This is a genomic window from Rathayibacter oskolensis, from assembly GCF_900177245.1.
Classification (GTDB): Bacteria; Actinomycetota; Actinomycetes; order Actinomycetales; family Microbacteriaceae; genus Rathayibacter; species Rathayibacter oskolensis.
In genome coordinates this window covers 336,520-392,969 of sequence record NZ_FXBM01000003.1, presented here as the reverse complement: position 1 = coordinate 392,969, position 56,450 = coordinate 336,520, and the positions used below count along the sequence as shown (strand labels likewise).

Sequence of the window (56,450 nt, the reverse complement as noted above, 5' to 3'; positions counted from 1 at the left end):
GGCGCCCGCGGTGTCGAACCCTGTCAGCTGGTCGGCGACCTGGGAGACCAGGGGGATCGCCGAGGTGAGCTTCGCGCGCACCGTCATCGCCTTCTCGTACGTCTGGATCGCGAGGAACACGGCGACGACCGCGCCGATCACGAGGACGACCAGGATCGTCAGCGTGATCCAGAGGCCGCGGCGGCGACGCGGTCGCCCGGAGGCGCGGCGAGAGGAGGTCGTCGTGGTGCTCATTCGAGAGAGCCTAAGCGACGGCGTGTGGCGCCGGGTCGGGTGCCGCACCGCATCCTCAACCCAGGAGGAGGGACACCGCGATCAGCACGGGCACGGCCGCGACGGTGGTCACCAGGGCGGTGTCGCGCGCGACGGCGACGCCCCGGTCGTAGCGGGAGGCGAAGTTGAAGATGTTCTGCGCGGTGGGCAGCGCCGCCGTCACGGTGACCGCGAAGAGGTGCTCGGCATCGAGCCGGAACGCGTAGTGGCCGAGCAGGTAGGCGGACGCCGGCATGACCAGCGCCTTCAGGACGGAGGCGACGATGACCTCGATCCTGGCCGGCCCCGCCTCGAGCGGCCTCTGGCCCCGCAGCGACATCCCGAACGCCATCAGCACCAGCGGGATCGACGCGTTGCCGATGATCGAGAAGGGCTCGAGCACCGGCGCGGGGAGCTGCACGCCGGTCACCGCCACCAGCAGCCCGAGTCCGGAGGCGATGATCATCGGGTTCCGCAGCGGCTGCGTCAGGATCGAGCCCACCGACGCCCGTCCGCTGGTGGAGATGTCGAGCACCGTGAGGACGGCGGGCGCCAGGACGAGCAGCTGCAGCAGGAGCGTCGGCGCGACCCACTGCGGGTCTCCGAGCACGTAGATGGCGACCGGGAGTCCGATGTTGTTGGCGTTCACGTAGGCCGACGAGGCGGTGCCGATGACCGTCTCGGGCACCGGGCGGGGGAAGAACAGCCGGGAGGCGAGCACGTAGAGGACCGCGACGACCGCGACCGAGCAGAGCGACACGAGCAGGAAGGAGGAGAACAGCACCGACACGTCGGCCTTCGCGAGCACCGTGAACAGCAGAGCCGGGGTGGTCACGAAGAAGGCGATGCGCGAGAGCACGGCGCGCCCCTCCGGCGGCACCAGCCCGAATCGGGCGATGAGGTAGCCGACGGCGATGACCACTCCGATGATCGCGAATCCGGTGAGCACGCCCTCCGTGGTGTCCTCCGTCGGTCGGGGGAGCCGATCGGTTCCCTGCGGTGGAGCGAGTGCGGGATGCCGCACGCCTCCAGCCTAGGGAGTCCCGGCCGTCGCAGCGGGAGGCGGAGAGCCGTTGCATCGGACGAGGGGGCGGGCCTACCGTGGCCGCATGCCGCATCTCGACGTCCCCGGCGCGAGCCTCCACTGGGAGGCGGACGGCCACGCCTCCGCGCCCGCCCTGCTGCTCGTGCACGCGGGCATCGCCGATCTGCGCATGTGGGATCCGGTCGTCCCCGCGCTCGCCGAGGACCACCTCGTGATCCGGTACGACTCGCGGGGCTTCGGCGGCAGCCGCACCGACGACGTCGACTTCGACGAGCGCGCCGACGCCCTCGCCGTGCTCGAGCACCTGGGCGTCGAGCGGGCGAGCGTGATCGGCTGCTCGCGCGGCGGCTCCCTCGTTCTCGATCTGACGATCGCGCACCCCGACCGGGTGTCGGGTCTCGTCACGATCTGCCCGGGGGTCGACGGCTTCCCGTACGCCGATCTGACCGAAGAGGAGGATCGGCGCTTCGACGAGATCGACACCGTGCTGAAGTCGGGCGACCACGAGCGCGTCGCGCGCATGGAGGCGGAGCTGTGGGCCTTCGGGCCGGACCGCGACGAGTCCTCGCTCGATCCCTCGTTCGTCGAGACGGTCCGCGAGCTCGCCACGGGCCGCCGAGGGCACGAGCACGAGAAGCCGCGGCCGATCGATCTCGACCCGCCCGCCTACGAGCGCGTCGTCGACATCGCCGTGCCGACGCTCGTGATGGTGGGCGCGCACGACATCTCGGAGTCGTTCCCCGTCTACGAGTACCTCGCGACGGCGATCCCCGGGGCCTCCGGCGCCGTCTTCGAGACCGCCGCGCACCTCCCGAGCGTCGAGAGGCCGGAGGAGTTCCTCTCGGTCCTCCGGCCGTGGCTCGCCGAGCACGGGATCTGAGCCGCAGCCCGACGGTCCCGCTCTAGGCGACTTCCGCCAGATCGAACGCCCAGTCGCAGTAGAGGCTCGGCGGCTCGCCCTGCTCGACCACGTCGACGCGATCGAAGCCGACCTCGACGCAGAGCGCGCTGTCGTCCTGGTCGTCCGCGCGGACGAACGCGTGCACGAAGCGCGGCACGGGGAACTCCGCCGCCTCTTCGAGCAGCAGCCGCACCGCCCGCGCCGCGACGCCGCGCGCGCGAGCCTCGGGATCGAGGCTCCAGGTCGTCTCGTAGGCGAGGACACCGCGAGAGTGTCCGTACCAGTAGCCGATGGAGCCGACGCAGTGACCGTCGAGCTCGATCGCGTAGAAGAACTCGGTTCCCTCGGCCCAACCGCGCAGGTAGCGGTCGTGCAGGAGGCGGACCTCGTCTTCGTTCCCGAGACCCGGTTGCGACTGCGCGGAGATGCTGCGGAGCGCTGCGGCGTCCACCTGCGGCCAGGGCAGGAGGCGGAGGGTCTCGGACTGCTGATCGATGCTGACTGTTCTGTGGTCGCTTCCGGGTTCGGGTCCCGTCACGCGCTCCGATCCTCTCTCTCAGGATGGCTCGTCGATCGCGCCTCTCCGCCAGGTTCTTCGGAGTCTGCGCTCGATCGGATGGCCGCACTCGGGATGCGGCCTCGATATGTCGCCCCATCCTCGACCCCAGCGCTGGGGCCTCGCAGGGCTGTCATCGAACTTAGCCCCGGAAGGGGGGTCCTAACTGCGAAAGCCCTGGTCAAGGGCTGGCCGACTCGTCCACGCCCTCCCACGGCGGAGTCGTGCGCGGTACCACCCGGGCTCGCCGGAACGCTCCGGTCGAACGCAACACACCTGCGCGTCCGCGCCCGTACGCTCTGAGTCGGGTCGTTTCCGACCCGTTCCACCCGGGATCACGAGCGTGAGGAGGATCACCATGTCGCAATTCGTGCAGAGCACAGTCGTCGGAGAACCCGAGGTCGTCGAGGACGGCATCGAGACCTCCTCGGCCTGGCGGGCGCTGAAGGCGGCTGTCGAGGCGCTGCAGCCGATGCAGTCACAGGACGGCTCGCTGGCCGACGCCGCGCGCCTCCCGGAGGCGAGGGCCGAGGTCGAGCGGATCGCCCTCGGGATCCGAGCGCTCGCGCCCGCGTTCCCGCACGACTCCGGCTATCTCGGCGCCCTCGTCGCAGATCTCGAGCGCTGGAGCGCGGAGGGTCTCGGCGTACCCGACTTCCTCGACTCGCTCCAGGCGTTCCAGCCCCAGCTCGAGCGCGTCGACGGCCGGAGGCACCTCGTGGTCTTCCCGATGTACACGCAGAACGGCAGCCGCGACCGCCACGTCGAGGCCGTGCTCGTCGAGGTCGTCTGGCCCCGCTTCGTCGCGGAGCTCGAGGCCGGCGACTACTCGAACGCGATGTTCGTCCCCGTCCGCTTCGTCGACTTCACCGCCGGCTACGACACCGACAGCGCGGTGCTCTTCCCCGAGACGGTCGCGATGCGGGCCGTCCCCTCGTTCACCTGGGGGGCGATCTTCGCCGACCGGGAGGCGGCGCGGTTCCGCCGCGTCGTCACCGCCGCCGCCGAGATCACCCGCCTCGAGCTGCCGGAGGACGCGCAGCGCCTGCTCGCCGATCAGCGGCTGGCGGAGGAGTCCTTCGTGATGTGGGACCTCATCCACGACCGTACCCACATGCGCGGCGATCTTCCCTTCGATCCGTTCATGATCAAGCAGCGGATGCCGTTCTTCCTCTACTCGCTGGAGGAGCTGCGCTGCGACCTCACGGCGTTCCGCGAGGCCGTGGCGATCGAGCGGAGGCTCGCCCTGGTCGACGGGCGGAGCGGGGAAGAGGAGGCGCTCGCCGAGCGCGCCCGTTTCGTGCAGTACGCGATCCTCTTCGACCGGATCTTCCGCTTCCCCCTGACCGGAGGGCGCGTGCGGAACTACGACGGCCTGGGCGGGCAGCTCCTCTTCGCCTGGCTGCACCAGCGCGGCGTGCTGCACTGGACCGACACCCGGCTCGCCTTCGAGTGGGAGAGCCTCGCCGACGTCGTGGTCGCCCTCTCGGACGCGATCGACGAGCTCTACTGGCGATCGATCGATCGCCCGAAGACGGCGCACTGGCTGGCCGCCCACGCGCTGATCGCGTCGGTCCTGACGCCGCACCCCGCGTCGGCGTGGGCCCGCGGGCTGCCCGACGAGGTGCTGCTCGGGGCCCCGCGCGGCCTCACCGACGCGGTGCTGGACGACGAGTTCCCGCTGTCGATGTTCTACGAGGCCCTCGGCAAGAAGATGGGCGACGTCATCGCCTCGACGGCGGGCATCACCGGACGAGGCTGAGGGCGGGGGTCTCGATACGCCGCTGCGCGGCTGCTCGACCAGCAGGCAGGGCGCGAGACGCCGCTGCGGCGTATCGGGACCGACCTCCGACGTCACCTCCGCCCCGCCGCCCGACGGCCGTCGGATAGCGTGGACACCATGTCCCAGAGCACCGCCGCCGCCGACCCGTTCGACGACGGCTGGTCGAGACGCCCGCCGGGCCGCGTCAACCACCTCCGCGACGCGATCGGAGCGGCCGTCCTCCTCGTCGCGACCCTCGCCTCCGTGGCGCTCTACACCTCAGCGGGGTTCCCCGACGCCGCACATCCCTTCGTGAGCGCCCTGTGGGCAGTCGGGATGACCCTCCCGCTCGCGCTGCGGAGGAGGTTCCCCGCGACGGTCGCGATCGCTCTCGCCGTCGTCTACACGCTCGGCCTGATCCTGCAGGTCCCGGAGTCGCTGTTCAACCAGATCTGCCTGTTCCTCGCCATCTACACCGTGGGAGCGTGGGGGCGGAACCGCCGCGTCGCCCTCGCGGTCAGGATGGTGATCGCGGTGGCGATGCTCGGCTGGGTCGTGAGCTCGATCGTGACGGGCGACTGGATGGGGCGGACGGTGCCCACCTCCGACTCCGACGGCGTGCTCTCGCCCTACATCGCCGAGTCGGCGCTCGTGCTGCTCGTCAACCTGCTCTACTTCGGCAGCGCCTACGTCTTCGGCGAGGCCTCGTGGCAGTCGGCGCGGCGGCTCGAGGCGCTCGAGGCCCGCACCGCCGAGCTCGACGACGAGCGCGAGCGCTCCTCGCGACAGGCGGTGACGTCGGAGCGCCTGCGGATCGCGCGCGAGCTGCACGACGTCGTCGCGCACCACGTCAGCGTGATGGGAGTGCAGGCGGGAGCCGCCCGCCGCGTCCTCGCGCGCGACCCCGAGAAGGCCGCCCGGTCGCTGAGCGCGATCGAGAACGACGCGCGCTCGGCGATCGAGGAGCTGCACCGGATCCTCGTCGCGCTCCGGGCCGAGGAGGCGACCGCGAGCCCTCTCACCGACGCGGCGTCGACCAGGGGCGTCGCGCAGCTCGAGGAGCTCGTCGCGGCCTCGACCGGCTCCGGACTGCCCACGGTGTTCCGCGAGTCCGGGACCGCGCGGCCCATCCCGGCCACGGTGGGCCTCAGCCTCTACCGCATCGCCCAGGAGTCGCTCACCAACGTCCGCAAGCACGCTGGGCCCGGAGCGCACGCCGAGGTGCGCCTGCGCTACCTCGCCGCCGCGATCGAGCTCGAGGTGGCCGACGACGGAGGGACGGGGCCGCACCCGAGCACCCCCGCGTCCTGCGGACTCGGCCAGACCGGCATGCGCGAGCGCGCCGCGGCCGTCGGCGGGTGGGTCGAGACCGGCCCGCGCGGCGAGGGCTACCTCGTGCACGCGCACGTCCCGCTGACCCCCGTCCGCGGCGACGACGGGGAGGCGGCTCCCGAGCGGGTAGCGTCGCCTGGGGCGTCGAGGGGGCGCCAGGATCGAGCGAGCGGGGGCCGCGCATGACCGGGGACATCCGCGTCCTCCTGGTGGACGACCAGGAGCTCGTCCGGGCCGGCTTCCGGATCATCCTCGAGTCGGAGCCCGGCATCGTCATCGTCGGAGAGGCGCGCAACGGCGCCGAGGCGATCGAGCGCGCTGCGGAGTTCTGCCCCGACGTGATCTGCATGGACGTGCAGATGCCCGGGATGGACGGTCTCGCCGCGACCCGCGAGATCGTCAAGGACCCCCGGCTGTGCTCGAGCGTGCTGATCCTCACCACCTTCGATCGCGACGACTACCTGTTCGACGCGCTGTCGGCCGGGGCGAGCGGCTTCCTGCTGAAGAACTCCTCGCCGGAGGACCTCGTCGAGGCCGTCCAGGTGGTCGCCCGCGGGGACGCCATGCTCGCGCCCGACGTGACCCGCCGCGTGATCGAGCGCTTCGCGGCGGATCCGGCGCGACCGGCTCCGGAGCACCCGGGCATCGCCGAGCTCACCGACCGCGAGCGGGAGGTCCTGGTGCACCTCGCGCGCGGCTGGTCGAACGCCGAGATCGCGTCCGAGCTGTTCGTCGGCGAGGCGACCGTCAAGACGCACGTGTCGAAGATCCTGATGAAGCTGCGGGTCCGCGACCGGATCCAGGCCGTCGTGTTCGCCTACGAGCACGGGATCGCGGTGCCGGGGCGGCCTTAGGGCTGCAGCACTCGCACGGCGTGGCCGGGCACCCGGCGACTCAGCGCCGGGGCGCCTGCTGGGCCGCGCGCGGCGGGATGCGGCGGACGAACTCCATCCGGATGTCGGGGACGATCTTGCGATCGAGGACGACGGTCATGTAGCGCCCGTCGACCCGCGCACCGATCGCGACGACATCGGGATCGGTGTCGACGCGGTAGCCGCGCAGCGCCTCCCCGTCGACGACGACCGGCACCCCGCGCACGACGTCCTCGTCGCGCAGGGCGGCGGCGACCACCGGCATCCCTCCCCGCCGGGTGCGGACCCGGCCGGGGAACGTGTTGCGGAGCACATCGCCCATGTGCGCGGCGAGCCGCGACTCGAGGGGCCGGGACCGCTCGGCGGGGATGGGCACGGAGGTGCGCACCGCCTCCCAGAGGACCGGGTACCGCATCCGGGTCACCTGGTCGACCATCCACGGCGGGAGGTGGTCGTTCTCGGCGCGCTCGATGGCGCGCTTCTGCTCCGGAGTGAGCGGGACCTGGTTGACGGGATCGGCGCGATTGCGCGGATTCCGGAAGAACGAGTACGAGAGGGAGATCTCGACGAACCGCCCGAGCGCCATGGTCTGAGCCGCCGCGAACTCCTCGAGTCGGGGCTGCGGGGCGAACGCGAGGACGGGATCGCCGAAGCGAGCCGCGATCTCGTCCACCCCGGGAGGGGCGGGCATGTCGCGGACTGCCCCCGAAGTGTCCATGCGCATAGGACAAGAGTGGCCTGCTGCCCAGCCGATACCAACTTCTTGACGGCAATCCGCTTTCGGGTCGTTGGACGTTCACACGAGCGAAACACTCGCGCCCGCTCCGAGGGGCCCCGGGGAAGGGCCGGGCGAGGGGCTGCGAAGATGGGGGGATGAGCGCTCTGCACGATCCGGACCTCCGCGGTTTCGCCTCCGACAACTACTCCGGAGTGCACGAGGAGGTGCTCGCCGCGATCGCGGCCGCGAACGGCGCGCACCAGGTCGCCTACGGCGAGGATGTCTACACCGAGGGCCTGCAGCACGCGTTCCGCCGCGAGTTCGGCGAGCAGGCAGAGGCCTTCCCCGTCTTCAACGGCACGGGTGCGAACGTCACGGGGCTGCAGTCGATGCTGCCCCGCTGGGGCGCCGTCGTCTCGGCGGGGACCGCCCACATCAACTCCGACGAGGGAGGCGCGCCCGAGAAGGTCGGCGGCATCAAGATCCTCACGGTCGACACTCCCGACGGCAAGCTCACGCCCGCTCTCGTCGACGAGCAGGCCTGGGGGTTCGGCGACGAGCACCGCGCCCAGCCGCTCGTCGTCTCGATCACCCAGTCGACCGAGCTGGGCACCGTCTACTCGCCCGAGGAGGTGCGGGCGCTCGCCGAGCACGCGCACTCCCGCGGCATGCGGCTGCATATGGACGGCGCTCGGATCGCGAACGCGGCCGCGGCGCTCGCGGTGCCCCTGCGCGCCTTCACCACCGACGCGGGCGTCGACGTGCTGTCGTTCGGCGGGACGAAGAACGGCATGCTGCTCGGCGAGGCGATCGTGGTGCTCGACCCCGAGGCGTCGAGCGGGCTGACCTTCCTCCGGAAGACCAACATGCAGCTCTCGTCGAAGATGCGGTTCATCTCGGCGCAGTTCCTCGCGATGCTGGGCGACGGGTCGGGGGTGCCGCTGTGGCTGCGCTCGGCGCGGCACGCGAACGCGATGGCCGCGCGCCTCCGCTCGCACCTCGACGACGCCGTCGCGGCCGGCCGGATCGAGGGCCTGGCCTTCACGCAGCCGACCCAGGCGAACGCCGTGTTCGCCACGCTGCCCGCGGGCGTCGCCGACCGACTCCGCGAGGGCTACCGCTTCTACGACTGGAACCCGGCGACCGGAGAGGTGCGCTGGGTCTGCTCCTTCGACACCACCGAGGCCGACATCGACGCGTTCACGGCGGCGATCGAGCGCGAGCTGGCGGCATGAGGGCACGGGCGGTCGCCGCGGGCGTCGCGCTGCTCGTCGCGCTCGCGGGGTGCACGGCCGCCGAGCCGACGGCCGACGGGAGCGGCACCCCGTCCGCGACCGCGTCGCCCTCACCCTCGCCCTCGCCCTCGCCCTCCGAGCTGGACTGCGACGAGCTGCTGCCCGACTCCCGCGCGGCGGCCGCCCTCGAACTGCCCGAGCGCGATCTGGAGGGGACCCGCGACGTCGCCGTGCGCGGCTCGGCCGAGCTGATCCGCGAGGCCGCCCAGGAGAACGGCGGCCTGCTCGTCTGCTCCTGGTACCAGACGGACGGACACGCATCGATCTCCGCCTCCGCCGTCGAGGACGCGGCCGACGAGTTCGCGGCGGTCGGCCACTCCGGCACGCGGCTCGCGACCGACGTCGAGGCCTACGGCGACTGCTCCGTCGACCTCTGCGACATCGACGTGCTCACCGGCTCGACCTGGATCACGATCGAGCTGACCAGCGCGCCCGCCTCGGTCGACCTCGCCTCCCTCGCCGCCGACACCGCCGGAGCGGCCGTCGGATCGCTCGAGGAGCCGATCACGGCCACCGCGCCTCTCTGCGCCGACCTGCTCACCCCGGAGCAGCTGACGACGACGGCGGGACTCGCCCAGGCGGCGCCCGGGGCGGGGACCGAGGGGACGACTCCGGAGACCGCCGCCGGTGCCGCGGCCGCCCGGGCGGGATACGCCTCGTGCACGTGGACCGACGCGACGAGCAGCGCCTATGCGGGCGTGACCGTCGACGCGCTCCCGAACGGCGAGGAGGGCTGGCGGAACCTCTCGCTGACCTCGGGGCTCGCGATCCCGCTCGAGCCGCTCGACGGTCTCGGCGAGCGGGCGCTCTCGGGCTGCGACGACACCTCGTGCGAGGTCGACGTGCTGGCCGGCGACGTCTGGTGGCGCGTGCTCGTCACGGGCGACGCCTCCCGGGCCGACGCGGTCGCCCGCGCCCTCCTCGCGGCGGACTAGTCCGCAGCGGGGCGCCAGTACTCGTACCAGGACGACTCGCGGCAGCCGAGCGAGGCGTAGAGGCGGCGGGCGCCCGCATTGCCGGCGAGCACCTGGATCCAGAACCGATCGCCCCGCGCCCGCTCGAGCAGCGCCCGGATGATCGCGGAGGCGTGGCCGCGGCGCCGTGCGTCGGGTCGCGTCGCGAGCGCGAAGAGGCCGCTCCAGCGCTCCCCCTCCGGCGTCGTCGCGTGGGCGAGCCTGCCGCAGGCCGCAGCTCCGCGCTCGTCGCGCAGCAGGGCGTAGGAGGCGTCGCAGCCCGTCAGGATCCGTCGCGCGACCTCGCGCTCGGCCGCGCCTCCGCGCCCGTCGACCGACCACCAGAGGTCGAGCCACTCGTCGCCCGGCTCGGCGGCGGTCTCGACGACCGCGTCCGAGGAGGGGAGCGCGGCGAGCGCCTCCGCGGCAGACCCGGTCAGCACCTCGGTGCGGCCCTGCGGCGCGTAGCCGCGGGCGGCGAGGCGCTCGGGCAGGTCGGCCGGGAGCGTCGCCGGGCCGAGCTGGAAGAGCGGGGGGATCGCCTGCTCGCGGGCGAACGCCTCCGCCGCGCCGACGGCGTGCCCGATGTCGGCGACGGGCCCGGAGGTGAGCACCGAGTTCGCGCGCTGGGTCACCCCGGAGGCGGCGCGCAGCTGCCACCCGCCGAGGTCGCGGCGCACGAGCGGCGGCCAGGCGTCGGCGGCGAGGCGGTCGAGGAGGCGCGGATCCATCCGCTCACGGTAGCGGCGGGGCGGCGGGCACCCCTGGCTCGCAGGAACGGCTTCGGCTCGTGGGGACACGGTCGGCTCGTGGCTTCGGCTCGCCGAAACACGTTCGGCTCGCGGGAACCGAGCGATCGGACGCGAGCCGAAGCCCCACCGCAACTCTTTTTACATGCCGATTCGACAGTCGAAGAATCGCGGCCATTTTTGACATGTCCGGTATCTTCCGAGGATGAGCTGGGATCCGGACCGTCCGTTCAACGACCTCCCCCTCCTTCCACCCGCGCACGAACTCGAGACGCGCGCGGTGCTGAAGCGCACCATCGCGGCCCGGGCGGCGCTCGCTTCGCTCGAGCAGGCGTCGCGTTCCCTCCCGAACCCCGCCGTCCTGGTCAACAGCATTCAGCTGCTCGAGGCCCAGGCGAGCTCGGAGATCGAGAACATCGTCACCACCTCGGACGAGCTTTTCCGGTTCGCTCACGACGAGGAGACGGCGTCGGATCCCGCGACTCGCGAAGCTCTCCGCTATCGTCGCGCGCTCTTCGAAGGTTTCGCGCTCGTCTCCCGCCGCGCCGTCACTGCACGCACCGCCGCAGACGTCTGCTCCATCATCAAGCAGCACGACATGACCATCCGAGACCGTCCGGGGACCTTCATCGGCGATCCTGTCACCGGCCAGCGCGCGTACACCCCGCCCGTCGGACGTTCGACGATCACCGGTCTCCTCTCGAACTGGGAGGACTTCATCCACCAGTACGGCGATCTCGATCCTCTGGTCGCGATGTCCGCCGCGCACTACCAGTTCGAGGCGATCCACCCGTTCGAGGACGGGAACGGCAGGACCGGACGAGTCATGAACGTGCTGATCCTCGTCGAGCACGGGCTCCTCTCGCTGCCGATCCTCTACCTCTCGCGCTACATCATCCGCAACAAGAGCGAGTACTACCGGCTCCTGCTCGCCGTGACGGCGGAGGAGGCCTGGGAGGAGTGGCTGCTCTTCATGCTGGAGGGGATCCGCGAGACCTCGCTGTGGACGCTCGCGACGATCGACGGCATCTCGGCCCTTCAGGAGCAGGTCCGCGCCGCGATGCGCGGAGCCCTGTCGGGTGGAGCCAACGCCGACCTGCTGGAAGCGCTGTTCGAGGAGCCCTACTGCCGCATCCGCACGGTGATGGAACGCTGTCGCGTTTCACGACCGACAGCGACCTCCTGGCTGTCGGCGCTGGCCGACCGCGGAGTGCTGATCGATGTGCGTGCGGGTCGGGAGCGCCTCTTCGTGAACAGGGCCTTCCTCCGGCTCCTGCAACAGGACCACGGGCCCGACTCAGGGAGTCCGACAAGAGGCGAGGAGCCGGTCCTGTTCTAGGGAGGGTCGCTGCGTCCCGGGCGGGAACGGCTCCGGCCGCAGGAACGTTCGGCTCGCGGAAACACGTTCGGCTCGCGGGAACCGGGCGATCGGACGAGCCGAACCGGATTCCGCGAGCCGAACGTGGTCGCAGGCGCCTGCCTACAGGTTGATCATGTGCCCCTTGAGGCCGTGGAAGCCCTCCTGGAGCGCCTCCGACAGCGTCGGGTGGGTGTGCACGTTGCGCGCGAGCTCGGTCGCGGTGAGGTCCCACTTCTGAGCGAGCGTGAGCTCGGGCAGCAGCTCCGAGACGTCGGGGCCGATCATGTGGCCGCCGAGGAGCTCGCCGTACTTCTTGCTCGCGATGAGCTTCACGAAGCCGGTCGGCTCGCCGAGGCCGTGGGCCTTGCCGTTCGCCATGAAGGGGAACGTGGTGACGGTGATCTCGTGGCCCTCGTCGGTCGCCTGCTTCTCCGTGAGGCCGAAGGAGGCGATCTGCGGCTGGCAGAAGGTCGCGCGGGGCATCATGCGGTAGTCGCCGAGCGTCTGAGTCTCGGCACCGGCGATGGTCTCGGCGGCGACGACGCCCTGCGCCTCCGCGACGTGCGCGAGCTGCAGCTTCGCGGTGACGTCGCCGATGGCGTAGATGTTGGGGACGTTGGTGCGCATGTAGTCGTCGATCGCGATCGCGCCGCGCTCGGTGAGCTCGACGCCGGTCTTCTCGAGCCCGAACCCCTCGACGCGCGGGACCCAGCCGATCGACATGAGGACCTTGTCGACCTCGAGGGTCGACTGCGTGCCGTCCTTCGCGGTGTAGGTGACGGTGACGTAGCCGTCCTTGTCGACGACCGACTCCACCTTGGTCGAGGTGAGGATCTCGACGCCGAGCTTCTTGTACTGCTTCTGGATCTCCTTGGAGACGTCCGGGTCCTCGTTGGGGAGGGCGCGGTCCATGAACTCGATGATCGTGACGTCGACGCCGTAGTTCTTCAGGACGTAGGCGAACTCCATGCCGATCGCGCCGGCTCCGACGATCGCCATCGTGTCGGGCAGATCGCGCGTCATGATCTGCGTCTCGTAGGTGACGACGTTCTCGCTCAGCTCGACTCCGGGCAGGAGGCGGACGCTCGCGCCGGTCGCGATGATCGCGTCGTCGAAGGTGATCGACTCCGTGCCGCCCTTGCTGAACTCGACATCGAGGCCCTTCGGGCCGGTGAAGGAGCCGGTGCCGTCGAACTCGGTGATCTTGTTCTTCTTCATCAGGAAGTGGACGCCCTTGACGCGGCCCTCGGCGACGCTCCGGCTGCGGTCGAACGCCGCGCCGAAGTCGAAGGAGACGTCGCCCGAGATGCCGAACTGCTTGGCCTGCGAGTGGAAGATGTGGGCGAGCTCGGCGTTGCGCAGAAGAGCCTTGGACGGGATGCAGCCGACGTTGAGGCAGACACCGCCCCAGTACTGCTTCTCGACGACGGCGACGGACTTCCCGAGCTGAGCGGCGCGGATCGCGGCCACGTAACCGCCGGGACCTGCCCCCAGGACGACGACGTCGAAGTGCTGGGCCATGGATGATCCTCCATCAGATTCGTGATCATGGGAGCGCGGGGAACCACGCCGTCTACCACCGTACCGTTTCGGGCCGACGCCACCCCGTGCTCCTCCGTGGGCGAACGCGCCGGGTGGGAATGCCCGCATCGCGCCGGTGGTTGGCGTCGGTGGGCGACGAGGCCCTCCCCTTTCTCGGCACCTCAGGAAAGATGCTCCTCATGACCCTCACCGCCCCGCGGACCGCCTCCACCAGCGCCCCCATCCTCGAGGTCCTCGCCGAGCGCTGGAGCCCTCGGTCGTACGACTCCTCGGTCGAGATCTCGGACGAGACGCTGACCTCCCTGCTCGAAGCGGCGCGCTGGTCGCCCTCGGCCAGCAACACCCAGCCGTGGCGCTTCATCGTCGCGCGCCGCGGCACGCCCGAGTTCGACCGGATCGTCGCGAACCTGATGGGCTTCAACGCCGTCTGGGCCGGGTCGGCCGCCGTGCTGATCGTCGCGCTGACCGAGACCGTCGACGCCGAGGGCAAGGCCCGCCCGTGGGCCGTGTACGACCTCGGCCAGGCGGTCGCGCACCTCAGTATCCAGGCGCACCACGAGGGGCTGCACGTGCACCAGATGGCCGGCTTCGAGAAGGACGGCATCCGGGACGCGTTCGGCGTCGACGAGCGCTTCGAGCCGGTGACCGTCGCGGCCGTGGGCGTCCTCGCCGCTCCCGAGGAGCTGCCGAACGACAAGCTCCGCGAGCGCGAGATCGCGCCGCGCACCCGCCTGGGCCTCGACGAACTGGTGCTCGTCCGGTCGTAGCCGCCGCGCGGCTCTGTTACTCCGCGTTTCATCACGGAATCGGATGAGTCGAGGCGCGTCCGTACGATCGGGAGCGTCCGCCCGCCCGCCCCGCCGCCACGGAGCCCCATGCCCGACACGCCCACCCGCACGAGCCTGGCTTTCGACGCCGAGCTCGGTCAGTCGGCGTTCCCGGTGCGCTTCGAGGGTGTCGGCCGCACCTTCGCGCCCGGCTCCCCCGTGCTCGCCGACGTCTCGCTCGACGTCACCCCGGGCGAGGTCATCGCGATCCTCGGACCGAGCGGCTGTGGCAAGTCGACTCTGCTGAGGATCGCCGCCGGCCTCGACACGGCGAGCGCCGGCTCGGTGCTCATCGACGGGCGCCCGGTGTCGGGCATCGACCCGCGCTGCGCGGTGGCCTTCCAGGAGCCGCGACTGCTGCCCTGGCGGACCCTCGAGGCGAACGTCGCGCTCGGGCTGCCCCGCGGCACGCCCCGGGCCGCCGCTCGAGCCGCCGTCGACGAGCTGCTCTCGCTGGTCGGGCTGACGGCGCACGCCCGTTCCCGGCCACGCGAGGTCTCGGGAGGCATGGCGCAGCGCGCCTCGCTCGCCCGCGCCCTCGCGCGGAACCCCGGTGTCCTGCTGCTCGACGAGCCGTTCGGCGCGCTCGACGCCCTGACGCGCCTGCGCATGCAGGATCTGCTGCTCGACGTGCACGCGGCCGCGCCCGCCACGATCCTGCTGGTGACGCACGACGTCGACGAGGCGCTGCAGCTGGCCGATCGCATCGTGCTGCTCGGCCGCGACGAGCCGGGAGGCGTCTCGCGGATCACGCGGATCATGACGGTCCCCGGCACCCGTCCCCGCGATCGCGGCTCGGCGGAGCTCGCCGAGAGGCGCGCCGATCTGCTCGCCGGCCTGGGCATCGAGCGGCACTAGTCCTCCCCAGGCGCCGCCGACCGGAGGCACTCCCCCGATCGTCCTCGTCGTCCCCCTCCGCTCCTCCCCCGTCCCCCACGCTCGTTCCCACCCGCAACCGCACCGAAGTCGAGGCACCATGTCGTTCCCCACCGCTCACCCGCTCACGCGTCGCACCGCTCTCGCCGGCCTCCTCACCGCCGCGGCCGTCCCCCTCCTCGCCGGCTGCGTGCAGGGAGAGGGCTCGGGCGGCGCTGCGGCCGCCCCCGCCTCCTCCGGCGCGCTCACCCAGGGCGGGACGCTGACGCTCGACTTCGCCACCTACAACCCGCTCAGCCTCGTCATCAAGGAGAAGGGCTGGCTCGAGGCGGCGCTGGCCGAGCAGGAGGTCACGGTGGCGTGGGTGCAGTCGGCCGGATCGAACAAGGCCAACGAGGCGCTGCGCGCCGGCGCGATCGACGTCGGCTCGACAGCCGGCTCGGCGGCCCTCCTCGCCCGCTCGAACGGCTCGCCGATCAAGACGATCGACATCTTCTCGCAGCCGGAGTGGGCGGCCCTCGTCGTCCCCGCCGGCTCGAGCATCACCGGTGTCGAGCAGCTCGCCGGCAAGCAGATCGCCGCAACGAAGGGCACCGACCCCTACTTCTTCCTCGTGCAGGCGCTCGAGGAGGCCGGGCTCGGGATCGACGACGTCACCGTGCAGAACCTCCAGCACGCCGACGGCTGGGCCGCCCTGCAGAACGGCTCGGTCGACGCCTGGGCGGGTCTGGACCCGATCATGGCGGGCGCGGAGGCGGCGGGGGCGACGCTGCTCTACCGCAACGTCGACTTCAACTCCTACGGCCTGCTGAACGCGACCGAGAGCTTCCTCGCCGAGAAGCCCGACCTCGCGCAGACCGTCGTGAACGCCTACGAGCACGCGCGCGCCTGGGCTCTCGAGAACCAGGAGGAGACCGCGTCGATCCTCGCCTCCGTCGCGGGCATCGACGTCGCCGTCGCCACCACGGTGATCACCGAGCGCAGCAACCTCGACGTCGACAACGTCCCCGGTTCGGCGCAGACCGATGTGCTGGCCGTGATCGGACCGATCTTCTTCGAGAACGGCGATGTCGCTTCGCAGAGCCAGATCGACGAGGCGCTCGACTCCCTGCTCGACGACACCTACGCGACCGCGGCCGACCCCGACGCCATCGGCGCCTGAGCGCCCTTCCGGCTGATTCCCCCTTCCAGATGACGATTCCCAGTCCGAGTTCGAGTTCGAGGAGACGACGATGGCGATCCGAGACGACGAGAGCCTGAGCGATGCCGACCTCGTCCGCCGAGGCGGCGGGCTCCTCCAGGGTCCGGGCTCTGTGGGCGCGGCGATCGTCGGTCCGCGCGTCGAGGCCTCGCAGAGGCGGCTCCGCGACGACGAGGCGGGCGGGGGCCGGCCGCTGTCCTCGCGGCGCTGGTTCGTCCTCGTGGGCGGGGCGATCCTGCCGATCGTGCTGCTCGCCGCCTGGCAGTTCGTGACGACCGCGGGGCTGGTGTCGCTGTCGGTCTTCCCCTCCCCCGCCATGGTCTGGGCAGCCGGGATCGACCTCGCCCAGCGCGGCGACCTGGGGCAGGACGTCGCGATCTCGACCCAGAGGGTGCTGATCGGGTTCGGGATCGGCTCGGCGCTCGGTCTCGTCGTCGGCGCGCTCTTCGGGCTCTCGCGGGTCTGGGAGGTCGTCCTCGGGCCGACCCTCGGCGCGATCCGCGCGGTCCCGTCGCTGGCCTGGGTGCCGCTGCTGCTGCTCTGGCTGGGCATCGGCGAGGAGTCGAAGATCACGCTGATCACGATCGGCGCCTTCTTCCCGGTGTTCACCACCGTCGCGACGGCGCTCGGGCACGTCGACCGCCACCTCGTCGAGGCGGGGCGGGCGTTCGGACTGTCGGGGGTGCGGCTGTTCACCACGGTGCAGCTGCCCGCGGTGGTGCCGTCGGTGATCGCCGGACTGCGTCTGGCGCTCGCGCAGTCGTGGCTGTTCCTCGTCGCCTCCGAGCTGATCGCGTCGTCGATGGGCCTCGGGTTCCGGCTCATCGACAGCCAGAACAACGGGCGCATCGACCGGGTGTTCCTCGCGATCATCCTGCTCGCGGTGCTGGGCAAGCTCACCGACGCGGTGGTCGGCGTCTTCCAGCGCTACGCCGTGAAGAAGTGGGCGTGAGCGAGATCCCCGCCCGGCTCCCCGAAGGACGTGCACGATGACCGAGACGATCGCGAACCTCCTCGACGAGACCCGCCGGTTCCCCGCACCGGAGGCGTTCGCCCGAGCGGCGAACGTGGGGCCCGAGGAGTACGCGCGGGCGTCGGCCGACCCGGTCGCCTTCTGGGAGGAGGCCGCCCGCCGTCTCGACTGGGCGGAGCCCTGGCACACCGCGCACCGCTGGGAGCCCGCCGTGACGCAGGAGGACGGCACCCTCTCGGTCCCCCGGGCGACCTGGTTCGAGGGCGGCCGGCTCAACGTGGCGGTCAACTGCGTCGACCGGCACGTGGACGCGGGCCGGGGCGACACGATCGCCCTGCACTTCGAGGGGGAGCGCGGCGACCGGCGCTCGATCTCGTACGCCGAGCTGCAGCGCGACGTCGCCCGCGCGGCTCACGCGCTGACGGCGCTCGGGATCGGTGCGGGCGACCGCGTCGTGGTCTATCTGCCGGTCATCCCCGAGACCGTCGTGATCACCCTGGCGATCGCGCGCATCGGAGCGATCCACTCGCTGGTCTTCGGCGGCTTCTCGGCCGAGGCGGTGCGGTTCCGCGTCGAGGACACCGGGGCGAAGCTCCTCGTCACCACCGACGGGCAGTTCCGCCGCGGCAAGGCCGTGCCGGTGAAGGCGAACGCCGACCACGCGGTCTCGGGCGACAACTCGATCGAGCACGTGCTGGTCGTCCGCCGCACGGGCGACGAGACTCCCGACATCCCCTGGACGCCCGGTCGCGACGTCTGGTGGCACGAGGTGGTCGACCCGCAGAGCGACGTGCACGAGGCCGAGGCCTTCGACGCCGAGACGCCGCTGTTCATCATCTACACCTCGGGCACCACCGGGAAGCCCAAGGGACTCGTCCACACCAGCGGCGGCTACCTGACCCAGGCCTCGTGGACGCACTGGGCCGTCTTCGACGTGAAGCCCGGCGACGTGCACTGGTGCACCGCCGATCTCGCCTGGGTCACCGCGCACACGTACGAGATCTACGGGCCGCTCTCGAACGGGCTCACCCAGGTGATCTACGAGGGCACGCCGAACACCCCGCACACGGGCCGGCACTTCGAGATCATCGAGCGCTACGGAGTGACGGTCTACTACACCGCGCCGACCCTGATCCGCACGCTCATGACCTGGTTCCCCGAGGGGGTGCCGGCCGGGTACGACCTCTCGAGCCTGCGCCTGCTCGGCACCGTCGGCGAGTCGATCAACCCGGAGGCGTGGGTCTGGTTCCACGAGCGCCTCGGCGCGGGGCGCTGCCCGATCGTCGACACCTGGTGGCAGTCCGAGACGGGAGCGGCGGTCATGTGCCCGCTCCCCGGCGTCTCGACGCTGAAGCCCGGCTCCTCCCTCGGGGCGCTGCCGGGCCTCGGCACGCTCGTCGTGGACGACGCGGGCGACCGGGTGCCGAACGGCTCAGGAGGCTACCTGGTCGTCGACCGCACCGGCCCGGCCCTCGCTCGGACGGTCTGGGGCGACCCCGCGCGGTACCGCGACTCCTACTGGGCCCGGTTCGCCGAGAAGGGGTACTTCTTCTCGGGCGACGGCGCGAAGTACGACGACGACGGCGACATCTGGGTGCTGGGGCGCGTGGACGACGTGATCAACGTCTCCGGGCACCGCCTGTCGACGATCGAGATCGAGTCGGCGCTCGTCGCGCACCCGTCGGTCGGCGAGGCAGGGGTCGTCGGAGTCGCCGACGCGATGACCGGGCAGGCGATCGCCGCGTTCGTGATCCCCTCCGACGACTCCGTCGACCGCGGACGCGACGACCCCGCCTACTGGAACGCCCTGTCCGACTCCGTGTCGGCCCTGCTGCGCGACCACGTGGCCGCGGCGATCGGGCCGATCGCCAAGCCCCGCGACGTCGTCGTCGTCCCCGACCTGCCCAAGACCCGCTCGGGCAAGATCATGCGACGGCTTCTGGGCGACATCCGCGACGGACGCGCGCTGGGAGACGTGACGAGCCTCCAGGACGACACGGTGCCCGAGCGCATCGCGCGGATCGTCGCGGAGCGGGGCTGACGCTTGCCCCGCGGGCGCGGCGAGGACGGTGTCGCCCGCCGTTGCGCCGCTGTGCTCGAGGGCTGCGCCGCGGTGCCTGCGGGTAGCGCCGCAGCGCCCGGGTATCGCTCCGATGCCTGCGGGTCCGCCGAACAAGCCGCCCACCTCTCGGCTCCGGGAGTAGCGTGGAGCCGTGCGTGACCTCCAGCAGCAGATCATCTCCGAGCTCCACGTCTCCCCCACCGTCGACCCGGCCGCCGAGGTCGAACGACGCAGCGGCTTCCTCGCCGACTACCTCCGACACACCGGGGCCTCGGGCCTCGTCCTCGGCATCAGCGGCGGCCAGGACTCGAGCCTGGCCGGGCGGCTCTGCCAGCTCGCCGTCGAGAAGGTACGCGCGAGCGGAGGCGACGCCTCCTTCATCGCGGTGCGCCTGCCGTACCGCGTCCAGGCCGACGAGGCCGACGCGCAGCTCGCGCTGACGTTCATCCGCCCCGACCGCCAGATCGCGTTCGACATCCACCAGGCGGTCGACGGCATCGCCGCGGCGTTCGGCGACGCCGTCGGCGAGCCGATCTCGGACTTCGTCAAGGGCAACGTGAAGGCACGCGCCCGGATGGTCGCGCAGTACGCGATCGCGGGCCAGCAGGGCATGCTCGTCGTCGGCACCGACCACGCGGCCGAGGCGGTCACCGGCTTCTTCACGAAGTACGGCGACGGCGGGGCCGACGTGCTCCCGCTGACCGGCCTCACCAAGCGGCAGGGCCGCGCCCTGCTCGAGCACCTCGACGCGCCGGCCCGCCTCTACGAGAAGGCGCCCACCGCCGACCTCCTCGACGACAACCCCGGTCAGACGGACGAGTCGAACCTCGGCCTCGTGTACGCCGATCTCGACACCTACCTCGAGGGCGGCGACGTCGCCCCCGAGGTCGCGGAGGCGATCGAGGCCCGCTACGCGGCGACCGAGCACAAGCGCCAGGTGCCGCTGTCGATGTTCGACGACTGGTGGCGCTGACCACTCGCTCGAGGGGCAGGGCGAGTTCACCGGGAGGCGGGTCTCGATGTGCCACTGTGCGGTCAGCGCGCGTGCGGGCTGTCACCTGGATGACGGCTCCGCCTCCTGACGAGTCGTCCGTGAACCTGCTGGTCGAATAGTCGCCGCAGGCGGCGTCTCGAGACCGGCCTCCCTCCGAGCGCCGGTCGCCTACTCTCACGGCACGGCGGGGGTCAGGTGGTGGCCGCGCGGGCGTTGTAGACGAGGGCCGCGCCCTCGTCCACCTGGGCGCGGTAGGCGCGGAAGACGGCGAGCGCCTCGTCGCGCAGCACGCCGTCGACCACCTCGATGCCGCGGGCTTCGAGGGCGGCGGCCCAGTCCTCGCGCATCGGCCCCTCGTCGAAGGTCGAGATCTCCTCGAGCTCCGGGCCGGAGCCGGCGACCACGAGGCGGCGCACGCCCGACCAGAGGGTGGCGCCGTAGCACTGCACGCAGGGCCGCCAGTTGACCACCAGCTCGTGCGCGGGAAGGCCCTCGCCGCCGAGGTCCCAGCCGCCGATCGCCGTCTGCGCGAGGCCCAGCGCCGTCACCTCGGCGTGCCCCGACGAGACTCCGCTGCCGAGGACCACGTTCACCCCCACCGAGACGAGGCGGCCGGAGTCGCGCTCGACGACGATCGCGGCGAACGGTCCGCCGTTGCCCTCGCGGAAATTGCGGTCGGCCAGGGCGTGGACGAGCGCCATGCGGTCCTCGAGCCCGGGGAGGTACTCGGGGACGTCGCGCACGGCGTCCTCGATCCAGGCGGGCAGGGCGATCTCGTATCGGGTGGCGAGCTGGTCGATGTTCACGGGCGTCCTCCTGGGTGGGCTGTCTGATGGGCGGGTCGGTGGCCGGCGTGCGACCAGCGGGTGATCGCAGCCGGATGCGCGATGCCTCCGCGCAGAAGGTCGGCGGACGCGCGGATCCCCTGCAGATCGTACGAGCTCCTGCAGAGCGCACGGGGTCCTGCAGAACTCACGAGGACCCGCAGAACGTACGAGGACCTCCGGACCGGAGCCCGCCTCCGACGAGGCGCGCGGTCCAGTGCCTGCTGATCGAGCAGCCCACGGAGCGGGCGTCTCGAGATCCACCCCGCGAGGGACGGCTCGACCCGGGCGCTACGGACGCACGAGGGTCTTGATCGCGCGGCGCTCGTCCATGGCGGCGTACGCCTCGGCGATGTCGTCGAGCGGCAGCTCGAGGTCGAAGACCAGGCCGGGCTCGATCGCACCGCTCAGGACGTCGGGGAGCAGTTCGGCCATGTAGCCGCGGACGGGCGCGACGCCGCCGTTCACTCCGACGTTCGACCCGAACATCTGGCGCACCGGCAGTTCGGGGCCGCCGTTGGGGACGCCGACGTAGCCGACCATCCCGCCGGGGCGCGCCGAGTCGAGGGCCTGCTGCATCGACTCCTTGGTGCCGACGCACTCGAGGACGCAGTCGGCCCCGATGCCGCCGGTCAGCTCGCGGACCCGCGCGACTCCCTCGTCGCCGCGTGCCTCGACGATGTGCGTCGCGCCGAAGCGGGTGGCGAGCGCCTGGCGGGAGGCGTGCCGCGACATCGCGATGATCGTGGTCGCCCCGAGGCGCTTCGCCGCGAGGACGGCGCAGAGGCCGACCGCACCGTCGCCGACCACCGCGACGACCGAGCCGCTGGTGACTCCGGCCGAGACCGCCGCGTGGTGACCGGTGCCCATGACGTCGGCCAGCGTCAGCAGGCTCGGGATGAGCGCGGGGTCGGGATCGGTGCCGACGCGGAAGAGGGTGCCGTCGGCCAGCGGCACCCGCACCTTCTCGCCCTGGGCGCCGTCGGCGAAGCCCTGCTCGCCGACCTCGGATCCCCACCAGCCGCCGGTGAGGCACGAGGTCGAGACGCCGTTGAGGCAGTTGGCGCAGGTGCCGTCGCAGACGTAGAAGGGCGCGATCACGAAGTCGCCCGGTGCGACGTCGTGGACGTCGTCGCCGACCGCCTCGACGACTCCGACGAACTCGTGGCCGATGCGGTGCGCCTGCTTCGTGGGGACGACGCCGCGGTAGGGCCAGAGGTCGGAGCCGCAGACGCAGGCCGCAGTGACGCGGACGATCGCATCGCGTCCGGTCGAGAGCACGGGGTCGGGGACCTCCTCGAGTCGGATGTCGCGCTCGCCGTGGATGAGTGTTGCTCGCATGGAGGCTCCCGGTCGGAGTGGATGGAGTTCCACGGTACGCCCGGCGTAGGAGCGGGCCGGCTGCGCGGGGTGGGGCTTGCGGGCCGGGTGGTGCGGGGGCACTCGTGAGGTGCGCACGTGCTGGTGCGATGTGCAGGAGCTGGTGCTGTTCGCACGAGCTGGTTCTGTTCGCAGGAGCTGCTGCGAACCGCAGGACCTGGAGCGATCCGCGGGAGATCGGCGACGATCCGCCCGTGTTCCCTGACGATCCGGGTAGTTGAACCCGGATCGCCTGCAGATCAGACGTGCACCTGCAGACCGCACGAGCACCTGCACATCGCACCAGCGCCTGCAGACCGCACCAGCGCCTGCACATCGCACCGGCGCCGGCTGCGCGTGCGTGCCGGGATGCGGCGGCCCAGCGCGGCGCTCAGAGCGGAGCCTCCTCCCAGCCGTCGCGGCCGACGACGACGTGCGCGAGGAACCGCAGCCCGCACGCCTCCGCCCCCTCGGCGAGCGCGCGGGTCGCCTCGCGGTCGGAGGGGAGGACGCGTGCGTCGCCCGGGTGGCTGTGGGCGAGCGCCACGGCCGCCGCGCCCCGCGCGAGCACTTCGGCCAGCACGGCGGGGACGGGCAGCTCGGCGTGCGCGGGCGGCCCGTCGGCGAGAGTGAGCACGTCGCGCACCGCGCCGGCGTCGGTGAGCGCGACCGCCAGGACGGTCTCGTGCGGTCGCGCGGCCAGGAGGGGGGTCACCAGCGCCGCGAGGGTCGTGGCGTCGACGACGCGGGCGGCGCGACCGGCGCGGTTCATCCTCCGGCGCAGCTCGAAGGAGGCGACGATGCGGCAGGCCGCGACCTCGCCGATGCCGCGGTGGCGGGTGAGATCGGCGACCCCTGCCCGCGAGACGGCGTCGATGCCTCCGAATCGCGCGAGCAGCTGCTGGGCGACGACGGTCGCGTTCGCGCCGCGCACCCCGGCGCCGATCAGGATCGCGAGCGTCTCGGCATCGGTCAACGACGCGGGGCCGTGCGCCCGGAGCCGCTCGCGCGGGCGCTCCTCGGGAGCGAGGTCGGACATCCGGAGGCTCGCGGGCGTGTCGATCGGGGAGGACATGCGGCGAAACTACCCACCCGCGCCCCCCGCCGACCCGCGGATCCGCGCACCTGTGGACGACCCCGCCACGACCCCACCCTGTGGAGGCACCGCTCGCGCCGAGTCCGCGAGAGTTGTCGCACTCGGGGGTCGAGTACGACAACTTCTGCGGAGTCGGCGAGCGGAGTAGGCAGCTGCCCGGTCAGGCGGAGGCGGTCAGCCCGGCCGACACGGCGAGTGAGTCGCCGTCGTCGGACACGTCGACCAGCACCACGTCGCCGTCGCGGATCGACCCGTCGAGCAGCGCGGTCGCGAGCTCGTCGTCGATCTCGTGCTGCATCAGGCGGCGCAGCGGCCGCGCCCCGTACTGCGGGTCGTAGCCGCGCTCCGCGAGCCAGCCGCGAGCGCTCGGCGTGACCGCCAGCTCGAGGCGACGCTCCGACAGCCGCCGCGACAGCCGGTCGACGTAGAGCGAGACGATCTCGCCGAGCTCGGTCCGATCGAGCGCCTGGAAGATCACGATGTCGTCGAGGCGGTTCACGAACTCGGGCTTGAAGGCCTGGCGCACCATCTGCTGCACCGCCTCCTCCTTCTGCGGCCGCGACAGCGTCGGGTCGATCAGGAACTGCGAGCCCAGGTTCGACGTCAGGATGAGGATCGTGTTGCGGAAGTCGACCGTCCGGCCCTGCCCATCGGTGAGCCGCCCGTCGTCGAGCACCTGCAGCAGCACGTCGAACACCTCGGGGTGCGCCTTCTCGACCTCGTCGAGCAGGACCACCGAGTAGGGCCGGCGGCGCACCGCCTCGGTCAGCTGGCCGCCCTGCTCGTAGCCGATGTAGCCGGGAGGGGCGCCCACGAGCCGCGAGACGGCGAACTTCTCGCCGTACTCGGACATGTCGATGCGCACCATCGCCTTCTCGTCGTCGAAGAGATGGTCGGCGAGCGCCTTCGCCAGCTCGGTCTTGCCGACACCGGTCGGACCGAGGAAGAGGAAGGAGCCAGTGGGCCGGTCGGGGTCGGAGATGCCCGCGCGGGTGCGGCGGACCGCGTCCGACACCGCGGACACCGCCTCGTCCTGCCCGATCAGGCGACGGTGCAGCTCGGTCTCGAGGTGCAGCAGCTTCTCGGTCTCGCCCTGGAGGAGCCGGCCGACGGGGATGCCGGTCCACGCGGCGATGACCGCGGCGATGTCGTCGGCCGTCACCTGCTCGTTGACCATGCGGCCCTCCGCGGGCTCCTCCTCCTTCTCGGCGGCGGCCAGATCGCGCTCGATCACGGGGATGTCGCCGTAGAGCAGGCGGGAGGCGCGCTCGAGCTTGCCCTCGCGCTGGGCGCGCTCGGCCTCGATCCGCAGGGCGTCGAGCTTGTTCTTGAGCTCGCCGACGCGGTTGAGGGAGGCGCGCTCGCGCTCCCAGCGCTGCTGCAGCTCGTCGAGCTGGGCGCCGCGCCGGGCGAGATCCTCGCGCAGCTTCTCGAGCCGCGCCTTCGATGCCTCGTCCTTCTCCTTCTTCAGGGCAAGCTCCTCGAGCTTCAGCCGGTCGACGGAGCGGCGCAGCTCGTCGATCTCGACGGGCGCGGAGTCGATCTCCATCCGCAGGCGCGAGGCGGCCTCGTCGATGAGGTCGATGGCCTTGTCGGGCAGCTGGCGGGCGGTGATGTAGCGGTTCGAGAGCGAGGCCGCGGCGACGAGCGCCGCATCCGCGATCGCGACCTTGTGGTGCGCCTCGTAGCGCTCCTTCAGCCCGCGCAGGATCGCGACCGTGTCCTCGACGGTCGGCTCGCCGACGAACACCTGCTGGAAGCGGCGCTCGAGCGCGGCATCCTTCTCGATGTACTGGCGGTACTCGTCGAGCGTGGTCGCACCGATCATCCGGAGCTCGCCGCGGGCGAGCATGGGCTTGAGCATGTTCGCCGCCGCGACGGAGCCGTCGCCGCCGCCCGCGCCCATCAGGGTGTGCAGCTCGTCGATGAAGGTGATGATGCGGCCGTCGGAGTCGTTGATCTCCTTCAGGACGGCCTTCAGACGCTCCTCGAACTCGCCGCGGTACTTCGCGCCCGCGATGAGCGCGGAGAGGTCGAGGCTGACGAGTCGCTTGTCCTTCAGGCTGTCGGCGACGTCGCCCGCGACGATGCGCTGGGCGAGCCCCTCGACCACGGCCGTCTTGCCGACGCCGGGCTCGCCGATGAGGACGGGGTTGTTCTTGGTGCGCCGCGTGAGCACCTGGCTGACGCGTCGGATCTCGGCGTCGCGACCGATGACCGGGTCGAGCCTGCCGCTCGCCGCGATCGCGGTCAGATCGACGCCGTACTGCTCGAGAGCGGACTTCTCGTCCTGCTGACCGGCCTGCATGCTGGTGGTCTCCTCCGTTGAGTTCGAAAAGTTGAGGTCAACTGACTCAACTTTACCTCGCCTCGAGGTATTCCCAGAGGCTCAGGCGGTCAGCAGGCCCCCACCGGAACCCGCGCGCAGGGTCTGCAGCGCATCGCGCAGGATCACCCGGAGTCGGAACTCGCCGATCCCGGTGAGCTGGGCGATCTCGGGCTGGGAGTAGCGGCCGGCGACGGCGAGGAGGAGGAGTTCGCGGTCGGGGCAGTCGAGCGCCAGCAGACCGTCGCCCAGCGGACGGCGCACGTGGCCCCGCGCCTCGCCGAGAGTCGTGCAGAGCACCTCGAGCAGCCAGAGCACCGGCTCCTCGGAGCGGGCACCCTCTGCGGCGCGTCGCCAGACGTTCGCGAATCCCTCGGCGCAGAGCCGGTCGCGGACGGCCGGCTCGTCGTGCACCGCGGACACGGAAGCGGTGAACAGCGTGCCGAAGCGGTCGAAGAGCTCGGCCAGCGCGGAGCGGTCGCCCGCTGCAGCGGCTCGCAGGAGTCGCGAGGCGGTGTCGACCAGCACGGAGCGACCTCGCCCCGCGCCGTCGGTGCCCGCACTCATCCGATCAGAGTGTCACTGGAAAGACGGCAGCGGCACCTATTGCGCACAGCGACCGGCCGGAGTATCACCCCCGATCGGGCCACAAGCGCAGGGGATCGCCCCGCAGAGCCATACGCAGCCACGGAACGAGCGCGCCGGGGTGCGCCCCCGGAATCGTCAGGACCCCGTGCTTCTGCACAGGAGCGGGTCAGAGGCGCGGCCAGCGGGCCCGGGCGAAGCAGAAGACTCCGTAGGCGATCAGGCCCACAGCCACCAGACCCAGCAGGGCGACACCGAAGGGCAGCTCTACGACCGTCTTGAGCGCCTCGTCGAGTCCGCCGGCCTGCTCCGGGTCGTGCTGCACCGCGGCGACAACGATGAGCACGCCGAGGACGGCCAGCACGATCCCCTTGGCGATGTAGCCCACGATCCCGAGCCACGTGACGACGCGGCCGGCAGTGCCCGCGGGCTCGGCGATGTTCGTGAGGAACTTCCTGCTCGCGCCGCGGTAGACGAAGACACCGCCGACGGCGAGGACGGCGAGGCCCGCGATCACGAGCAGCACCACTCCTCCGGGCGCCGAGAGGACCTGCGCGCTCGCGCTCTCGGAGGTCTGCGACGAGCTCGAGCTGCCGCCCATCGCGAAGCGGAGCGCGGTCGCCCCCAGCGCGGCGTAGACGACGGCCTTGGCCGCCTCCTTCAGGCGGCTGCCCCACTTCTCGGCGGTGCTGTCGCCTCCGGAGACCAGGAAGGCCTCGAGGATGCCCCAGAGCGCCAGACCGAAGAGGCCGATCGTGCAGACCCACAGCACGACGACTCCGCCGGGCTGCGCGGCGAGCGTGCCGAGCGCGCCGGTCTGGTCGGCCTCGCCTCCGCCGCCGCCCGCCACTCCGAGAGCGATCACGCCGATCAGGATGTGGACGAGTCCGTTCGCGGCGTAGCCGAACCGTGCGAGCGTCCGCACCGCCGTCGAATCCTGCGCCTCGTTCGCCGTCTGCTTCGCCTGGTTGCCCGCCTGAGTATTCACAGGCTGGACCGTACGCGTTTCCACATCTCCGCACAGCCCCTTGCGTCGCTCCGATCAGCGACCCGCCCTGCATCGAGACCGGTGCCGCGCGCGGCCCTCCACCGGTTCTCCACAACTCTCCACAGGGTTATCCACACCTGTGGATTCGCGCCAGGGGGCCGACGCGGGGCGACGGGAGGGTCGGACGCGGGAGCGATCGGTCAGGGCTCGTCGGCGGGATTGATCAGGCGGAGGTGTGTCGACTGGCCCGATCGGCAGAGGCGGCCGGTCTTCGGGACTGATCGTGCGACGACTCGTCGACTGGCCCGATCGGCAGAGGCGCCGATCGACCGCTCAGACGTCGACCGCGCGGACCAGCCCGTCCTGCACCGCGCCGAGCCAGTCGTAGACGCTCCGGATCGCCGCGCCGCTCTCGCCCTCCGGTTCCACGTCGTCGGTGTCGACGATGCCGAGCCGCACGGCCAGAGCGAGCCGCATGTCGGTGAGCGCCCGGAGCCACGAGAGGGCCTGCGCCGACTCGAGCCTGACCGACACCTCGCCGAGCCCGGCGAAGATCCGCCCGTGACCGGAGCCGTCGCCGGCGTCGAGCGCCGCGGTGATCGCCCGCGCGTCGTCCATCTTGCGGCCGGCCAGGTCGGGGGCGGTGAACCGGCGGAACTCGGCCGCCGCCTCGGGGTCGTCCCGGTAGGCGTCGGGCAGCAGGCGGGCGAGCGCAGGGTCGGATCGCGCCTCCTCCGACGTCGCGCCCCGGTCGAGAAGCTCGAGCATCTCCCCGGCGAGATGACGCAGGATCCCGGCCTCCTCGCGGTCGAAGCGGGCGACCGCTGCTCCGGAGGAGTCGCGGCGGAACGCGCGCATCAGCGGCCCCTCCCTGCGCCGTCGGCGCTCATGCGTCGGCCTTCTGCAGCGTCGCCCACAGGCCGTAGCCGTGCATCGCCTCGGCGTGCCGCTCCATCTCTTCGCGGTTGCCGGTCGCGACGACGGCTCGCCCCTCTGTGTGGACCTGCAGCATCAGGCGCTCGGCCTCGGCGCGGCCGAAGCCGAAGTAGCTGCGGAAGACGTAGGACACGTACGACATCAGATTCACCGGGTCGTCCCAGACCAGCAGGATCCAGGGGACGTCGGCGCGGGTGGCGTGCCGCTCGTCCAGGCGCTCGATCGTGTCAGGCATCCCGTCCAGCCTAGGTCGCGGGTCGGGGCCGCGGAGGCGGGAGGCCTTCTCGACTGCTCGCGGGCGGTCCCACTGTCCGAAAGTTGTCGTACTCGGCACTCGAGTACGACAACTTCTGGACAGTGGACGTGGGGGCGCCAGCCCGACCACGCGGCGCCCGCGCGACAACTGACGTCCGCCTCCAGTGTTCGAAAGTTGTCGTACTGGGCACTCGAGTGCGACAACTCTTGGACAGTGGACGTGGGTGCAGCGACCCGCCTCTGGAGCACTCACCGGCAGGCGGGAGACCCCACCCGACTGTCCGAAAGTTGTCGTAGTGGGTAGCCGAGTACGACAACTCTTGGACAGCGGACGGTGGGATGCCGACCCGACCATGCGTCGGCCGGCGGACGACCGCACGCCAGTGTCCGAAAGTTGTCGTACTGGGCAGCCGAGTACGACAACTCTTGGACAGTGGACGGTGGGATGCCGACCCGACCATGCGTCGGCCGGCGGACGAGCGCACGCCAGTGTCCGAAAGTTGTCGTACTGGGTGCTCGAGTACGACAACTTTTGGAGAGTGGGCGGCTCGAGGCGGGCCGGCGCGAGGTCAGGACGACAGGCGCGGCAGCACCTCGCGGGCGAAGAAGTCGAGGTGGTCGAGGTCCTGCAGATCCATGAACTGCAGGTAGACGCGCTCGGCACCCGCCTCGCGCAACGACTCGAGGCGGTCGACGGTCTCGTCGACCCCGCCGGCGATGCCGTGCTCGCGCAGCTCGGCGGGCTCCCGGCCGATGGCGGCGGCGCGGCGCGCGAACTCGGCCTCGTCGCCTCCGCCGACCGCGATCAGCGCGACGGAGTGCACGAGGGACGACGGCTCACGCCCGATCGCCCGGCACGCGTCGTCGACGCGCGTGAACGCCCCGGCGATCGAGTCGAGCTCGGGGAAGGGCAGGTTGAACTCGCTGGCGAAGCGGGCCGCGAGGGCCGGGGTCCGCTTGGGTCCGCCTCCGCCCACGATCACCGGCAGAGGGAGGCGCACGGGCTTGGGCAGCGCTGGGGAATCGGTCAGCGTGTAGTGCTCGCCCGCGAACGAGTAGCGCTCGCCGACCGGCGTCGACCAGAGGCCGGTGACGATCTCGAGCTGCTCCTCGAGCAGGTCGAACCGGCGGGGCGGGAACGGGATGCCGTACGCCGCGTGCTCCTCGGCGAACCAGCCGGTGCCGAGACCGAGCTCGGCACGGCCGCCCGACATCGCGTCGACCTGCGCCACCTGGATCGCGAGGATCCCCGGCGGCCGGTACGTCACGGAGGAGACGAGCGTGCCGAGCGCGATCCGCTCGGTCTCGCGCGCCAGGCCGGCGAGGGTCGTCCACGCGTCGGACGGACCGACTCCGGGGTCGCCGTCGCCCATCCGGAGGTAGTGGTCGGAGCGGAAGAAGCCGTCGTAGCCGAGGGCCTGCGTCGCCTGCGCGACCGCGAGGAGATCCTCGTAGCTCGCGCCCTCCTGGGGTTCGGTGAACACTCTGAACTGCATCGCTCCAGCCTGGCGCACGGGTCGAGGGCGCGCCTACTCCCCCGACCCCGACGCCTCCGACCCGGGGAGGCGACTACTGCGTGTTCGTGAAGACGGCGTCCTGGTAGTCGAAGCTCGGGCTCAGCTGCATCACGATGCTCGCCGGGTCGGCGACCGAGTAGGCCTCCTTCCAGGTGACCGATCCGCCGGGGAGGATCACCGTCGAGGGGCTGGTGCTGATGTCGCCCGCCTCGCCGTCGGTGTCGAAGATGCGCGAGGCCTCGACGCCTCCGGAGGAGACCTCGGCGTAGGTGAAGGGCTCGAGGTTCTCGTCGGAGCCGTTCTGGATGGAGAGGGTGAACACGACATCGACGGCCTGGTCGTTCCCGGCCGCGTACTCGGTGGGAGTGAACTCCGTCGGCGCCGACACCGAGAGGGTCACGCCGTCGGTGTAGGCGAGGGCCTCGCCGAAGCCGACGGTCATGTCGTCGGCGGCGGGAGGCGGCTCCTCGGAGGGTGCCTCCTCCGCCGGCGCCTCCTCCGCCGGCGATTCCTCTGCCGGCGATTCCTCTGCCGGCGCCTCCGCCGTCGCGTCGTCGAGCGGGAGGGGGGTCGCGGTCGCGGAGGTGGACCCGCCGGGGAACCCGGTCCCGTCGAGCTCGTCGAGCGCACTCACCAGCTGGACCGCCGTGACGATCACCACGACCACCGCGATGACGAAGCCGACGACGCTGAGCACGAGGCCGGTGATCGAGAAGCCGCGCGGAGGCTTGCGCCGCACCAGCGCGATGATGCCGACGACGGCTCCGGCGATCGCGACGGGGAACGCCAGACCGAAGACGAAGGGCAGGACCGCCAGCACCACCGACACGATGCCGAGCACGAGGGCGGTGATCGCGAGCCCGCTCCGCTGCGGCGCCGGAGCGCTGCCGAAGGAGGGCAGCGGAGCGTCGGTCGGTTCGGGAGTCGGTGGAACGGGCGGCGGCGGCAGGGTCATGGCGTCAGTATGCCAGCGCTGGGAAAGACCTGTGAGTCCTCGTGCGACTGCCCGTTCCACCTGTGGCAGGCGCGGCTGCGGGGATGCCGGGCGGGAGAGCGGACCTCGACCGCCGGCATTCGCCCGGTCCGAGACGGCAGAGAGCACCGCCGCGGGCGCTCGGCGGTTCGTCTCGGGTGCGGATCAGCTGGGCGACGGAACGGCGGGCATCTCCTCGGGGTCGTCGCCCTCGGCCGGCTCGCCTCCGCTCTCGCCGCCGAGTCGGGCGTCCGCGCCCTCGTCCGACGCCTCCCCGGGTGCCTCTGCGTCATCGATCTGCGCGGGGTCCTCCGCGGGCACCGGGAGGGAGTCGGCGTCGGGACGGGTGGTGTCGGTGACGTCCTCGGGGGCGTCGAATCCGAAGCTGCTCATGGTGACCTCTCCGCAGCGCGCCGGGGAGGCGGCGCCGCTGTCGGCAGCCTAGGTCGCCGATCCGGAGCGGTCACGGCCTTGACGGGACCGCGCCCGCGGGCCGCACGAGCCGCACCCGGTTCACCGAGCCGGAGGTGCCCCTCGGGCGGAGCGACAGCCCTCAGTGCACGTACTCGAGCAGGTCGACGCCGAGGGTGCGCATGCCCTCGAGGACCGCGAGGCGGTAGTGCAGGCTCGTGTCGTCGAACTGCGTGAGCACCGAGTAGGCGACTCCCGTGCGCGGGCCGCGCAGCACGCCGACCTCGGCGCGCACGCCTCCGTCGGTTCCGGTCGAGTTGACGAGCAGGACGCCGTGGTCGGGCTGGCGGTGCGACAGCGGATCGAGGCCGAACGCCGACGCGACGAGCGACAGGTCGCTGTTGAGCGACAGCCAGCCGATCACGCGGGAGCTCACCGCCGCGTCGACGACCTCGCCGTTGGCCAGGGTCGCGAGCAGCCAGGTGAGCTCGCGGGCCGAGCCGATCGAGAGCTGGGGCGCGTCGTCGGGGCCGCGCTCGTCGCGGACCACGTCGAGCAGTGCGGTCCGCGAGAGTCCGAGGGCCTCGGCGCGCTCGCGCACGGCGTCGAGCCCGACGCGGCGGAGCAGGACGTTGGTGGCGAGGTTGTCGTTCGTCGCGCCCACGAACGCCGCGAGGTCGGCGACCGGCATCGACGGGATCTGCAGGTGCTGCCAGAGCCCCGCATCCGCCACCGCATCGGCCGCGGTGCGGTCGACGAGCCGGAGGTTCTCCTGCGGGTCGCTCGCGAGTCGCGCGGCGACCTCGATCAGCAGCAGCACGGTGCCGATGCCGGCCGTCGGCATCGACACGGAGTCGTCGACCGCGAACAGGGTGCGCCCGCTCGCGAGGTCGACGGCGCGGGCCGACACCACGACTCCGTCGATCGCGAGCCGGCCGAGGGCGTCGAAGCCGTTCTGGAAGTTGTCGTGCTCGTTCGCGCCCTTGTGGCGCCCTCGGCGGGCGCGTCGGTTCTCACGGCGGGTCTCGTGGGTGGGGATCACCACGGGCAGGGCCCCTCTACGGGTCGATCGAGCGGTTCGTGCGGAGGGAGGGACCGTGGTCCGTCGACGCGCCGGAGGGACGCGCGATGAACGGACGACCCCGATGACATCGGCCGGCTCCTGATGCCCGGGGGGCTCGTCCGCGGTGCGGGACGGCAGTCGGCGATGACTACCAGATGACGACGCGCTCGCTCGGGGGGAGCCAGAGGGAGTCGCCTTCGGTGACGTCAAAAGTAGCGTAGAAGTCGTCGATGTTGCGGACGATCTGGTTGCAGCGGAACTCGGCCGGAGCGTGCGGGTCGATCGCGAGGAGACGGACGGTCTCTTCGTCGCGCGACTTCTGCTGCCAGGCCTGAGCCCACGACAGGAAGAAGCGCTGAGCGCCGGTCAGTCCGTCGATCACGGGCGGCTCCTGGCCGTCGAGCGAGAGCAGGTAGGCCTTCCACGCGATGCCCAGGCCGCCGAGGTCGCCGATGTTCTCGCCGATCGTCAGAGCGCCGTTGACGTGGTGATCGGGCGTCGTCGCGGGAGCGAGCGCGTCGTACTGCGCGATGAGCGCCTTGGTCCGCTCCTCGAACGCGGCGCGGTCGTCCTCCGTCCACCAGTCGGTCAGGCGGCCGTCGCCGTCGAAGCGCGAGCCCTGGTCGTCGAACCCGTGGCCGATCTCGTGACCGATGACGGCTCCGATCGCCCCGTAGTTGGCGGCGGAGTCGCGGGACTCGTCGAAGAACGGGAACTGCAGGATCGCCGCGGGGAACACGATCTCGTTGAAGCCCGGGTTGTAGTAGGCGTTGATCGTCTGCGGGGTCATGAACCACTCGTCGCGATCGAGCGGGCGGCCGATCTTGCCGAGCTCGCGGTCGAACTCGAAGGCGGCGACGCGGCGGGCGTTGCCCACCAGGTCTCCCGCGTCGATCGAGAGCGCGGAGTAGTCGCGCCAGCGCACGGGGTAGCCGATCTTGGGGGTGAACTTGGCGAGCTTCTCGAGCGCGCGCTCGCGGGTCTCGGCGCCCATCCACTCGAGGTCGACGATCGAGCGGCGGTAGGCCTCGATGAGGTTGGCGACCAGGACGTCCATCGCGGTCTTGGCGCTCTCGGGGAAGTGGCGCTCGACGTAGATCCGGCCCACCGCCTCGCCGAGCGAGCCCTCGACCAGCGAGACGGCGCGCTTCCAGCGCTCGCGCTTCTGCGGGGTGCCGGTGAGGGTGCGGCCGTAGAAGTCGAAGTTGGCGTCGACGAAGTCGCTCGAGAGGTAGGCGGCCGCGCCGCGGATGACCTGCCACGACAGCCAGTCGCGCCAGGCCGGCAGGCGGTCGTCGGTCAGGAGGCCGGCGAGACCCTCGAGGAAGCTGGGCTGGCGCACGACGACCTCGGCGAGCGCCCCCTCCGGAGCACCCATGGCCGTCAGCCAAACGCCGAGGTCGATGCCCGCGGCGAGACCCTCGACCTCGGCCCAGGTGCGGAGGTTGTAGGTGGCCTGGCTGTCGCGGCTGCGCACCTTGTCCCAGTGCACGGCCGCGATGTCGGTCTCGAGCTCGACGATGCGCTTCGCGCGCTCCTCGTGCGCTCCGATGCCGGCGAGCTCGAGCATGCGCGCGACGAACGGGAGGTAGGCCTCGCGCACCGAGGCGAACTCGTCGTCTCGGTAGTAGCTCTCGTCGGGCAGGCCGAGACCGCCCTGGTTGACGAAGACGAGGTAGCGCTCGGGGCTGCCCGGGTCGTTGTCGACGAAGAGGCCGAAGAGGCCGGGCACGCCCGAGCGCTCGAGCTCGCCGACGGTGGCGAGCAGACCGGCGATCGAGTCGACGCGCTGCACGGCGGCGAGGTCGTCGGCGATGGGCGCGGCACCGAGCTCGTCGGCCCGGGCCTCGTCCATGAAGGAGGCGTAGAGGTCGCCGAACAGGCGCTCCTGCGTGCCGTGGTGCGCGGTCTGCGCCTCGACGATGATGTCGCGGACGGCCTTCTCGGCCTCCTCCTGCAGCACGTGGAACGAGCCGTACCGCGCCTTGTCGCTCGGGATCTCGGTGCGGTCGATCCAGAGGCCGTTGACGTGCCGGTACAGGTCGTCCTGCGGGCGCGTCGCCGGGTCGAGTTCGGAGAGGTCGATACCGGAGCGAGGCGTCGTCGAGGTCATGCGGACAGCCTACGGCGGGCCTCCGACAGCGAGGTCCGGCGGGCAGGCCGGGACGGGTGCTGGGCCGGACGGGTGCGGGGACGCTCCCGCGCGTCGGACCGCGTCCGGCTCGCGGAGACGCGTCCGGCTCGCGGGAATCGGGGATTCCTGTGAGCCGGAGGTGCCTCCGGACTCGGGGTGGGTCAGGCGACCGGGATGATCAGGCCGTCCCAGGTCTCGGTGAGGTAGTCCTTCGTGCGCTGGTCGGTGAGCAGCTCGTAGAGCGCCTCGATGCGCGGGTCGTCGGCGAGGTCGGGGGTGGTCGCGAGGACGTTGTAGTACGTGCTGTCGGTGCCCTCGATCAGGATCGCCTGATCCTCGGTCAGACCGGCCGGCAGCGCGAAGGTCGCGGTCACGAAGACGACGTCCTGGTCGGGCAGCGCGAGGGCGAGCGAGGCGTTCTCGATCTCGGTGAACTCGAGATCGCGCGGGTTCGACGTGATGCCCTGCAGGTTCGTGACGTCGTCGGCGACCTCGATGATCCCCTCCGAGGCGAGGAGCTTCAGAGCGCGGCCCTCGTTCGTCGGGTCGTTGGGGATCGCGACGGTGGCGCCGTCCTCGAGGTCGTCGAGGCTCGTGAGCGACTCGGAGTAGAAGGCGGCGGCGGGCAGGTAGACCTCGCCCGCGCTCACCAGGTCGCCTCCGGCCTGCGAGTTGTAGGTCTCGAGGAAGGTCGCGTTCTGGAAGAGGTTCGCGTCGGTGCTGCCGTCGGACAGGGCCGGGTTCGGCGTGTTGTAGTCGCTGAACTCGACGAACTCGATGTCGAGTCCCTTCTCGGCGGCGAGGTTCTCGTCGACCCAGGTCAGCAGGTCGCCGGCCGGAGTGGCGAGGGCGCCGACCTTGATCGTGCCGAGGTCGCCGGAGTCGGAGCTCGCGCCGGACTCGCCGCCGGCCTCCGAACCGGACGAGCAGGCGGACAGGCCGAGGAGGAGGGTGCCGGCGGCCGCGAGGGCGCCGACACGGACGAGCGAGGTGAGGCGGGAGGTGCTGCGATTCATGGGGTCTTCTCTCGTTGCTGCGGGAGGGGGAGGTGCTGCGGGGGGGGAGGTGGCCTCAGGCGCGCGGGTCGCGGCCGTCCGCCTCCAAGACGGCGACGGCCCGGTCGGGCTTCGCGCGCCGATCGTGCCCGACCAGCCGCGCGGCGAGCGTCGCGAGGGCCTGGACGATCTGGACGATGACGAAGAGGACGACGATGACCGCGACGATGTGGAGCCAGCTGTAGCGCTGGTAGCCGTAGGTGAGGGCGACGTTGCCCAGGCCGCCTCCGCCGACGACGCCGACCATGGCCGAGAAGTTGATGATCGAGGTGATCGTCGTCGAGAGTCCGAGCACGATCGCCGGCCGCGCCTCGGTCAGGAGGACGCGGCGGACCAGCTGCCAGCGCGAGGCCCCGAGCGAGGCGGCGGCCTCGTAGAGCCCGGGGTCCACCTCCTTGAGCGCGATCTCGACCATGCGGGCGAAGAAGGGGATCGCGATGATCGCGAGCGGGACGATGGCGGCCGTCGAGCCGATGAAGGTGCCGATGATGAGGCGGGTCAGCGGGATCAGCGCGATCATCAGCACGATGAACGGCACCGAGCGGCCGAGGTTGACCACGAAGCCGAGCACGCGGTTGACCGCCGTGCCGAGCGCGCGCGAACCGGCGATGCGCTCGAGGAACCCGCCGCGCTCGGTCCCCACGAGGACGATGCCGAGCGGGAGGCCGACGAGGATCGTCACGAGAGTCGCGACGCCGACCATGTAGAGGGTCTCTCCGAGTCCCTTGAGCACGACCTCGATGAGGTCGCTCCAGAAGGTGGGCGAGTCGACGTCGATCATGCGGGGCCTCCCCGGAGCCAGTCGACCGTCAGGCCCTGCGAGCGCAGGTCGTCGACCGCGCGGACGACCGTGCCGCGATCACCGGGCAGCGCGAGGCGGGTGCGGCCGGCCTGGCTGCCTCCGATCGTCTCGATCACGGCGCCGAGGATCGAGACGTCCATGCCGTAGCCCCGGGCCAGCTGGGCGATGACCGGGCGGTCGGCCGAGCCTCCCGAGAAGGTGATGTCGATGATCGCGGAGCCGTCGTCCTCGGGCAGCGGGCCGAGCGGGAACAGCTCGCGGGCGAGAGCCGACCCGGGAGTCGAGACCAGCCGGACGAGCTCGCCCTGCTCGAGGATCCGGCCGGACTCCATCAGAGCGGCGGAGTCGCAGATCCGCTTGACGACGTCCATCTCGTGCGTGATGAGCAGCACCGTGAGCCCCAGCTCGCGGTTGAGGCTGCGGAGGAGATCGAGGATCGAGCGCGTCGTCTCGGGATCGAGGGCGCTCGTCGCCTCGTCCGAGAGGAGCACCCGCGGGCGGCCGGCGAGGGCGCGGGCGATGCCGACGCGCTGCTTCTGACCGCCCGAGAGCTGCGAGGGGAAGCTGCCCGCGTGCGAGGACAGGCCGACCAGGTCGAGCATCTCGGCTGCGCGGCGCGGTCGCTCGGCTCCGCGCACGCCGATGGTCTCGAGCGCGAACTCGACGTTCTGCTGCACGGTGCGGTTCGAGAGCAGGTTGAAGTGCTGGAACACCATGCCTATGTCGTGGCGGGCGCGGCGCAGGGCGCGCTCGTCGAGATCGGTGAGGGTGACTCCGCCGACCTCGACCGTGCCGGCATCGGGACGCTCGAGCAGATTGATCGCCCGGAGCAGCGTGCTCTTGCCGGCGCCGGACTGGCCGACGACGCCGAAGATGGTGCCCTCGTCGACGTGCAGGCTGACGTCGTCGAGCGCTCGGACGGAGCGCGCGCCTCCGAACGTCTTGGAGAGTCCGGTCGCGGTGATCACGGGCGGGTGCTCCTGACGGCGGGCGGGGTGGTGAACGGTCTTTCAGGCTACGGGGGCCGGTGGGGCGGGCGCGAAACGGCGTGACGAAGTGTGACGGCGGGCGGGCGGGCGGGTCGGGGCGCGGGCGCGGGCGGGCGCTGCGGGTGCGGGAGGATCTCGGGCTCGTCGGAACGCGTCCGGCTCGCAGGAACCGGCGGGTTCTGCGAGCCGAACGCGTCTCTGCGAGCCGGAGCTCCGTTCTGCGAGCCGGAGCTCAGCTGGTGGCGAGGTGCTCCTCGACGAAGCTCCGGATCGGCGTGGTCGGGTGCCCGATCAGGCGCGCCAGCGACCCGTCGGTCTCGCCGAGCAGGCCGTCGGCGATGTTCGAGTCGAGACCGACGACGAAGCCGACGGCCCCCTCGGGGACGCCTGCGTCGGTGAGGATGCGGGCGTGCTCCTCGGAGCCGACGTGGGTGATCGACGCGTCGCGGCCGGCGACCTCGGCGACCATCGCCGCGAGCTCGTCGAAGCTCCACGCCACATCGCCCGACAGCTCGTGCACCGAGCCGACGAGGGAGGCGTCGGCCAGGGCGACCGCGGCCGCCTCGGCGTAGTCATTGCGCGCGGCGCTCGAGACGCGGCCCTCGCCCGCGCTCGAGACCGCGGTTCCGGTCGAGGCCAGCTCCGAGACCGTCTGCGCGTAGTTCTCGTTGTACCAGCCGTTGCGCAGGATCACGGCGGGGACTCCCGCGGCCGTGATCGCCTCCTCCGTCGCCTTGTGCTCGGGCGCGAGGATCAGCGGGCTGGTCGTTGCCTTCGGCGCGCTCGTGTAGACCAGGCGCGCGCCGGCGCGGGCGACCGCCTCGATGGCGGCCGTGTGCTGCGCGACGCGCCTGCCCACCTCCGAGCCCGAGACGAGCAGGACCGCCTCGGCGCCCGCGAAGGCCGCGTCGAGCGACGCGGGGTCGTCGAAGTCGGCGACGGCGGTGCGCACCCCGAGCTCGGCGGCGAGCGCCTCCAGCTTCGCGGCGTCGCGGCCGGTGGCGAGGATGTCGGAGGCGGCGGTGCCGCGGTCGAGCAGGTGCCGGGCGACGAGGCGGCCGAGGTGGCCGGTGGCTCCGGTGACGACGAGGGTCATGAGTGGTCCTTCCGTTCAGGCGGCCTCAGGGCCGCACCGGGGGAGAACCGGCAGCCCGGTCGAGAACTTCCCGGAATGCAGTACCCACTATTTCGTTAGTACCTGTATGAGCATCGCACAGAGCCCGCTCCTCGCGGGCGACGTCTACTCCGCCGACTGCCCGAGCCGCGAGATCTTCGGGCACGTCACGAGCAAGTGGGGCGTTCTCGTGCTCGCGGCGCTGGCCGAGCGCAGCCTCCGCTGGGGCGAGCTGCGGAGGCGGATCGGCGGCATCAGCGAGAAGATGCTGGCGCAGACCCTCCGCACGCTCGAGGACGACGGCTTCGTGCACCGGGAGGCGCAGACGAGCATCCCGCCGCGGGTCGACTACCGTCTGACGCCCCTCGGAGCCGAGCTCGCCGAACGGCTCCTGCCCGTCGTCGAGTGGGTCGCGGGCAACATCGGGAGGGTCGAGGAGGCCCGGCGAGCGAGGTGAGGTGAGGCTCACCTTCTTGTGAAAACGTTCATATTCCCTTCAGGAACGGTCCCCCGCTCGGCGGCGTCCCCGTCCCCTCGCACTGGTTTCCTCGATCGCATCTCCCTGCCTGCGACCGAAGGACGACCGACGATGACCGACACCTCCCGCCGCCTGCTGCTCCCCATGGCCGGGCACGTCCGCGGCAAGCGCAGCCCCGTGACCTGCGCGCTCAAGTGCGCCAACGCGTGCTCGACCGCGACCTGCAACACCTCGCACAACAGCTACTTCCGCGACATCGTCGCGACGCAGCTCTCGCGCCGCTCGGCCCTGGGCCTCGGCCTCGCCGGCGCGGTCACCATCGCCGTCGCCTCCCCCGGCGCACCCGCGGCGGAGGCGGCCGTCGCAACCGCAGCCGATGGCGCCTCGCCGCTCACCTTCACTCCGATCGCCCCGGTGCCCGCCACGGTCGACGCGTTCACGGTGCCCGAGGGCTTCGCCTGGCGCCCGCTGATCCGCTGGGGCGACCCGCTCTTCGCCGACAGCCCCGCCTTCGACCTCGAGAACCAGACCGAGGCGTCGCAGGCCGCACAGTTCGGCTACAACAACGACTACACCGACATCGTCGAGCTCCCGGGCACTCAGCGACTGCGCGCACTGCTCGTCGTCAACCACGAGTACACGAACGAGAGCATCATGTTCCCGGCCGCGCAGCTCGAGTCGGAGCCGGAGCGCGTGCGCGCCGTCGGCCGCGCCGCCCACGGGCTGAGCGTCGTCGAGCTCGTCCGCACCGCGGTCGACCGCCCGTGGTCGTACGTGCGCGGAGGCGAGAAGAACCGCCGCTTCCTGAGCGACACTCCCTACGAGGTCACCGGCGCCGCCGCCGGGTCGTCGCTGCTGAAGACGATCGCCGACCCCGAGGGCCGCACCGTGCTCGGCACCCTCGGCAACTGCGCCGGCGGCACCACGCCGTGGGGAACGATCCTGTCGGGCGAGGAGAACTTCAACGGCTACTTCCGCGCCACCGGGACCAGCGACGCCGAGCTGCGCTACGGCCTCGCCGACGCCGAGACGGCCCGCCTCTGGGAGCTCGACGACCCCCGCTTCGACGCGCGCACGCCCGGCTACGAGAACGAGCCGAACCGCTTCGGCTGGATCGTCGAGTTCGACCCGTTCGAGCCGGAGTCGACCCCCAAGAAGCACACGGCGCTCGGCCGCCTCAAGCACGAGGGCGCCAACGTCATCATCGCTCCGGACGGCCGCGTTGTCGCCTACCAGGGCGACGACGAGCGCTTCGACTACCTCTACAAGTTCGTGTCGAAGAAGCGCTACATCGAGGGCGACCGGGCCCACAACAAGACGCTGCTCGAGGAGGGCGACCTCTTCGTCGCGAAGTTCACGGGCGACTCGCCGGTGGCCGAGATCACGGGGACCGGAGCCGTCCCCTCCGACGGCGGCTTCGACGGGATCGGCGAGTGGCTGCCGCTCGTCATCGGCGGAGCATCCGCGATCGCGGGCATGGGCGTCGAGGAGGTGCTCGTGCGCACCCGCATGGCGGCCGACATCGCCGGCGCGACCAAGATGGACCGCTGCGAGGACGTCGAGCCCAGCCTCGTCTCCGGCCGCGTCTACGTGGCCTGCACCAACAACTCCAACCGCGGCACCGAGGGCACGGAGGGGCCGACCGAGGTCAACCCGCGCACCGAGAACCGCGACGGCCACATTGTCGAGATCATCGAGGACGGCGGGGACCAGACCGGCCGCACCTTCACCTGGAACCTGCTGATGCTCTGCGGCGACCAGGCCCAGGGCGATGTCGTCTACTTCTCGGGCTTCCCCGCCGACAGGGTCTCGCCGATCTCGTGCCCCGACAACCTCGCCTTCGACTCCGTCGGCAACCTCTGGATCTCGACCGACGGCGCCCCGAGCGGCATCGGCTACAACGACGGCCTGTTCAAGGTGACGCTCGAGGGCGCCGAGCGCGGCAACGTGGAGCAGTTCCTCTCGGTCGCCAGGGAGGCCGAGACCTGCGGCCCGATCATCCACGACCAGGATCAGCACGTCTTCGTCGCGGTGCAGCACCCGGGAGAGAACGGGAGCTTCGAGGAGCCGACCTCGTCCTTCCCCGACTTCGGGTCGACGGCCGCCGGTGCGGTCGCGGCGCCCCGGCCGACGATCGTGCAGATCCTGCCCGCATCTCAGCTGGTCGAGCCGACCCCCACCCCGACGGCCGGGCCGACCACGGCGCCGACGGCGACTCCCACCGCCTCGCCCACGGCGACTCCCACCGCCTCGCCCACGGCGACTCCCACCGCCGGGCCCACCGCCTCGCCGACCGCAGGGCCCACCGCGTCGCCGGTGCCCACGGCCACGTCGACGCCGACCGGCACCGCCGTCCCGCTGCCGACCGGCGGCTCCGGAGGCGGACTCGCCGCCACCGGAGTCGAGAGCGTCGGCCTCATCGCCGGGGCGACCGCCCTGCTCGCCGCGGGCGCAGCCGCCGTCGGGCTCGGCGCCCGTCGCCGCTCGACCGGCGCGGAGGGCACCGAGGGCGGCACGGAGGCCTGATCGGGGGGCGGCGGGCCTCTGCTCGCCGCCCCCCGACCACCTCCGGGTGCACTAGGTTGATCGCGATGTCGACCCTCCGGAGCCGCGAATCAGCGCTCATCGTCGCTGTGCAGCGAGCGCCGCTGACCCGCCCCCTCCTCCCCGTGGCGCGGGTGCTCAGCCTCGTCGGCGAGCACGCGGCGGGCTGGCTGATCCTCGGTGTCGTCGGGGCGATCGTCGATCCCGCGCGCTTCTGGGCGTGGGCGCTGTGCGACGTCGCGATCGTCGTCGCACACGGGCTGTCGATCGTCGTCAAGCGCATCGTGCGCCGTCCGCGCCCGCTCGGCGAGGGGGTGGAGGTGCGCGGCACGGCACCCAGCAAGCTCAGCTTCCCGAGCTCCCACGCCTCGTCGACGACCGCCGCGGCGATCGTGTTCGCGGTGATGCTGCCGGCGCTCTGGCCGCTCGCGGTCGTGCTGGTCGCCGCGATGCTGCTGTCGCGGCTCGCGCTCGGGATGCACTTCCCGACCGACGTGCTCGCGGGCGCGGTGCTCGGCGCCCTGGCCGCGGTCGCGGTGCTGCCGCTGCTGCCGCTCGTGTCGTTCTAGGCGACCGATCTGCGGGGGGGGGGGTCGTGTGCGATCTGCAGGTGATGCGCCGCCTCCGGCACCCCGGCATGCGGCGGAAGGCGTCTTCCGTCTGCGAGGTCCTGCGAATCGGACGCAAGCCGTCCCAAGCACGCGCCTACTCAGAGCAGGCGTCGCGCCGACGCCCACGCCGTCAGCTCGTAGCGCGACGAGAGCTGCAGCTTGCGCAGCACCGCCGACACGTGCGACTCGACCGTCTTGATCGAGATGAACAGCTCGGCCGCCGCCTCCTTGTAGGCGTAGCCGCGCGCGATCAGCCGCATGACCTCGCGCTCGCGGGCGGACAGCCGGTCGAGCTCGTCCACCGACTCCGCCTGCTCGCCGGCCAGCGCCCCGAACGCGTCGAGCACGAAGCCCGCCAGGCGCGGAGAGAACACCGCGTCGCCGCCTGCGACGGCGAGCACGGCGCGACTCACCTCGGCCCCCGAGCTCGCCTTGGTGATGTAGCCGCGGGCACCCGCGCGGATCACGCCGACGACGTCCTCCGCCGCGTCCGACACGCTCAGCGCCAGGAACCGCACCGACTCGAGGAGCGGGGCGCTGCGCCGCAGCACCTCGGCGCCGCCTCCGCCCGCACCGCCCGGGAGGTGCACATCGAGCAGGACGACATCGGGACGCACCGCCGCGACCAGCTCGACGGCCTCGTCCACGTCGGCCGCTTCGCCCAGCACGTCGAGCTCGGGGGCGAGGACGGCGCGCAGCTCCGAGCGGAAGATCGAGTGGTCGTCGACCAGCACCACGCGGGTCATCGGGCGACCTCCGCGGGAAGCCGGAGGTGCACCTCGGTGCCCGTGCCCCCGGCTCCGGGGCCCACGGTCGCGCTGCCGCCGGCGCGCGCCATCCGCCCGATGATCGACTCCCGGATGCCCAGCCGGTCGCCGGGGAGGGCGTCGAGGTCGACTCCGGGGCCGCGATCGCGGACGAAGACGTCGACGCCGTCGACCGAGGACTCGAGGTAGACCGACACCGCCCCGCCGGCGTGCCGAGCCGCATTGAGCATCGCCTCGCGGGTCGCGCCCGAGAGGGAGGCGGTGCCGAGCAGCGACGCGGCACCCGGCACCGGCGCGCCCACCGCGACGACCTCGAGCTGCACCGGGTAGTCGAGCTCGATGGCGGCGGCGGTCGCGCGGATCTCGGCGGCCAGGTCGTCGGCGACGGGGACGTCGCGCTCGAAGAGCCAGTCGCGCAGCTCCCGCTCCTGGGCCCTGGCGATGCGCGCGACCTCGCTCGAGGCGCCGGCGCGGTTCTGGATCAGGGCCAGGGTCTGCAGCACCGAGTCGTGCAGGTGGGCGGCGATCTCGGCGCGCTGCTCCTCGCGCACGCGCGCGGCCCGCTCCCCCATCAGCTCCGTCCACAGCCGAACGACCCGCGGCGCCGCGAGCACCCCGGCCGCCACCAGCAGCACGCCGACGGCGAGCACGGCGTTGATCGCGCTCGGGCGAGCGGCGAGCACGGCGGCGCCCGCGACGACCAGCACGGCGCAGGAGAGGAGCCGCACCGTCGCGGAGGCGCGCGCGGATCGCGACGGGTCGGTGCGGTCGGGGCCGAGACTCCAGCCGACGGCGCCTCCCGACAGCGCCGCGACGGCGGCGAGCGCACGGGTGGCATCGGTGTCGTCCCCGCCGCCGAGCGCGACGAGGACCGCGACCGCGGCGACTCCGGCGCCCGCGGCGAGCACTGCGGCGACGGGCACCGAGCGCCGCACGCCGGGCTCGCCGTCGCCGGGGTCGGCGAGCGGCACGAGCGCCCACAGCCACAGGTAGAAGAGCGCGCCGCCTCCGCCGAGCAGGGTGGCGGCGAGGAAGAGGAGCCGCACCGACCGCGCCCCGCGGCCGAGGTGCTCGGCCAGCGCGGCGCTCACCCCGCCGAGGACCACCGAGCGGGGTCGGCGCAGCGGCGGCCTGACCGCGGCGCTGGTGACGGTGGGGATGCTCACCCCTGCATCCAAACAGGTCGACGCTCGTCTCGGGGGTCCGGTCGGGGTCGGGTCAGGGGATCCCCCGATGGTCCGGCGCTCGAGCCGCACGGGACACTCGTGGCATGACAGCAGCGAGCACCACCCCGCCGAGCGGCGGGCCGGACGAGGGCACGGCCGCCCGCACGACTCCGGAGGCGGCGACGACGACCGCGAGCGATCCCGCAGGAGCGGAGGGGGGAGGCGCGGACGGTCCGCCGCCCGGCAACGGGGATCCCGGGCCCGGGCCCGACCCCGCCGCCGCCGAGAACCGCTTCTTCCTGTGGCTGCGCGCCCTCGATCTCCCGCGCCGTCCCGGCTGGATCGGCGGCGTCTGCGCCGGGATCGCCGAGCGCCTCGGCATCGATCCGCTGATCGTCCGCGGCGTCTTCGTCGTCGTCGCCGTGCTCGGCGGCCCGGCGTTCCTCTTCTATGCGGCGGCCTGGCTGCTCCTCCCCGACGAGGACGACGCCCTGCCGATCGCGCGGCTCGCCCGCGGGGAGCTCGACCGGGTGCACGCCGCGATCGGCGTGCTGGTGCTGGCCTCCCTCCTCCCGGTGGCGCAGGGCTTCTGGTCGCTCGGCGGCGCCTACACCGGCGCGACGCCGTGGGCGCCCGCCGCGGGTCGAGGCCTGTGGACCGCGGTGGTGGTCGGCCTGATCATCGCCTTCGTCGTCTGGATCGTGCGCCGCTCGGGGCGCGCGGACGGAGCGGCGGAGCCGGAGCAGGTGCCGGCCACGACCGACGGGCGGCCCGAGAGCGTGCCCTTCCCGACGCGGCCGACGGACGCCCGACCCGAGTCTCCTGAGGACGTCGCCGCCTGGCGCGAGCGGCAGGAGGAGTGGAAGACCGAGCGGGAGGCTTTCCGCGCCCAGCAGGCGGCGACGGCCCGCGAGACCGCGAGGGAGCGGGCCGAGGAGTCCCGCCTGAGGGCCGCGGCCGCCACTGCGGCGCGCCTGGAGCGGCAGCGGATCCGGCGGGCCGCCAACCCCCGCCTCGGGTTCGGCGCGACGCTGCTCGTCCTCGGCGCGGCCACGCTGGTGGGAGCGCTCGTGTCTCTGACGGCCTCGGGGACGACCGCGACGGTCGCCGGGTTCGCCTCCGCGGCGCTGGTGCTCGCCCTGGCGATCGTGACCGCGGGGTTCCTGCGCCGACGCGCGGTCCTCCTCGTGCTGGCCTCGCTCGTCGCGGTGGTGACGGCCGGGACGGCGGCGCTGCTGCCTCCGGATCGCGAGCTGGTGAGCAGCTTCGGCGTCTCAGGGCTCTCGAACATCGCGCCCGGCCGCTACGCCAACCTGACCGGCGACCTCTCGATCGTCGTCGATCCCGCGCTCGGCAACGACGGCGGAGTCATCGACCTGTGGCAGGGGGCGGGAACGGTGTCCGTGGTCGCCGGCTCGGCGGTCCGCCTCGAAGCGTCGTCCTCCGACGCGAACGTCTGGCTCACGACGCTCGTCGGCGACGAGTACCGGCAGACCGAGCCGGAGGACCTCCGCTACGCCGACGGCCGGTGGCACTGGACTCAGACCTTCGGCGATCCGGAGGCGGAGCCCTTCGTCGTCCGGATCGAGCAGGGTCGCGGATCGATCACCGTGCTCGACGAGACGGGCGTCGCCACGAGCGGGACCACGACGGGAACCGACGGCACGGCTCCCACGACGGGAACCGACACCGGAAGCACCACCCCGACCACGACCGAGCCGACGGAGGCCGCACGATGACCACGGAACCCACGACCACGTCTCCCTCGCCCACCACACCCCACGAGCCGGTGACCGCCGCTCCCGGTGTCCGCCGTCCGCGGATCCGCGCCGGCGCGATCGTCTGGGGCCTCGTGGTCGCCGCGGTCTCGGTGCTGCTGCTGGCCTTCAGCGCCGACCCCGGACTCCGCGCCGGGATCCTTGAGCGCGTCGCCGAGCTCGGGCAGGGCGCCGGAGCAGCGCTCGGCATCGCCGCGCTCGGCGCGATCGCCCTGCTCGTCGGTCTCGTCCGCGTCCTCGACCGGCGGTAGTCGGCGCGTCATCGGCCGGCGGAGCGCGGCCTCGCCCCGGCGAGCGCCCCCTGTCGGCCGGTGCCGCGCCCGGCACAACCCCCTGCCGGGGCCCGCCCCGGCGCGCGCAGACTCGTCGGAGGCTCCCGGAGCGCGCCCCGCGCCGGTCCCCACCGCCCCCACGGGCGCGAGCGGGCGGGACGCCGCGACCCAGAGACGAGACAGCCGATGCACGACCGCGCCGCCGACTCCGCCGTGCCCCGCTGATGGAGCTCGGCATCGCGGCGATCGTCGCCGTCTCGGTCCTCGTGGCCGTCGCCGTCTTCGCCCGTCGGCTCGGGGTCGCCGCGCCGATCGCGCTCGTCCTGGCCGGGGTGGGGCTCTCGTTCCTCCCGGGCGTGCCCGAGGTGGTCGTGCCGCACGAGTGGGTGCTCGACGGCGTGCTGCCTCCCCTGCTCTACGCCGCGGCGATCAGCACGCCCTTCATCGACTTCCGGCGAAACCTCGCCACGATCACCGGGCTCTCGGTGGTCCTCGTGCTGATCTCGGCGGCGGGGGCCGGCGCGCTCCTGTTCCTCCTGCTGCCCGATCTCGGCCTTCCGCTGGCCATCGCCGTCGGCGCGATCATCAGTCCGCCGGACGCCGTGGCCGCCACCTCGGTCGGTCGCAGGCTCGGCCTCCCGCCGCGCCTGCTGACCCTTCTCGAGGGCGAGGGCCTGATCAACGACGCGACCGCTCTGGTGCTGCTGCGCTCGGCCCTCGCCGCCGCGGCCGGCACGCTGGCCACGCCCTGGGCGGCGGTCGGCGACTTCCTGTCGGCGGTGGCGGTCGCCGTGGCGGTCGGCCTGGTCGCCAGCATCGTCACGGTGTTCGTGCGGTCGCGCCTCGAGGATCCGGTGCTCAACACCGTCATCTCGTTCATCGTCCCGTTCGTCGCGTTCATCCCGGCCGAGAGCCTGGGCGCCTCGGGCGTCCTCGCGGTCGTCGTGGCCGGCCTGCACACCGGCCACGCCTCCTCGCGCGCCTTCACCGCGCAGTCGCGCGTCAACGACCGCATCAACTGGCGCACCGTCCAGTTCCTGCTCGAGAACGGCGTGTTCCTCCTGATCGGGCTCGAGATCCGCGGACTGATCGAGGACGCGGACAGCGCCGCCCTCAGCGTCCCGGCCGCGGTCGGCATCGGGCTGATCGCCACGGTCGGGCTGGTCGTCGTGCGCTTCGCCTGGGTCGGACCGGTGCTGCTCGGCGAGCGCTGGCAGACCCGGCGCGCCGAGCGGCGGGCACGGCAGCAGAAGGAGCTGCTCGAGTCGACGGGAGGCGTGCGACTCCCGCGCGAGAAGCGGCGCAAGGCGCGCGAGCGCTACCAGCTGCGCCGGGCCGACTACCGCCACTTCAGCCGCAACGACCTCGGCTGGCGCGGCGGTCTGGTGCTCGGCTGGTCGGGGATGCGCGGAGTCGTGACGCTCGCGGCCGCTCAGTCGCTCCCCGAGGACATCCCCTACCGCCCCCAGCTCGTGCTGATCGCCTTCACGGTGGCGGTGACGACGCTGCTCGTGCAGGGCGGCACCCTCCCGCTTCTGATCCGCGTCACGGGCATCCGGGGAGTCGATGTGCCCGAGGACCAGCGCGAGCTCGCGGGCCTGCTCGACGAGATCACCGAGAAGGGCCTCTCGGTGCTGGAGCGTCCCGGCGACGTGGTCGAGGGCGTCGAGGAGGTGGACCCGGACGTGCTCGAGCGGGTGCGGCAGTCCTCGTTCCTGCGCTCCGAGGCCGCCTGGGAGCGGGCGCGAGGCGCTCGGCGCGACGTCGCCGACACTCCGCACCGGCTCTACCGCGCGCTGCGGCTCGCGGTCGTCAGCGCCGAGCGGGAGGCGCTGCTCGACGCGCGCTCGCGCCGGGCCTACCCGCAGCGCATCCTCGCGCAGGCGCAGTCGATGCTCGACCTGGAGGAGACGCGCCTGCGGCTGCGCCGAGGCACCACGTCGTGACCACGCGCTCCGGAGGCGTGACCTCTCGATCCGGAGGCGTGACCGCTCGCGTCGGAGGCACGACAGCTCGCGCCGGAGAAGACCGGGACGGAGCCGACCCGAACGGCTCCGTCCCGATGGCTGAACTGTAGACGCCGCTAAGACCGAGGACGCAGGGCCTTGACTTCCGGCTCCCCTCAGCGGGTCAGAGGGCGGCCGGCGGCACGGGCGGCTCGTCGGGCTCGCCGGCGACAGCGGAGCGCGGGAACAGCAGCGTCGGCATGCGCGGGCGCTCGGGCGACTCGATCGCGTCGGCGCCCAGCAGCGCACGGGCGTCGGCGAGCACCTGGGCGACCAGGTGCGGCTCGGCGGATCCGGGATCGGCGAACGCCGCGATCAGCTCGCGGAGCACCTGGGCCGAGTCGTTCGGGTCCTCGGGGGGCATGGGGGCTCGACTCGATAGGCGTGGCGCCGCGCGGCGAGCGGGGGGACTCGAGCGGCGGCGAGGAGAAGGGGAGGAGGATCGGGGGAGCCTCGTGCGGCGTTCCAGGTCCGAGAGACGTTACCGATCGCTCCGAGGGGCTCGGGAGCGCTTGACAGGCGGGAGCAGCAGCCCGTCGGGCGACTCCCCCGGCGCCGTTCCGGCGCGCCGAGCGACTCCCTCAGCGCCCGCTCGGCCGTCGAGCCCGGCCGTTCAGCCCGGCCGTTCAGCCCGGCCGTTCAGCCCGTCGTGGTGCGCGTCATGATCGCGATGACGAACAGCACCGCGAACAGGGCCCCGCAGATCAGCAGCCTCAGGTTGCCGAGCACGATGTCCTCGGGAGCCGACGCCCGCCCGCGCTCGATGTCGAGCGCGTAGAGGAAGAGCGCCGCACCGAACGGCACCACCGACGCCATCGACCACAGCGAGTTCTCGCCGTTGATGAAGAGCGCCCAGAGCGCGTAGGAGATCATCGTCAGCGACGCCGCCACCGACCAGATGAACCGCAGATAGCCGGCCGTGTAGACCTTGAGCGTCGAGCGGGTGTGGCTCTCCTCCTTGCCCTCGCTCTGCAGCTTCTCGGAGTAGCGCTTGCCCGCGACCATGAAGAGCGAGCCCGAGGACACGGCGAGCAGGAACCACTGCGTGAGCGGGATGTCGGCGACCGCGGCGCCCGAGATCGCGCGGAGCACGAATCCTCCCGCGACGATCAGGATGTCGATCACCGGCTCGTGCTTGAGCCAGATGCAGTACGAGATCTGCATCACCAGGTACGCGGCGAGCGTGGCGGCGAACCACGTGAATCCGACCAGGAACGTGACCAGCACCGGCACGACCATCAGCACGACCGCGGCCACCCACGCCACCCGCTCGGGCAGCGCGCCCGACGGGATCGCGCGGAAGCGCTTCGTCGGATGCGCACGATCCGACTCGATGTCGAGCAGGTCGTTGAGCATGTAGCCGCCGGAGGAGGCGAGGCTGAAGGCGATCGCGGCGATGACGCACGCCACGAGGATGTCGGGCTCGAGGAACCGTCCGGCGGCCAGAGGCGCTGCCAGGACGAGGACGTTCTTGAGCCACTGGCGCGGACGCATGGCGGCGATGAGCGCGCGGGCGGTCTTCACTGCGTCTCCCCCTCAGGAAAACGGGGCCGGATCGGCCGAGTCGGACAGGTCAAGGTGACGCGGGGCCCAACCTACAATCGGGGGTGAACCCGCCGATTCCGTCCCGGATCGGCGCTGCGCACGACCGGAGCACCACGGGGGGAAGCGGATGCGGACGGCCGTTCTCTATGTCGCGTTCGCGATCCTTGCAACGGCGGTGAATCTGGGCACGCAGATGCTCGTCGAGCTGGCGATGACGGGCGAGTGGTCGACGGTCGTCGCGGTGCTGGCGGGCACCCTGACGGGGGTGATCGCCAAGTACGTGCTCGACAAGCGCTACATCTTCCGGCACGAGACGATGAATGCGGCGCACGGAGTGAAGACCTTCTTCCTCTACGGCGTCATGAGCGGCGTCACCACCCTGATCTTCTGGGGCTTCGAGTTCGGGTTCGACTACCTCTTCGGCACCGACCTCGCCCGCTACACCGGAGCGGTCATCGGCCTGGCCATCGGCTACGTCGCCAAGTACCACCTCGACAAGAACGTCACCTTCCAAGGCCCGCGTGAGGAGCCCGCATGACCGCAGCCGTCTCCTCCTGGGGGCTGCTCTCGCGCGACCAGCACCGCGTGATCGCGATCACGAACGCCGAGCAGGCGCAGGACGCGCTCTCCCGCGGCGACGGCGGCATCGCCTACGGAGTCGGCCGCAGCTACGGCGACGTCGCCCTCAACGGCGGCGGTGTGCTCTGGGACTTCAGCGGCTTCGACCGCCTGCTGGCGTTCGACGACGAGACCGGCGTGCTGCGCGCCGAGCCCGGCGTGCTGCTGAAGGACGTGCAGGCGGTGTTCTCGCCCCGCGGCTGGATGCTCCCCGTCACTCCCGGCACCAGGAACGTGACCCTCGCGGGGGCGATCGCGAACGACGTGCACGGCAAGAACCACGCCTCCGCCGGCACGATCGGGCGGCACCTGGTGTCGTTCACCCTGCTCCGGAGCGACGGCTCGTCGTCGCGCTGCACGCCGACCGAGAACGTGGAGCTGTTCGAGGCGACGATCGGCGGGCTCGGGCTCACCGGCCTCATCGTCGAGGTCGAGCTGACCCTGAAGCGCGTGCCCGGGCCGTGGCTCGTCACCGAGGACGTGCCGTTCCAGTCGCTCGAGGGGTACCTGGGGCTCGTCGACGAGTCGATGGACGTCTTCGAGCACACCGTGGCCTGGATCGACGTGACCACCGGAGGAGGACGCCGCGGCGTCTACTCGCGCGGCGACACCACCGCGGCTCCCGCGGTGCCGGTGAAGCCCGGCGGATCGCTGCGCGTGCCCTTCGCCTTCCCGCTGTCGGTCGTCAACCGCGCGACGCTGCCCCTGCTGAACCGCGCCTACTACCGGCTGAAGGCCACGGGCGCCGGCCGCTCGGTGCAGCACTACGAGCAGTTCTACTACCCTCTCGACGCGATCCAGGGCTGGAACACCATGTACGGCCCGCGCGGCTTCTACCAGTACCAGAGCACCGTGCCGTGGGAGGGGGCGCTCGAGGTCACCCGCGAGATGCTCGCGCTGATCGCGGCGTCGGGCACCGGATCGTTCCTCGGGGTGCTGAAGACCTTCGGCGCCCTCGAGTCGCCGGGCCTCCTGAGCTTCCCGGCACCGGGAGTGTGCTTCGCGCTCGACTTCCCGAACACGCCCGCCGCGCTGCCGCTGTTCTCGCGGCTCGACGAGCTGGTGCGATCGGTGGGCGGGCGCCTGTACCCCGCCAAGGACGCGCGCATGTCGCGCGAGATGTTCGAGGCCGGCTACCCGCGCCTCGCGGAATTCACCCTCCAGCGCGACCCGGGGATCTCCTCCGACTTCTCGCGCCGAGTGCTCGGGAGCTGACGTGACCACTGGAACCCCCTCGAAGATCGTCGTCGTCGGAGCGACCTCGGCGATCGCGGAGCACACGCTGCGGCTCTGGCTCGGCACGGGTGCGCGGTCGGCGCTGCTCGTCGGGCGCGACTCCGGGCGGCTCGAGGCTCTCGCGGCGGACCTGCGGGTGCGGTTCCCGACGGCTGCGCTGGCGACGGCGGCCGTCGACCTGACCGACCCGGCCGGCATCTCCTCCGTCGTCGCCTCGTCGCTCGAGGGCGGCGCCCCCGACACGGTGCTGATCGCGCACGGTGCGATGACGACCCAGGAGGAGGCGACCGCCGACCTCGCCGTCGCCCGCGACGTCCTCGTGGTCACCGGGGTCTCGGTGGCGCTGTGGATGGAGGCGTACGCGAACGCGCTGCACTCCGGCACGATCGGTGTGATCGGCTCGGTCGCCGGCGACCGCGGGCGGAAGACGAACTACGTCTACGGCTCGGCGAAGGGGCTCGTCGAGCGCTTCGCGCAGGGGCTGCAGCACCGGCTGGCGGGCTCGCGGCTCTCGGTGGTGCTGATCAAGCCGGGGCCGACGGACACGCCGATGACGGCCTCGATGAAGCAGGCGGGGGCGTCGCTCGCGTCGGTGGAGTCGGTGGCCCGCGACGTGGCCGCGGCTCTCGCCTCCGGTCGTGCCGTCGCCTACGCGCCGGCGAAGTGGCGCGTGATCATGACCGTGATCACGCTGCTGCCGGCGCCGATCTTCAACCGTCTCAACATCTGATCACTCGCTGGTCGAGAAGTCGCGCAGCGGCGTATCGAGACCGACATGTCGGGGGACGGTGGATCTCGACACCCTCCCCGAGTGCTACTCGATCAGCAGGGCTTCGAGACCCTCTTTCTCGGAACAGGGGATATCCAGGAAGCCACTGACGAGTTCTTCCCGACCGGGAGGAATTGCTGTAGTCGGCCTTCTCCGCCCGCTGTAGAGTCGGCGCCATCGACCGGTGCTCCACGATCAGACGGGATACGAAGATGGCTTGTGCCTGCACGGATGCGGGGAAATCGAGATGCGCCTGGTGCAATGAGGCCGTCGTGAACGAGTGGCCCAAGCGCGATCACCGCTGCCAATGGGGTACCTGCACCTGATCAGAGGAACGAGCGTCGATACGACGATCTCGGCCCCCTTTCCTCCTCGCAGAGGAGCCCTCTTCTCCGCCCGACTTCCGATAGTCGTTCGCGCGCCGCGAATGCACCCCGACATGAGCGGAGGCCCTCGTGGGCTTGTTCAGCCGAAAAGCGCCCCGGAGTCCTGAGGCCCCGCCCGCACCCGTCGACACTCCCCGGGAGGAGCGCGTCTCCCTCCGGGATCCCGGGCTGAGCGAGGACGACCCGCGCCAGCTGCTCTACCTGTTCTGCGAGTCGATGGGCGTCTCCTTCGTCCTCAGTGCCGACCTCCCCGTCGAGACGCTCCTCGCCACCGCCGCGCGGACGGCGCCGATCCTGACGCAGTCCACGCACCAGCGTCTGGGCTTCCACCGGCTGGACGCGGACAGCTCGGTCTTCTGGACCGCGATCGAGGGCGACGGCTCCTCCGCGGTCATCGTCTTCTGCGGACCGGAGTCGAACAGCTCGACCACGACGAAGGCGATCGCCATGCCCTTCGGAGCGGTCGGCGCCCCCTACAGCAGCGACATGATCTTCCGCGGCAGCACCGAGCCGTCGGTCCGCGCTCTGATCGAGTCGGCCCATGTGGTCCCGGCGTGGACCGAGCCGGCCTTCGCCCGGCTCCGGGGCGTCGACGGCGGGTTCCCGACGCTGCCCGTGACGACGCGGCGGGCCGTGAGCTCGTGGGAGCGGCTGCAGCCGGAGCTCTACAAGAGGACCTTCGTCGACTTCGAGGGCGACCCGATGGACGTCTTCGCCGGGCTCTGGGACGGCGCGCCCCTGCTGATCGCCACCGTCGGCCAGAGCACGGACGGCGATCTGCGCCCCTACGAGTGGGTGGCCCGCATCGACGGGACCTCGCTGCTCTGGCTCGAGCCCGGGGTCGCCGCGACGACTCCCGTGCCGCGGGAGACCACGCCGGCGCGGCTCGTCGAGCAGGCCCAGGGGTTCGTCGACTCGATCACCCGGGCCTATCGCGATCAGGTGGAGTCGCTCGGCGCCGAGTCGGTCGACTCCGCGGCACCCCGGTCGCTCTGGGACGCGCTCGAGACCGCGCCCGCCCCGACGGCGGTGCCGGCGCGACCCGTCCCCCGCCCCGCGCCGGGGCGCTTCCACTTCACGGAGCGGTTCAGGGAGCTCCTGCCCTCCGATCAGGTGACCTTCGAGGCGCTCGACCGCCTCGCGCGGTCGCTGCGCACCGCTCGCGGCAACGGCTTCGAGCACTCGTGGCGATCGCAGTCGGACCGCCCGCTGCTCCCGAGTACCGTCACCGTGAAGTCGGCCGTCGTCGATGAGCCGTCGGGCCGTTTCGTGACGGTCGGTCATCTCACCCACGAGAACTGGGGGATGCCGCCGGCGCACGATCTGGGGGCGATCGACGGCCGGAACGCGTTCACCTTCCCCGAAGCGGGACACCCCGGCGGTCTCCGATACCCGACCGGGAGGGTGTATGCGGGGTCGTCCGTCACAGGCGCGACTTCGGTCATCGATGCGACGCTCGACGTCGGCTCGGTCGACTACCACGCCGCCACCGAGACGATCGCCGTCCTGGGCTTCCTCGGCTCGAGCACCGGAGCGATCCACCTGTACGACCGCTCCGGCCGACGGCGGCTCGCGACGGTCCTCGAGGGCTACTCCGGAGGGGAGCCCCTCCGCTTCAGCGGCGACGGTCGCTGGCTCCTCGTCTCGGGCAGCCGGTCGACCCGCCTCGTCGAGGTCGCGACAGGGCGCACCCTCGAGATCGAGGTCGGCAACGCCGGCTGGTGGCCGGGCGCGAACTCGACCCTCCTCGTCGTCGAGCACCGCGACGGTGCAGCAGTGCCCCGCCTCTACGACGTGAACGCTGCGGAGTTCGTCGGCGACTTCGCACCGCTCCAGGCGGATGTCGTCGTCAACCCGGAGTTCCCGTACTTCTGGTTCCCGGCCGTCTCCCCCGACGGCTCCGAGATGCTCACTCTGAGTCCGGCGGGAGTGGATGCCGCGCACCAGCACGAGCACGGCAGCGGCCACCACCTCTTCCTGACGGACCTGTCCGACGGACGGACGCGCCTCGTCCACGACGTCTTCGCCGACGACGCGCACCTCCTCGAGCGCGACGTCCGCGAGGTGCGGTGGACCGCGCCGGACTCCTCCGGCCTCGACCCGGCGCCGTCCGTGCTCGCCGCGCTGCGCGACCCGGTGACCGAGCACGAGTACCTGGCCGCCGGACGCTGGGGCGAGGAGAACGAGCAGTTCGTCATCGCACTGCTGAACCAGGCGATCGAGGACGCGCAGACCGGGGCGGATCCCTCGGCTCTCGTGCCCGACATCCTCGCCGCGCTCGCCGCGGCGGCCTCGGACGAGGAAGTGTGGGCCCGCCAGTCCGAGTGGCTGACCGGCCTGGCCGCAGCGACCGCCGCGGCCGTCGTCAACGGCTCGGTCGTCGGCCGGAGCGCCGAGGCCTGGCGGCGGATCGGTGCCGCCGTCCGGGCCGCCGCGGATCGCCGCGTCGACGGGATCGACCCGGTCTCGGCGGCCTGGATCGACTGAGCGCTAGCACCAATCGCCGCCCAGACCCAGTCGGTGAGCTTCGCGAAGTCGTAGGGCAGATCGCGCAACGGGCTGAGAACGCTCGACCGGAGCAGCTGATGGGTCATCGCGTCGCGGACGGCGAGGAGCCCGCCGATTTTCTCACCGGCGGTCGGGGTCAGGGACAAGAGCTGATCGGCCTGCAGCTCCATTGATGGCTACTTCGTCCCGGTGAGGATCCAGTGCGCCTCGGAGAGGTCGTAGACGGCGTCGAGTGCCCAGTTGACCGCGACGAGGACCGCTCATTGAGCGCGGTGTGCAGGAGGTAAGTGCTGATGATCTCGATGATCGCGAGCGTGAGTCCCCCGTAAGAACGCGAGCTTCACGGTCGGCCAGAAGTCGGCGTAGAGCTCGGGACCTTGCGGCCAATCGGATATCAGCGGACCGGGGACCAGCGACGGATAATCGTCGATCTGTCGCTGATCCCCAGCAGTCATCGCCGCTTTCCTAGGCCGGGTGCACCACCCTGCACGAAGGTGATCCGGCGTGCGGTAGGCGCAGAAGTTCGCTCAGGCAAATCGTGCCTACGCGACGCATCCGCCGAGTATCGCGCGAGCCGGTCCGCTTCGTAGATCGCCCGCGACTGCGCCGCAGCGGCCTCGCGGCTTGCGGAGGTGACACTCGTCACGACCTGTGCTTCGTACCACTCCGCGAGTGTCGCGAAACCGCTTCGCTCGAACAACGTGGACGAGTCTCTCCTGGGCGGCGACGCCACTACAGCTGTGCGGCGTGGCCAGTCCGTCCTGAGGCCGGTTCGCAACGACGGCGTGTAGCGAAGGGTCCCGCGGAGAGCATCCGCATCGTGGTCCTCGACAGCACTACTCGGCCCTTTGACTCGGATGCCCATCGCCCGGAGGAGTTCGAGTACGCGTTGATGGGGGAGCTTCAGCTCGGCAGCAAGTTCGTGGACGCGAATCTTCATGACCCTCGATTCGAGGTCGCCACCGCTTCGAGGTCGGGTGGGCAACACCCTACCATCATCAGTACATACGTACGGTTATTCGATGCGACAGGGTCGTATTCGTGTTCGAATCAGCGTCAATCGACGCTG

Annotated in this window: 51 protein-coding genes and 1 pseudogene (2 of these 52 only partly in view); 23 read left to right on the top strand and 29 right to left on the bottom strand. The window is 71.9% G+C overall.

Translation table 11 applies throughout. From position 1 onward, the window contains the following. Positions 1-234 carry the 5' end (the start) of a DUF4012 domain-containing protein gene (locus B9Y99_RS16860; protein WP_085477777.1) on the bottom strand. 1,599 nt of this gene lie to the left of the window's left edge, so only the first 234 of its 1,833 coding nucleotides appear in the window; its start codon is at positions 232-234; its stop codon lies beyond the left edge, outside the window. Positions 235-289: 55 nt separating this feature from the next. Next, positions 290-1,201: an AEC family transporter gene (locus B9Y99_RS16855; protein ID WP_244275030.1), complete on the bottom strand. Its 912-nt coding sequence runs from the start codon at positions 1,199-1,201 to the stop codon at positions 290-292. Positions 1,202-1,361: 160 nt separating this feature from the next. On the opposite strand from B9Y99_RS16855, the gene B9Y99_RS16850 reads away from it, so the two are divergent. Next, entirely contained in the window at positions 1,362-2,177 is an 816-nt protein-coding gene (locus tag B9Y99_RS16850) for an alpha/beta fold hydrolase (RefSeq protein WP_085477775.1), read from the top strand. Positions 2,178-2,199: 22 nt separating this feature from the next. Here the strand turns inward: B9Y99_RS16850 and B9Y99_RS16845 are convergent, their stop codons facing one another. Continuing rightward, entirely contained in the window at positions 2,200-2,736 is a 537-nt protein-coding gene (locus B9Y99_RS16845; RefSeq protein WP_085477774.1) for a GNAT family N-acetyltransferase, read from the bottom strand. 376 nt (positions 2,737-3,112) lie between these two features. On the opposite strand from B9Y99_RS16845, the gene B9Y99_RS16840 reads away from it, so the two are divergent. From B9Y99_RS16840 to B9Y99_RS16830, 3 genes are all read left to right on the top strand, one after another. Further along, positions 3,113-4,516, top strand: a complete 1,404-nt coding sequence (locus B9Y99_RS16840; protein WP_085477773.1) for a DUF6421 family protein — start codon at positions 3,113-3,115, stop codon at positions 4,514-4,516. 138 nt (positions 4,517-4,654) lie between these two features. After that, positions 4,655-6,034 (top strand): sensor histidine kinase, encoded by a 1,380-nt coding sequence (locus B9Y99_RS16835; RefSeq protein ID WP_085477772.1) that lies wholly within the window; start codon positions 4,655-4,657, stop codon positions 6,032-6,034. Beyond that, positions 6,031-6,702, top strand: a complete 672-nt coding sequence (locus B9Y99_RS16830) for a response regulator (RefSeq protein ID WP_085477771.1) — start codon at positions 6,031-6,033, stop codon at positions 6,700-6,702. Before B9Y99_RS16835 ends, B9Y99_RS16830 begins: the two co-directional genes overlap by 4 nt. Positions 6,703-6,742: 40 nt before the next feature. Here B9Y99_RS16830 and B9Y99_RS16825 read toward each other — a convergent pair whose 3' ends face one another. Further along, the gene (locus B9Y99_RS16825) at positions 6,743-7,444 is read right to left on the bottom strand and encodes a hypothetical protein (protein ID WP_129588102.1); all 702 of its coding nucleotides are present in this window, start codon (positions 7,442-7,444) and stop codon (positions 6,743-6,745) included. 149 nt (positions 7,445-7,593) lie between these two features. Between B9Y99_RS16825 and B9Y99_RS16820 the strand changes: the two genes are divergently transcribed. Both B9Y99_RS16820 and B9Y99_RS16815 read left to right on the top strand, forming a co-directional pair. Further along, on the top strand, positions 7,594-8,673 hold the full coding sequence (locus B9Y99_RS16820; RefSeq protein ID WP_085477769.1) for a threonine aldolase family protein: 1,080 nt from the start codon (positions 7,594-7,596) through the stop codon (positions 8,671-8,673). Continuing rightward, positions 8,670-9,668, top strand: coding sequence for a hypothetical protein (locus tag B9Y99_RS16815; RefSeq protein ID WP_085477768.1), 999 nt, complete (start codon positions 8,670-8,672; stop codon positions 9,666-9,668). The genes B9Y99_RS16820 and B9Y99_RS16815 overlap by 4 nt, the downstream gene beginning before the upstream one ends. Here the strand turns inward: B9Y99_RS16815 and B9Y99_RS16810 are convergent. Then, on the bottom strand, positions 9,665-10,417 hold the full coding sequence (locus B9Y99_RS16810) for a GNAT family N-acetyltransferase (RefSeq protein WP_085477767.1): 753 nt from the start codon (positions 10,415-10,417) through the stop codon (positions 9,665-9,667). The genes B9Y99_RS16815 and B9Y99_RS16810 overlap by 4 nt on opposite strands. A gap of 223 nt (positions 10,418-10,640) precedes the next feature. On the opposite strand from B9Y99_RS16810, the gene B9Y99_RS16805 reads away from it, so the two are divergent. Next, positions 10,641-11,774, top strand: a complete 1,134-nt coding sequence (locus B9Y99_RS16805) for a Fic family protein (protein WP_085477766.1) — start codon at positions 10,641-10,643, stop codon at positions 11,772-11,774. A gap of 141 nt (positions 11,775-11,915) precedes the next feature. On the opposite strand, the gene lpdA is transcribed toward B9Y99_RS16805, so the two are convergent. Further along, positions 11,916-13,316, bottom strand: a complete 1,401-nt coding sequence (gene lpdA, locus B9Y99_RS16800; RefSeq protein WP_085477765.1) for a dihydrolipoyl dehydrogenase — start codon at positions 13,314-13,316, stop codon at positions 11,916-11,918. Between the two features lie 200 nt (positions 13,317-13,516). Between lpdA and B9Y99_RS16795 the strand changes: the two genes are divergently transcribed. The 6 genes from B9Y99_RS16795 to nadE all read left to right on the top strand — a co-directional run bounded on the left by B9Y99_RS16795 (position 13,517) and on the right by nadE (position 20,249). Next, positions 13,517-14,104, top strand: coding sequence for a nitroreductase family protein (locus B9Y99_RS16795; protein ID WP_129588101.1), 588 nt, complete (start codon positions 13,517-13,519; stop codon positions 14,102-14,104). Positions 14,105-14,212: 108 nt separating this feature from the next. Continuing rightward, positions 14,213-15,022 carry an ABC transporter ATP-binding protein gene (locus B9Y99_RS16790; protein WP_085477763.1) on the top strand — a complete coding sequence of 270 codons (810 nt, stop codon included), beginning with the start codon at positions 14,213-14,215 and terminating at the stop codon, positions 15,020-15,022. A gap of 118 nt (positions 15,023-15,140) precedes the next feature. Continuing rightward, complete coding sequence (locus B9Y99_RS16785; protein WP_085477762.1) at positions 15,141-16,202, top strand: aliphatic sulfonate ABC transporter substrate-binding protein; 1,062 nt, start codon at positions 15,141-15,143, stop codon at positions 16,200-16,202. 151 nt (positions 16,203-16,353) lie between these two features. Beyond that, positions 16,354-17,193, top strand: coding sequence for an ABC transporter permease (locus B9Y99_RS16780; RefSeq protein WP_425298494.1), 840 nt, complete (start codon positions 16,354-16,356; stop codon positions 17,191-17,193). A gap of 37 nt (positions 17,194-17,230) precedes the next feature. After that, the gene (gene acs, locus B9Y99_RS16775) at positions 17,231-19,255 is read left to right on the top strand and encodes an acetate--CoA ligase (protein ID WP_085477760.1); all 2,025 of its coding nucleotides are present in this window, start codon (positions 17,231-17,233) and stop codon (positions 19,253-19,255) included. A gap of 172 nt (positions 19,256-19,427) precedes the next feature. Continuing rightward, the gene (nadE, locus tag B9Y99_RS16770) at positions 19,428-20,249 is read left to right on the top strand and encodes an ammonia-dependent NAD(+) synthetase (RefSeq protein WP_085477759.1); all 822 of its coding nucleotides are present in this window, start codon (positions 19,428-19,430) and stop codon (positions 20,247-20,249) included. Positions 20,250-20,461: 212 nt separating this feature from the next. On the opposite strand, the gene B9Y99_RS16765 is transcribed toward nadE, so the two are convergent. From B9Y99_RS16765 to B9Y99_RS16685, 17 genes are all read right to left on the bottom strand, one after another. Further along, on the bottom strand, positions 20,462-21,076 hold the full coding sequence (locus B9Y99_RS16765) for a nucleoside deaminase (protein WP_208857002.1): 615 nt from the start codon (positions 21,074-21,076) through the stop codon (positions 20,462-20,464). A gap of 309 nt (positions 21,077-21,385) precedes the next feature. Next, the gene (locus B9Y99_RS16760) at positions 21,386-22,435 is read right to left on the bottom strand and encodes a zinc-dependent alcohol dehydrogenase family protein (protein ID WP_085477758.1); all 1,050 of its coding nucleotides are present in this window, start codon (positions 22,433-22,435) and stop codon (positions 21,386-21,388) included. Between the two features lie 409 nt (positions 22,436-22,844). Next, positions 22,845-23,528: a JAB domain-containing protein gene (locus tag B9Y99_RS16755; RefSeq protein WP_085477757.1), complete on the bottom strand. Its 684-nt coding sequence runs from the start codon at positions 23,526-23,528 to the stop codon at positions 22,845-22,847. A gap of 181 nt (positions 23,529-23,709) precedes the next feature. After that, positions 23,710-25,857 carry an ATP-dependent Clp protease ATP-binding subunit gene (locus tag B9Y99_RS16750; RefSeq protein WP_085477756.1) on the bottom strand — a complete coding sequence of 716 codons (2,148 nt, stop codon included), beginning with the start codon at positions 25,855-25,857 and terminating at the stop codon, positions 23,710-23,712. Between the two features lie 81 nt (positions 25,858-25,938). Then, on the bottom strand, positions 25,939-26,442 hold the full coding sequence (locus B9Y99_RS16745) for an RNA polymerase sigma factor (protein WP_085477755.1): 504 nt from the start codon (positions 26,440-26,442) through the stop codon (positions 25,939-25,941). 187 nt (positions 26,443-26,629) lie between these two features. After that, positions 26,630-27,448, bottom strand: a complete 819-nt coding sequence (locus tag B9Y99_RS16740; RefSeq protein WP_085477754.1) for a DUF1206 domain-containing protein — start codon at positions 27,446-27,448, stop codon at positions 26,630-26,632. 333 nt (positions 27,449-27,781) lie between these two features. After that, positions 27,782-28,306: a DUF2017 domain-containing protein gene (locus B9Y99_RS16735; protein WP_085477753.1), complete on the bottom strand. Its 525-nt coding sequence runs from the start codon at positions 28,304-28,306 to the stop codon at positions 27,782-27,784. A gap of 28 nt (positions 28,307-28,334) precedes the next feature. Beyond that, positions 28,335-28,619, bottom strand: a complete 285-nt coding sequence (clpS, locus tag B9Y99_RS16730; protein WP_085477752.1) for an ATP-dependent Clp protease adapter ClpS — start codon at positions 28,617-28,619, stop codon at positions 28,335-28,337. A 589-nt stretch (positions 28,620-29,208) separates the two neighbouring features. Next, positions 29,209-30,135 (bottom strand): LLM class F420-dependent oxidoreductase, encoded by a 927-nt coding sequence (locus B9Y99_RS16725; RefSeq protein WP_085477751.1) that lies wholly within the window; start codon positions 30,133-30,135, stop codon positions 29,209-29,211. Positions 30,136-30,208: 73 nt separating this feature from the next. Next, positions 30,209-31,111 (bottom strand): DUF4190 domain-containing protein, encoded by a 903-nt coding sequence (locus tag B9Y99_RS16720; RefSeq protein ID WP_085477750.1) that lies wholly within the window; start codon positions 31,109-31,111, stop codon positions 30,209-30,211. A gap of 183 nt (positions 31,112-31,294) precedes the next feature. Beyond that, complete coding sequence (locus B9Y99_RS16715) at positions 31,295-31,522, bottom strand: hypothetical protein (RefSeq protein WP_085477749.1); 228 nt, start codon at positions 31,520-31,522, stop codon at positions 31,295-31,297. A gap of 160 nt (positions 31,523-31,682) precedes the next feature. Beyond that, positions 31,683-32,585, bottom strand: a complete 903-nt coding sequence (locus B9Y99_RS16710; protein WP_085477748.1) for a serine hydrolase — start codon at positions 32,583-32,585, stop codon at positions 31,683-31,685. A 166-nt stretch (positions 32,586-32,751) separates the two neighbouring features. Continuing rightward, positions 32,752-34,716 carry a M13 family metallopeptidase gene (locus B9Y99_RS16705; RefSeq protein ID WP_085477747.1) on the bottom strand — a complete coding sequence of 655 codons (1,965 nt, stop codon included), beginning with the start codon at positions 34,714-34,716 and terminating at the stop codon, positions 32,752-32,754. 182 nt (positions 34,717-34,898) lie between these two features. Further along, on the bottom strand, positions 34,899-35,753 hold the full coding sequence (locus B9Y99_RS16700; RefSeq protein WP_085477746.1) for a MetQ/NlpA family ABC transporter substrate-binding protein: 855 nt from the start codon (positions 35,751-35,753) through the stop codon (positions 34,899-34,901). Positions 35,754-35,808: 55 nt separating this feature from the next. Then, entirely contained in the window at positions 35,809-36,573 is a 765-nt protein-coding gene (locus tag B9Y99_RS16695) for a methionine ABC transporter permease (RefSeq protein WP_085477745.1), read from the bottom strand. Beyond that, positions 36,570-37,562, bottom strand: a complete 993-nt coding sequence (locus B9Y99_RS16690) for a methionine ABC transporter ATP-binding protein (RefSeq protein ID WP_085477744.1) — start codon at positions 37,560-37,562, stop codon at positions 36,570-36,572. The genes B9Y99_RS16695 and B9Y99_RS16690 overlap by 4 nt, the downstream gene beginning before the upstream one ends. Positions 37,563-37,815: 253 nt before the next feature. Beyond that, positions 37,816-38,679: an NmrA family NAD(P)-binding protein gene (locus B9Y99_RS16685; RefSeq protein WP_085477743.1), complete on the bottom strand. Its 864-nt coding sequence runs from the start codon at positions 38,677-38,679 to the stop codon at positions 37,816-37,818. Positions 38,680-38,785: 106 nt separating this feature from the next. On the opposite strand from B9Y99_RS16685, the gene B9Y99_RS16680 reads away from it, so the two are divergent. From B9Y99_RS16680 to B9Y99_RS16670, 3 genes and pseudogenes are all read left to right on the top strand, one after another. Then, a complete protein-coding gene (locus B9Y99_RS16680) occupies positions 38,786-39,154 on the top strand; it encodes a winged helix-turn-helix transcriptional regulator (protein WP_085477742.1) in 369 nt (122 codons plus the stop codon). A gap of 132 nt (positions 39,155-39,286) precedes the next feature. Continuing rightward, positions 39,287-41,326 (top strand): annotated as a pseudogene (locus B9Y99_RS16675) (PhoX family protein); the annotation flags it as partial. A gap of 440 nt (positions 41,327-41,766) precedes the next feature. Further along, positions 41,767-42,288: a phosphatase PAP2 family protein gene (locus B9Y99_RS16670; protein ID WP_085477740.1), complete on the top strand. Its 522-nt coding sequence runs from the start codon at positions 41,767-41,769 to the stop codon at positions 42,286-42,288. A gap of 140 nt (positions 42,289-42,428) precedes the next feature. Here the strand turns inward: B9Y99_RS16670 and B9Y99_RS16665 are convergent, their stop codons facing one another. Both B9Y99_RS16665 and B9Y99_RS16660 read right to left on the bottom strand, forming a co-directional pair. Then, positions 42,429-43,076, bottom strand: coding sequence for a LuxR C-terminal-related transcriptional regulator (locus B9Y99_RS16665; RefSeq protein ID WP_085477739.1), 648 nt, complete (start codon positions 43,074-43,076; stop codon positions 42,429-42,431). Continuing rightward, positions 43,073-44,263, bottom strand: coding sequence for an ATP-binding protein (locus B9Y99_RS16660; RefSeq protein ID WP_085477738.1), 1,191 nt, complete (start codon positions 44,261-44,263; stop codon positions 43,073-43,075). The genes B9Y99_RS16665 and B9Y99_RS16660 overlap by 4 nt, the downstream gene beginning before the upstream one ends. Before the next feature lie 104 nt (positions 44,264-44,367). Between B9Y99_RS16660 and B9Y99_RS16655 the strand changes: the two genes are divergently transcribed. From B9Y99_RS16655 to B9Y99_RS16645, 3 genes are all read left to right on the top strand, one after another. After that, positions 44,368-46,002: a PspC domain-containing protein gene (locus B9Y99_RS16655; protein WP_085477737.1), complete on the top strand. Its 1,635-nt coding sequence runs from the start codon at positions 44,368-44,370 to the stop codon at positions 46,000-46,002. Beyond that, positions 45,999-46,292, top strand: a complete 294-nt coding sequence (locus tag B9Y99_RS16650) for a hypothetical protein (protein WP_129588100.1) — start codon at positions 45,999-46,001, stop codon at positions 46,290-46,292. Before B9Y99_RS16655 ends, B9Y99_RS16650 begins: the two co-directional genes overlap by 4 nt. 245 nt (positions 46,293-46,537) lie before the next feature. Next, complete coding sequence (locus tag B9Y99_RS16645; RefSeq protein WP_085477735.1) at positions 46,538-48,259, top strand: cation:proton antiporter; 1,722 nt, start codon at positions 46,538-46,540, stop codon at positions 48,257-48,259. Between the two features lie 184 nt (positions 48,260-48,443). Here B9Y99_RS16645 and B9Y99_RS16640 read toward each other — a convergent pair whose 3' ends face one another. Further along, positions 48,444-48,683, bottom strand: a complete 240-nt coding sequence (locus B9Y99_RS16640) for a hypothetical protein (protein ID WP_085477734.1) — start codon at positions 48,681-48,683, stop codon at positions 48,444-48,446. Positions 48,684-48,958: 275 nt separating this feature from the next. Next, positions 48,959-49,843: a decaprenyl-phosphate phosphoribosyltransferase gene (locus tag B9Y99_RS16635; RefSeq protein WP_085477733.1), complete on the bottom strand. Its 885-nt coding sequence runs from the start codon at positions 49,841-49,843 to the stop codon at positions 48,959-48,961. 148 nt (positions 49,844-49,991) lie between these two features. Here B9Y99_RS16635 and B9Y99_RS16630 point away from each other — a divergent pair, with 148 nt between their 5' ends. From B9Y99_RS16630 to B9Y99_RS16615, 4 genes are all read left to right on the top strand, one after another. Next, positions 49,992-50,402 (top strand): GtrA family protein, encoded by a 411-nt coding sequence (locus B9Y99_RS16630; protein ID WP_085477732.1) that lies wholly within the window; start codon positions 49,992-49,994, stop codon positions 50,400-50,402. Further along, positions 50,399-51,697: an FAD-binding oxidoreductase gene (locus B9Y99_RS16625; protein ID WP_085477731.1), complete on the top strand. Its 1,299-nt coding sequence runs from the start codon at positions 50,399-50,401 to the stop codon at positions 51,695-51,697. The genes B9Y99_RS16630 and B9Y99_RS16625 overlap by 4 nt, the downstream gene beginning before the upstream one ends. Before the next feature lies 1 nt (position 51,698). Continuing rightward, complete coding sequence (locus tag B9Y99_RS16620) at positions 51,699-52,448, top strand: SDR family NAD(P)-dependent oxidoreductase (RefSeq protein WP_085477730.1); 750 nt, start codon at positions 51,699-51,701, stop codon at positions 52,446-52,448. A 494-nt stretch (positions 52,449-52,942) separates the two neighbouring features. Beyond that, positions 52,943-55,360, top strand: coding sequence for a hypothetical protein (locus B9Y99_RS16615; RefSeq protein ID WP_085477729.1), 2,418 nt, complete (start codon positions 52,943-52,945; stop codon positions 55,358-55,360). 472 nt (positions 55,361-55,832) lie between these two features. Here the strand turns inward: B9Y99_RS16615 and B9Y99_RS19485 are convergent, their stop codons facing one another. Both B9Y99_RS19485 and B9Y99_RS16605 read right to left on the bottom strand, forming a co-directional pair. Then, positions 55,833-56,321 carry a translation initiation factor IF-2 N-terminal domain-containing protein gene (locus B9Y99_RS19485; protein WP_085477728.1) on the bottom strand — a complete coding sequence of 163 codons (489 nt, stop codon included), beginning with the start codon at positions 56,319-56,321 and terminating at the stop codon, positions 55,833-55,835. Positions 56,322-56,437: 116 nt separating this feature from the next. Then, a protein-coding gene (locus B9Y99_RS16605; protein ID WP_085477727.1) for an ATP-binding protein crosses the window boundary here: on the bottom strand, positions 56,438-56,450 show its end. 1,181 nt of this gene lie beyond the right edge of the window; the window shows 13 of its 1,194 coding nt (coding positions 1,182-1,194); the start codon falls outside the window, past its right edge; the stop codon is at positions 56,438-56,440.

Bases quoted from the DNA above. Each gene is read 5' to 3' on its own strand.
- B9Y99_RS16850 (WP_085477775.1), top strand. From the start codon at position 1,362: ATGCCGCATCTCGACGTCCCCGGCGCGAGCCTCCACTGGGAGGCGGAC.
- B9Y99_RS16840 (WP_085477773.1), top strand. From the start codon at position 3,113: ATGTCGCAATTCGTGCAGAGCACAGTCGTCGGAGAACCCGAGGTCGTC.
- B9Y99_RS16835 (WP_085477772.1), top strand. From the start codon at position 4,655: ATGTCCCAGAGCACCGCCGCCGCCGACCCGTTCGACGACGGCTGGTCG.
- B9Y99_RS16830 (WP_085477771.1), top strand. From the start codon at position 6,031: ATGACCGGGGACATCCGCGTCCTCCTGGTGGACGACCAGGAGCTCGTC.
- B9Y99_RS16825 (WP_129588102.1), bottom strand. From the start codon at position 7,444: ATGCGCATGGACACTTCGGGGGCAGTCCGCGACATGCCCGCCCCTCCC.
- B9Y99_RS16820 (WP_085477769.1), top strand. From the start codon at position 7,594: ATGAGCGCTCTGCACGATCCGGACCTCCGCGGTTTCGCCTCCGACAAC.
- B9Y99_RS16815 (WP_085477768.1), top strand. From the start codon at position 8,670: ATGAGGGCACGGGCGGTCGCCGCGGGCGTCGCGCTGCTCGTCGCGCTC.
- B9Y99_RS16810 (WP_085477767.1), bottom strand. From the start codon at position 10,417: ATGGATCCGCGCCTCCTCGACCGCCTCGCCGCCGACGCCTGGCCGCCG.
- B9Y99_RS16805 (WP_085477766.1), top strand. From the start codon at position 10,641: ATGAGCTGGGATCCGGACCGTCCGTTCAACGACCTCCCCCTCCTTCCA.
- lpdA (WP_085477765.1), bottom strand. From the start codon at position 13,316: ATGGCCCAGCACTTCGACGTCGTCGTCCTGGGGGCAGGTCCCGGCGGT.
- B9Y99_RS16795 (WP_129588101.1), top strand. From the start codon at position 13,517: ATGACCCTCACCGCCCCGCGGACCGCCTCCACCAGCGCCCCCATCCTC.
- B9Y99_RS16790 (WP_085477763.1), top strand. From the start codon at position 14,213: ATGCCCGACACGCCCACCCGCACGAGCCTGGCTTTCGACGCCGAGCTC.
- B9Y99_RS16785 (WP_085477762.1), top strand. From the start codon at position 15,141: ATGTCGTTCCCCACCGCTCACCCGCTCACGCGTCGCACCGCTCTCGCC.
- acs (WP_085477760.1), top strand. From the start codon at position 17,231: ATGACCGAGACGATCGCGAACCTCCTCGACGAGACCCGCCGGTTCCCC.
- B9Y99_RS16760 (WP_085477758.1), bottom strand. From the start codon at position 22,435: ATGCGAGCAACACTCATCCACGGCGAGCGCGACATCCGACTCGAGGAG.
- B9Y99_RS16755 (WP_085477757.1), bottom strand. From the start codon at position 23,528: ATGTCCTCCCCGATCGACACGCCCGCGAGCCTCCGGATGTCCGACCTC.
- B9Y99_RS16750 (WP_085477756.1), bottom strand. From the start codon at position 25,857: ATGCAGGCCGGTCAGCAGGACGAGAAGTCCGCTCTCGAGCAGTACGGC.
- B9Y99_RS16745 (WP_085477755.1), bottom strand. From the start codon at position 26,442: ATGAGTGCGGGCACCGACGGCGCGGGGCGAGGTCGCTCCGTGCTGGTC.
- B9Y99_RS16735 (WP_085477753.1), bottom strand. From the start codon at position 28,306: ATGCGCGCGTTCCGCCGCGACTCCTCCGGAGCAGCGGTCGCCCGCTTC.
- clpS (WP_085477752.1), bottom strand. From the start codon at position 28,619: ATGCCTGACACGATCGAGCGCCTGGACGAGCGGCACGCCACCCGCGCC.
- B9Y99_RS16725 (WP_085477751.1), bottom strand. From the start codon at position 30,135: ATGCAGTTCAGAGTGTTCACCGAACCCCAGGAGGGCGCGAGCTACGAG.
- B9Y99_RS16720 (WP_085477750.1), bottom strand. From the start codon at position 31,111: ATGACCCTGCCGCCGCCGCCCGTTCCACCGACTCCCGAACCGACCGAC.
- B9Y99_RS16715 (WP_085477749.1), bottom strand. From the start codon at position 31,522: ATGAGCAGCTTCGGATTCGACGCCCCCGAGGACGTCACCGACACCACC.
- B9Y99_RS16705 (WP_085477747.1), bottom strand. From the start codon at position 34,716: ATGACCTCGACGACGCCTCGCTCCGGTATCGACCTCTCCGAACTCGAC.
- B9Y99_RS16700 (WP_085477746.1), bottom strand. From the start codon at position 35,753: ATGAATCGCAGCACCTCCCGCCTCACCTCGCTCGTCCGTGTCGGCGCC.
- B9Y99_RS16695 (WP_085477745.1), bottom strand. From the start codon at position 36,573: ATGATCGACGTCGACTCGCCCACCTTCTGGAGCGACCTCATCGAGGTC.
- B9Y99_RS16685 (WP_085477743.1), bottom strand. From the start codon at position 38,679: ATGACCCTCGTCGTCACCGGAGCCACCGGCCACCTCGGCCGCCTCGTC.
- B9Y99_RS16680 (WP_085477742.1), top strand. From the start codon at position 38,786: ATGAGCATCGCACAGAGCCCGCTCCTCGCGGGCGACGTCTACTCCGCC.
- B9Y99_RS16670 (WP_085477740.1), top strand. From the start codon at position 41,767: ATGTCGACCCTCCGGAGCCGCGAATCAGCGCTCATCGTCGCTGTGCAG.
- B9Y99_RS16665 (WP_085477739.1), bottom strand. From the start codon at position 43,076: ATGACCCGCGTGGTGCTGGTCGACGACCACTCGATCTTCCGCTCGGAG.
- B9Y99_RS16655 (WP_085477737.1), top strand. From the start codon at position 44,368: ATGACAGCAGCGAGCACCACCCCGCCGAGCGGCGGGCCGGACGAGGGC.
- B9Y99_RS16650 (WP_129588100.1), top strand. From the start codon at position 45,999: ATGACCACGGAACCCACGACCACGTCTCCCTCGCCCACCACACCCCAC.
- B9Y99_RS16645 (WP_085477735.1), top strand. From the start codon at position 46,538: ATGGAGCTCGGCATCGCGGCGATCGTCGCCGTCTCGGTCCTCGTGGCC.
- B9Y99_RS16640 (WP_085477734.1), bottom strand. From the start codon at position 48,683: ATGCCCCCCGAGGACCCGAACGACTCGGCCCAGGTGCTCCGCGAGCTG.
- B9Y99_RS16630 (WP_085477732.1), top strand. From the start codon at position 49,992: ATGCGGACGGCCGTTCTCTATGTCGCGTTCGCGATCCTTGCAACGGCG.
- B9Y99_RS16625 (WP_085477731.1), top strand. From the start codon at position 50,399: ATGACCGCAGCCGTCTCCTCCTGGGGGCTGCTCTCGCGCGACCAGCAC.
- B9Y99_RS19485 (WP_085477728.1), bottom strand. From the start codon at position 56,321: ATGAAGATTCGCGTCCACGAACTTGCTGCCGAGCTGAAGCTCCCCCAT.